This window comes from Actinomycetospora sp. CA-084318, from assembly GCF_050955885.1.
Lineage (GTDB): Bacteria > Actinomycetota > Actinomycetes > Mycobacteriales > Pseudonocardiaceae > Actinomycetospora.
This window is the reverse complement of record NZ_CP192098.1, coordinates 5,184,284-5,239,175: the sequence shown is the minus strand read 5'-3', so window position 1 is coordinate 5,239,175 and position 54,892 is coordinate 5,184,284. Positions and strand designations below refer to the sequence as shown.

Sequence of the window (54,892 nt, the reverse complement as noted above, 5' to 3'; positions counted from 1 at the left end):
GTCGGCGCGACGGGGTCGGGCAAGTCGGAGCTGTTGCGGACGCTGGTCACCGGGCTCGCCGCCACCCATCCACCGGACGACCTCGCGCTCGTCCTCGTCGACTACAAGGGCGGCGCGACGTTCGCCGGTATGGCGACGCTGCCGCACGTCGCCGGGTCGATCACCGACCTGGAGGACGACCCGGAGACCGTCGAGCGGTTCGGGGACGCGCTGCGCTCCGAGCTGCGCCGTCGCGAACAGCTGCTCCGAGACGCCGGCAACCTCACCGGTATCCGGGAGCACCGCCGGCTGCGGCTGGCCCGTCCCGATACGGTGCCGGCGCTGCCGCACCTGCTCGTGGTCGTCGACGAGTTCTCCGAGCTGCTCACCGCCCAGCCCGACTTCATCGACCTGTTCGTGCAGGTCGGACGGGTCGGTCGCTCCCTCGGGGTGCACCTGCTGCTCGCGACGCAGCGCCTCGAGGAGGGGCGGCTGCGGGGCCTGGACTCGCACCTGTCCTACCGGCTCGCGCTGCGGACGTTCTCGGCCGCCGAGAGCCGCACGGTCATCGGGAACACCGACGCCTTCGACCTCCCGCCGGTGCCGGGCTCGGCGTACCTGAAGGTGGACACGAGCGTGTACCGGCGGCTGCGGGTGTCGACGGTGTCCGCGCCGTACGTCGAGCCGGTCCGGGGCGTGGTGCGCCGCCCGCACGCCCGGGTGTTCCGCGCCTTCGACGGGCGGGGCGAGGTCGGCGACACCCTGCCCGCCCTCGGGCTCGACCTGTCCGACCCGGAGCAGCGGTCCACCCTCGACGTCGTCGTCGACCGCCTGCGCGCGGCCGCGGAACCCGTGCACCAGGTGTGGCTGCCGCCGCTGCCGACGGCGCTGCCGCTGACCGCGGTGCTGCCCCGCCCGGCCCTCAGCGCCGGACGGGGCCTGCTCGCGCCGCGGCCCGCACCGCTGTCCGTCGGGCTCGGCGTGGTCGACCGCCCCGACCGGCAGGCCCAGGAACCGCTGGTGGTCGACCTGTCGGGCACCGGGGGCCACCTCGGGGTCGTCGGCGCCCCGCGGACGGGCAAGAGCACGGCGCTGCGCACGCTGGTCACGGCGGCGGCCCTGACGCACACGCCGGCCGAGCTGGTGGTCTACGCCGTCGACCTCGGCGGCGGGTCGTTGGCCGCGCTGGAGCGGTGGCCGCACGTCGGAGGCGTCGCGGGACGGCAGCGGCCGGACGTGGTGCGGCGCCTGGTCGCGCAGCTCGAGTCCCTCGTGGCCACAAGGGAGCGCACCTTCGCCGAGCGCGGCGTCGAGTCGATGGCCCAGCTGCGCGACCGGCCGTCGACCGAGGTCGCCGTGGTGGACCCGGAACCGGACGTCCTGCTGCTGGTCGACGACTGGGGCGCGCTGCGCGCGGAGTTCGAGGACCTCGAGCCACGGCTCACCGCCCTCGCCGCGCGGGGGCTGGGGTACGGGCTGCACCTCGTCGTGACGGCGGGACGCTGGTGGGACATGCGCCCGGCGCTGCGCGACGCGCTCGGCACGCGGATCGAGCTGCGGCTCGGCGACGCCGCGGACTCCGTGATCGACCGGCGGGCCGCCCGCAGCGTGCCGACGACCCCAGGGCGAGCCCTGGTCGGGGCGGGGTTCAAGGCGCAGCTCGCGCTGCCCGTGATCACCGACGGGACGGGGTGCACCGAGGACGCGGCGACCACGGCGGCGCGGGCGGCCGCGGGCTGGTCGGGTCCGGCGGCGCCGCCGATCCGGATGCTCCCGCCGCTGGTGTCGCTGGACGATCTGCCCGCCGGGACGATCGGGCGGCGCGAGAGCGACCTCGCGCCGCTCCCACTGGACCTGCTCGGCGGCCGGGATCCGCACCTGCTCGTGCTCGGCGACGCCGGGTCGGGTCGCACCGCGACGCTGCGCGCGGTGGTCGCCGCCCTCTGCGCGGCGTATCCGCCGGCGGAGCTGCGGGTGGTGGTCGTCGACTACCGACGCACCCTGCTCGACGCCGTGCCGCCCGAGCACCTGTCGGTGTACCTGGGGTCCGCGCCCGCCGCGGCGGAGACGCTGCCCGCGGCGGCCGCGAAGATGGCCGCCCGGCTGCCCGGCCCCGACGTCGCGCCGGCCCGGCTGCGGGCCCGCGACTGGTGGGACGGACCGCACATGCTCGTGGTGGTCGACGACCACGACCTGGTCGCGACCCCGGGCGGCGACCCCCTCGCGGCGCTGCTCGACCTGCTGCCGCAGGGACGGGACATCGGGCTGCACGTGGTGCTGGCGCGGTCGGCGGCGGGGGCGTCCGCGGGGATGATGCAGCCGGTGCTGCGGCGGCTGCGCGAGCTCGGCGGTCCGGGTCTGCTGCTCTCCGGGCCGCGCGACGAGGGGGCGTTGCTGCACGGGGTGCGGGCGAAGGACCTGCCGCCGGGCCGGGCGCAGTACGTCACGCGCCGGGCCGAGCCGGAGCTGGTGCAGATCGGATGGGTGCCGGAGGCCGACTGAGGTCGGCCTCCGGCACTGTCACACCTGGAAGGACTGCATGGTCGCGCGCTCGGCGTCGTTGTAGCCCTGGTTCGCCCCGGCCGTCGTGCGGCCGAGTTCCCCGAGCGCGGCCTGCAGTTCCTGCCAGCCCGCGTCCCACTGGGCCTGCGCGTTCGCGTAGGACTCGCGCGCCGCGCCGTCCCACGTGGCGAGCATCGGGGCGATGTCGGAGCGCAGCTGCTGCATGCGCTGCTCCATCGCCTGGGCGCCGCCCTGCACGTCGGCGACCACCGTGTCGAGCGCGCCGAAGGAGACCTTGATCCGGTCGGCCATCGTGTCCTCCTCTAGAAGCCGGGGACGGCGACGTCCATGCCGGCGCCCGATCGGTCGATCCGGCCGGACGCGTCGGCGTCGCTGGTCTCGTAGCCCGCCCGAGCGCGCTGCACGAGGTTCGAGATCGTGTCGAGCGCCTGGTTGAGCTTCTGGTTGGCGGCCTCGTAGCGCGCGTGCGCGCCGGTGAACGCCGTGTTCCCGTCGCCCACCCACTGGCCCTGGACCGCGTCGAGCTTCCCGCGCAGCGCGGTCAGCTCCGAGCGGATGTCGGCCACGTTCGCCACCATGCGCGACTGCGACTGCGCCATGGTCGCGGTCGAGACGTCGTACTGCCCCGCCATCAGGGCCCCCTCCCGGGTCGGGTACCGCGGTCGGTCCCCACGGTGACGGACCCGGCGTCGCCGTGGTGGCCGTTCCGGGAAAGTCAGTCCGGGACGGCGAGCGGCGGACCGGCGGCGAGCAGCGCGAACCAGGGCCGCCCGACCGGCAGCACCTGGCCGCGGGCGTAGCCCAGGGCGCGCAGGGCCTCGTCGTCGCGGACGGGGAACCCGAGCCCGGCGTCCACGAGGACCATGCCCTCGTCGACCTCGCGGCCCGGTGGGCGACCCGCCGCGTCGAACTCCGGCGGCGCCAGCAGGGCGCCGCCACCCGGCGGGACGTGCCAGGTCACGCGCACCGACCGCGCGCCGCCGGCGAGCAGCCGTTCCGGTCCGGCAGGTAGACCGGGGGCGGCGACGGCGCCGAACACCTGCAGCGTCGGGTCGTCGCCGCCGCGGGTCACGCAGGGCACGGCGGCGTCCTCGCGGTCGGGCACGAGCGGGGGGACGCTCGGCACGTCGACGATCCCGACGACGGGCCCGGCCGGCAGGCGCAGGACCTCGTCCGGGACCACCGTGCGCACCGGCGCCGGGAGCAGCCGCGCCGTGGTCTCGTCGGCGACGAGCCGCGCCCGCCCGCGGTCGAGGACGTAGCGGGCGCCGTCGGTGGTGGCGACGACCGGGCCGGGGGCCGCGCGCGGCGACAGCGTGCCGGCGCGGGGGAGCAGCCCGAGCCAGGGCGCCGGGACCTCCCGCACCTGGCCGGGGGACCAGCCGAGCAGCGGGAGGGCCTGCGGGTCGACGAGGTGGGTGCGGCCGCCGGCGACGAGCACGGTGTCCGACGTCCCGGACGCGCGACCGAGGAATCCGGTGAACGCCGTGACGGGCCCGACGACCGGCCCGGCGTACACCGCGACCTGGTCCGACGCACCGCGGTCGGGTCCGGTGGCGCAGGCGGCGAGCGGGACGGGCCCCGCGACCGCGGGCGGGAGCTGCGGCGACCCGTCGTCGGGAAGGGCGGTCCCGACCGGCACGGTGAGGACGCGGGCGTGCGGGACGAGCACCGGCTCGCCCCGCCGGCCCCCGGCGAGCAGGGCGGCGGTCAGCGTCGGCGCCGGGCGCAGCAGGCCGTCGGTGGCGAGGTAGCGGGCGCCGGTCTCGCGGTCGACGACGACGGTGCCCTCGTCGCGCCAGCCGTCGGGGGCGCGGTCGGTGAGGAACGCGGTGGCGGCGGAGACGGCCGCGACGAGCACCACGACGACGAGGCCGGTGAGCAGCGCGGCGTTCGGGCGGCGGACGACGTCCTCCACGGCGAGGTCGTCCCCGCGCACCAGGGCGGCCACGCCCCGGCGGCGCTGGAAGTCCTCGGACTCGATGAGCTCCCGTCTGCTCGCCACGCGACGGGACGATGACGGACCGGCGCGCGCCGTGGGGGCGGTTCGGGAGAACCCATCTCACATGTCGGCCCGTGCGGAGCCGATCTCTGCTTAGGTGAGGCTCACCTGACCGGCGGGGGCGAGGAGGCGACCGTGCGCGTGGTGCTGTTCGGCTACCAGAAGTGGGGAGCGAGGCTCCTGGCGAGCCTGCTCGAGAGCCGGCACGAGGTGGTGCTCTGCGTGAGTCACCCGGAGAGCCTCGGGGAGCACGAGCCGGCCATCTTCCAGGAGCCGGTGGCCGACCTCGCGCGGCAGCACGACATCCCGGTGATCTACCGCGACAAGGCCGTCGACGACGAACTCGTCGCCGCGATCGCCGAGCACGGCGCCGAGATCGGCGTCGCCTGCAACTGGCGCACGTGGATCTCGCCGAAGGTGTTCTCCGCGCCCACCCGCGGCACCGTGAACACCCACGACGCGCTGCTGCCCAAGTACGCCGGGTTCTCCCCGCTGAACTGGGCGCTGATCAACGGTGAGTCGCAGGTCGGGATCACGGCGCACTGGATGGACGCCGACCTCGACCGCGGCGACATCATCACCCAGCGCACGGTGCCGGTGACGCCCACCGACACCACCGAGGACCTGTTCTTCCGCACCGTCGACCTGTTCGGACCGCTCACGCTCGACGCCCTCGACCGTGTCGAGCACGGCCCCTTCGACTGGCTGCGCCAGGACCCCGAGCACGCCAGCTTCTTCCACAAGCGCGCCGACCGCGACAACCGCATCCCGTGGGACCGCCCGGCGAAGGACCTCGTCAACCTGGTCCGCGCCCAGACCGGGCCCTACCCGAACGCCTGGTGCCTGCACGAGGGGCGGCGCCTGCGGGTGCTCGAGGCGACCGTCTCCCGGAACCGGTGCGGCGGCACGAACGGCCGGGTGTTCGCCCGCGAGGGCACCGGCGTGATCGTGGTCGCCGGTCCCGAGGCCTGGCGCGGGGACCAGCACGGCCTGGTGCTGCAGCGGGTGCGCGACGAGAACGACGTCGAGCACGTCGCCGGGGACTGGTTCCGTCGCATGGGCGACTATCTCGACTGAAACGTCCGCCACACCATGCGGTGACCCTGCGTCACGGTCCGGGCCCGGACAGGTCGACGGATCATGACCAACAACCGCAAGCGTCTCGCCGTCCTGGGCGGGGTCCTGCTCGTCCTGGCCGGCGCCGGTGTCGCGTTCGCGGCCTACCTGTCCACCGGGACCGGGACCGGGGAGACGACCTCGACCGTCGCCGTGAACTCGACCATCAGCTCGAGCTCGCGGGGCACCGCGCTCTACCCCGGGGCGACGACGCCGTACACGGTCACCATCAACAACCCGAACCCCTACCCGGTGAAGGTCGTGAGCATCACCGCCAGCACGTCGGACGCGGCCGGCACCTGCCCGGCCGGCACGGTGACCAGCCCGGGCCTGACGAACCCGCCCGGCACCATCGCGGCGAACGGGACCGCCGACTACACGCTCACCGCGACGATGATCAAGGACCCCGACAACAGCTGCCAGGGCAAGACGTTCAGCATGCCGCTGAACGCCAACCTGGCGTCCGCGGCGGGGTGAAGGTCGACTCGCTGCTCCAGCGGGAGGGGCGGGGCCCGGTCGAGCGCACGGGCCCGATCCCGCTGCCGGGCAGGCGTCCCCGCCACCTCGCGGGCCCGCAGCGCGGGCGCCCGGTCCACCCCGACGCGCCCACCGAGCCGCTCCGCGTCCCCGGCCGCCCGGCCGCCCCGGAGCGGCCCGGTGCCGGGTTCGCCGTGCCGTCCGGGGCGTTCCCGGTCCCGGTGGACGTGGTCGACGCGACCGGACCCGCCGTCGGGACCCCGTCCCCGGCGGTGCCGCGGGGGCGGGGGCCGCGGCCGACCCCGGCCGGGGGCATCCCGGCCGGGCCGGCGCTGCGGCGGGAGCGCGACGCGCGTCCCGCCCCACCCCGCCGTCCCGACGACGGGCCGTCCCCGGTCCGTCGCGTGACCGATCCGGAGGTCCCCGTGGACGTGCCGCCGGAGCGGTCGGAGCGCCCGGAGCGCCCGGCCCGACCCCGTCGACGCCGCTGGTTCCGCCGCAGCCGGAGCACGACGGTCGTCGTGCTCGCCCTGCTCGCGGCGGCCCTCGGTGCGGCCGGCGTGGCCGTCGCGGCCTGGTTCGCGTCCGGCTCGGGCACCCCGGGGCTGGACGGGCGCACCGCCCTCGCCCCGACCACCGCCGCCGTCGCCGGCAGCGCGGTGACGACAGGGCTGCTCACCCCCGGGAGCAGCGGCACCGCCGTGCTCTCGGTGACCAACCCGAACCCGTACCGGGTACGGATCGCGACGGTCGCTCCCGCGGGAGCCGCCACCGCGAGCGGCGGGGTCGGGGCGTGCGCCACGACCGGCGTCGCCCTCGCCGCGCAGAGCCCCGCCGGCGTCACCCTCGCCCCCGCCGCGAGTACGACCCTGACCCTGGCCGGCGCGGTGAGCATGTCGACCGTCTCGGAGACGGGGTGCCAGGGAGCGACGTTCTCGATCCCCGTCACGGTGACGGTGGTGAGTGCGCCGTGACCCGCCTGCTGGTGGCCGTGACGACGGTCCTCGGGCTGCTCGCGGGGGCCGGGGTCGCGTGGGCGGCGTGGACGAGCAGCGGTCCGGGCAGCGCGACGGCCCGCGCCTCGGCGCTGGGCACGACGACCGCGAGCGCCACGGCGTGGACCTGCGGCGGGCTGCTGGGCGCGCCCCGGTTCGCGGCGGGCGGCGCGGGGCTCGAGGCCTTCCCGGACCAGGTGGTCACCACGACCACCACGCCCACCCCCCGCGCGGCCACCACGACGACGACCACCCCGGCGCCCACGACCACCACGACTCCCGCCGCCACGACGTCGGGCTCCCCGTCGACCACCACCGTCACCACGCCGACCACCACCACGACGGTCGCCCCCACCACGTCCACCACCGGTGTGGTGACCGGCCTCGGGGCCGTCGCCTCGACCCTGAGCTGGACGGCCGCGACCGCGGCGACCGCCTACCAGTTCCAGGCCGCGACCACCGCCGACTTCGCCGCGCCGGTCGCGGCGGGCACCACGAGCGCCCTGTCGACCACGGTGACCGTCCGCGCGATCGTGCGCACCACCGTGTACCTGCGGGTGCGGGCCACCGCCGGCGCGTGGACCGGGGCGTGGAGCCCCACGCTCACGACGAGTGCCGGACCGTGCCTGCTGTGACGGTCGTGTTGCGTGGGCACTCGTCGGGCCGTGCGACGTGGCAGGCTCGACGACCATGAGCCCCACCCACGACCGTCTCTCCGCCGGCCGCGAGGTCGTGGTCGCGAAGGAGGCGAAGGGTCTGAGCTGGCAGCAGCTCGCCGACGCCCTCGACCGCTCGCTGGTCTGGACGACCTCCGCCCTGCTCGGCCAGCAGCCCCTCGACGTCGAGCAGGCGCAGAAGGTCGGCGGCCTGCTCGGACTCGACGACGACGCCGTCGCGGCGCTCTCGTTGCCGCCGGTGCGGGGCGAGGCCGCGATCGACCCCACCGAGCCCGTGACCTACCGCCTGCACGAGGCGCTGCAGGTCTACGGCAGCGCCCTGCACGAGCTGATCCGGGAGGAGTTCGGGGACGGGATCATGTCCGCGATCGACTTCAGCCTGGACTTCGAGCGCGAGGAGGACCCGAAGGGGGACCGCGTGAAGCTCGTCTGGAGTGGCAAGTTCCTGCCGTACAAGGTCTTCTGAGGCCGTGACCGAGCTCGTCGTCCTCCTCGATCCCGACGGTGCCGCCATCGGCACCGCGGCCAAGTCCGAGGTGCACCACGCGGCGACGCCGCTGCACCTCGCCTTCTCCTGCTACCTCGTCGACGACGACGGGCGGCTGCTGATGACCCGCCGGGCCGCGCACAAGCGCACCTTCCCCGGCGTCTGGACCAACAGCTTCTGCGGCCACCCCGCGCCCGGGGAGGCCCTCGACGAGGCGGTCGTCCGCCGCGGTCGGCAGGAGCTGGGTCTCGACGTCGGGTCGGTGCGGCTCGTGCTGCCCGGGTTCCGCTACCGCGCCGAGCAGGACGGCGTCGTCGAGCACGAGATGTGCCCGGTGTTCGTCGCCACCGCCACGGGCGCCCCGGCCCCGGACCCCGCCGAGGTCGACGAGGTGCGGGCCGTCCCCTGGGCGACGCTGCACGACGGGGCCCGGCAGGGCTCGTGGCCGGAGCTCTCGCCGTGGTGCGTCGAGCAGGTCGCGCAGCTCGCCGTGCACGGTGACCCGGCACGCTGGCCGACCGGCGACCCGTCGGCGCTGCCGCCCGCGGCGCGGCTCAGCTCGTGACGGGGTGCCCGGGGTAGGTCCCGAACTGCCAGTGGTTGCCCTCGGGATCGAGCAGGGTGCAGTCGTGCGAGCCGTAGTCGGTGTCGTAGGGCTCCGCGACCGGCTTCGCCCCGGCGGCCACCGCCCGGGCGAAGATCTCGTCGGTGTGCGCGGCGTCGCGGGTGACGGCGTAGCCGCCGAAGGTGCCGGGGGCGAGGGCCCAGTGGCGGCCGGAGTCGTCCTCGCGCTCCTGCCCCAGCATGATCCCGCCGCCGGGCGGCCAGGCCAGCTCGGCGTGGTGGACCACGCCGTCCTCGCCGGCGTACACGACGGTCTCGGTGAAGCCGAAGGCCGAGACGTAGAAGTCGATGAGGGCGCGCGCGTCGCGGGCGCGCAGCGTGGGCCAGACCTGGGGTGCGGGCGTCGCGTTCATGCCGCCGAGGATCGCGGGTCCGCCCCCGTGTCGTCTTGGACGGATCCGACCAGTCCGCTCCGGACCTCCTCGGTGACCCAGGTCGTCGCGCTGCACCCGGCGAGCGCCCGGAACTCGCGGGCGAGGTGGGCCTGGTCGGCGTAGCCGTGGTCGGCGGCGACCCCGGCGAGGTCGAGCGCCCCACGCCCGGCCCGGCGCACGATCTCGTGCCGGGCCCGGTCGAATCGCGCCATCCGGCCGGCCACCGACGGCCGGACCCCGAACTCGGCGGCGAAGCGGCGCGAGAGGTGGTCGGTGCTCCAGCCGACCTCCCGCGCCACGTCCCGCACCGATCCGCCGGCCGTGATCCGGCCCCAGGCGTGCCGGACCTCGTCGGCGGTCCGTGACCCGTCGTCGTGCGCCCGGAGCAGCCGCGCGAGGACGTCGTCGAGGGCGGCGAGCCGGACGCCCCAGGTGGCGCCGGCGTCCACGCGCTCGCAGAGCTCCCGCCCGATCCGGCCCACCACGTCGGCGGCCTCGACCGAGTGGCCGGCCAACGCCGCGGCGGGCACGCCGAACAGTGCACGGGCCGCGAGCGGGTCCACGGTGACGTGGATGCCGGCCTGTCGGCCCGGGTGCACGATCGTCCCCGGCTCGTCGTGCAGACCGGCCAGGCAGGCGCGGAAGTCCGCACACCCGCCGTCGGGACGGCGCATCCGCAGCGGCTCGTCGACCGGGACGACGAACGTGAGCCAGGGCGAGGGCAGCGCGCGGTGGATGCCCGGCGGGGTGTCGCGCACGTCGTACACGTGCCGCGTGAGGGACCTGCCCATCCGCACAGTGTGGCGGCGCAGGGGTGTGCCGCAAGGCGCTCTCGGGCAGGATCCACCCATGATCTTCATCGCCGTGAAGTGGACGATCAAGCCGGAGTACGCGGACCGCTGGCCGGAGCTCTCGCGCGAGTTCACCCAGGCCACCCGCAACGAGCCCGGCAACATCTTCTTCGAGTGGAGCAAGTCGCTCGAGGAGGAGAACACCTACCAGCTGGTCGAGGCGTTCCAGGACGGCACCGCCGGCGACCACGTGAACTCCGACCACTTCCAGAAGTTCGTCGGCGAGGCCCCGGACTGGGTCGCCGAGACCCCGAAGATCGTCAGCATCCAGGGCGTCGAGCAGGACGGCTGGGGCGAGATGGGCGAGGTGCAGCCCCGCTGAGCGAGATCACCGAGCTCGGTCTCGTCGAGCTCGCCGGCGCGCTGCGTCGCCGCGACGTCTCGTGCGTCGAGGTCGCGCAGGCGACGCTCGCGCGCATCGACACGCTGAACCCGGCGGTGAACGCGGTCGTCGACCGCCGCGATCCCGACGACGTCCTCGCCGAGGCCGCCGCGCTCGACGACGAGGCGGCGGCGGGTCGCCGACGCGGTCTGCTGCACGGCGTGCCGCAGGCCGTGAAGGACCTGGCCGAGGTCGCCGGGCAGCCGTTCACGGCCGGGTCGCCGGTGTTCCGCGACCGGGTCGGGCTGGTCGACGCCCCGCACGTCGCGCGCATGCGGGCGGCCGGTGCGGTGTTCGTCGGGCGGACCAACACCCCGGAGATGGGGTTCGGCTCGCAGACCTACAACCCGGTGCACGGCGCGACGCGCAACCCGTGGGACCCGACCCGCACGGTCGGCGGCTCCAGCGGTGGCGCCGCCGCGGCGCTGGCCTGCCGGATGCTCGCCGCGGCCGACGGCAGCGACTACATGGGCTCGCTGCGCAACCCCGCCGCGTGGACCTCGGTGTACGGCCTGCGGCCCTCGCGCGGCCGCGTCCCCGGCGTGCCGGGCTTCGTCGCGCAGCTCGGCGAGGCCGGGCCCATGGCGCGTTCCGTCACCGATCTCGCCGCTCTGCTCTCGGTCATGACGACGGGTGCGCCGGTCGGTCCGCTCGACCGCGCCGATCCCCTGGACCTCACCGACCTGGCGCCGGTCGACCCGACGTCGCTGCGCGTGGGGTGGCTCGGCGACCTCGGCGGGCGCCTGGCGTGCGAGGACGGGCTGCTCGACCTCGCGCGCCGCGGCTCGGTGGACGTGTTCGCGACGCTCGGGGCGACCGTCGAGGAGGTCGTGCCGCCGTTCGACCTCGACGCGCTGTGGGACGCGTTCCTGGTCTGGCGCTGGTGGAACGCGTGCGAGATGGCGCCGCTGCTCGAGTCGCACCGCTCCGAGCTCAAGCCCGAACTGGTCTGGGAGATCGAGCAGGGGCTGGCGCTCTCCGCGCTGCAGGTCCACCGGGCCGCCGCCGTCCGGGCGGAGTGGTTCCGCGTGGTCGTCGGGATGTTCGGCCGGTTCGACGTGCTCGTCGCCCCGGCGACCCAGGTGCACCCGTTCCCGGTCGAGGTCACCTGGCCGCGCGAGATCGCCGGCCGGACGATGGACACCTACCACCGCTGGATGGAGACGGTGGCGCCGTGGTCGATGGCCGGCGTCCCGGCGATGGGGATGCCCGCGGGGTTCACGCCCGGCGGCCTGCCCGTCGGGGTGCAGCTGATCGGCCCACCGGGAGACGACCGCCGGGTGCTCGAGGTCGCGCTCGCCCACGAGGCGGCCACCGGGTACGCGCGCGCCGTGCCGCCGGTGGCGACCTGAGGTCGGCTCGCTAGGCAGTTGATCATGTCGAGCGCGACAGCCGAGACGTCGCGCTCGACATGATCGACTGCCTAGCAGTTGTCCCGCCGGTGACCAGGGCGGATGTGCGAGTGGCGCCGTCGCTGACGACAGATGTCAGCGCTCTGCCAGTGCCGACTCCGGGGTGTCCGCGGCCGACTCCGCCGGACGCAGCAACCGCGCCTGCCACGCGGCGTAGGCGATGACCATCCCGGCGACCGCACCCGCGACGGCCAGGGCCAGGGTGAACGCCGGACCGGCCACGGCCGGGTCGCCGCCCGCGGCGAGGGTGCCGCCGAGGGTCTCGCCCGGGACGCCCGCCGGCAGGCCCGCCGCGTAGACCGCCGCGGTGACGCTGCCGAGCACGGCGATGCCCAGGGCGCCGCCCAGTTCGAAACCGGTCTCGGAGATCGCCGAGGCCGCACCGGCCCGGTCGGTGGGCGCCGAGGTGAGCACGAGGTCGGTCGTCAACGTCTCCACCATGGCGACCGCCAGCCCGGCCACGGCCAGACCGACCACGATCACCACCGGTCCGGCGCCCGCCGCCAGCAGGGCCACCGAGCCGAAGCCGACCGCGGCCACGGTGAGCCCGCCGGTCACGAGCCGGCGCACCGCGACGTGGCGGGCCAGACGGGCCGCGACCAGGGCGCCCGCCATCCCCGCGAGGCTGCCGGGCAGCAGCCACATCGCCGAGGTCAGCGGCGACATCCCGAGCACCAGCTGCAGGTACTGCGGCACCAGCACGAGCAGGCCGATCAGCGCGAAGACGCACAGCGTGTTCGTCGCGACCGACACCGAGAACGCCCGGTGGGAGAACAGCGTGAGGTCGATCAGCGGGTCGGGCAGGGTCCGCTGCCGGCGCACGAACACCACCCCGGAGGCGATCCCGACGACGGCGGCCACGGCCCCCGTCGTCGTGAGCCCGCTGGTCGCGACGGACTTCACCGCGTAGACCACCGGCAGCATCGTCGCGAGCGCGAGGACCGCGGAGAGCAGGTCGAAGCGGCCCGGGTGCGGGTCGCGGCTCTCGGGCAGCAGGAACGGGCCCACGGCGAGGAGCGCGAGACAGACCGGGACGTTGACCAGGAAGACCGAGCCCCACCAGAAGTGCTCGAGCAGCCAGCCGCCGATCACCGGGCCGGCGGCCGCACCGCCGGAGAACATCGCGGCCCACACGCCGATGGCGCGGCGCCGCGCGTCCGGCTCGGGGAACACCGTCTTGATCAGCGACAGCGTCGAGGGCATCAGGGTCGCGCCGCCGAGCCCGAGGAGGGCGCGCGCGGCGACGAGCGCCCCGGCCGTGGGCGCGAAGGCGGCGACGACCGACGCGACCCCGAACGCCGCCGTCCCGATCAGCAGCAGGCGGCGCCGGCCGATGCGGTCGCCCAGCGAGCCGGCGACCACGAGGAGGCCCGCGAGGACGAACGAGTAGACGTCGACGATCCACAGCTGGGTCGCCGCACCCGGCCGCAGGTCCTCGCTGATCGCGGGCAGCGCGGCGCCGAGGACGGTCATGTCGAGGGTGATCAGCAGGACCGGGGCGGTGAGGACCCCCAGGGCGAGGGCTCGCCTGGACATGACGCGACTCCTGTTTCTCGACAGTCCGGACGGTACAGTTACGAAACTGTACCAGCTGGACGGTGTACGGTCCCGCGCATGCCTCGACCGTCCCAGCGGGACCGGATCGTCGACGCCTACGTCGACCACGTGGTCAGCGAGGGCCCCGAGACCGTCACCCTCGACGCGGTCGCGGCGCGCGCAGGGGTGTCGAAGGGCGGCCTGCTCTATCACTTCGGCTCCAAGGAGGCCCTGCTCGCCGGGATGCTGGAGCGGGTGCGGACCCTGACCGAGGCCGACATCGCCACGGCCCGCGCGGCGGCCGCGGCGGGCACCGAGACGGTGGCGCACTACTACCTGCGCACGTCCGCGGACGACCCCGCGCGCGACAGCGACTTCTTCCGCGCGATGGTCGCGGTGCTCAAGGTCGCGGGCACCGAGGAGGCGGCCGCGGCGACCGCACGGGCGTCCATGGCGGCCTGGCACGCCGTGCTCACCGAGGAGACCGGCGACGAGCTGACGGCCGACCTGATCGCCGCGCTCGGCGACGGCATCTACCTGCGCGCGATCGCGGGGGAGCGGTCGACGCCCCTGACGCGCGACTGGGACACGACCCTGCGGCGCCTGCTCGGGACCTAACGCTGCGCGCCGAGGCCGGACACGAAGGCCCGCTGCGCCGCGACGAACAGCACGAGCACCGGCAGCACCGACAGGACGGCGCCGCTCATCAGCGTCGGGTAGTCGGTGGCGTACTGGCCCTGGAGGAACGACAGGCCGACGGTCAGGGTCGCGCGGTCGGGGTCGGGCAGCGCCGTGAGCGGCCAGGCGAACTCGTTCCAGCGGTACATGAACGAGACGGTGACGATCACCGCGATCACCGGGCGGCACACCGGCAGCACGATCTCGAGCAGGACCCGCAGCTCACCGGCCCCGTCGACGCGCGCGGCGTCGATCACCTCGTCGGGGATCGAGAGCATGTACTGCCGCGCCAGCAGCACCCCGAACGCGTCCGCGGCGCGCGGCACGATCACCGCCCAGAACGAGTTGACCCAGCCGATCGAGGCGACGAGGTCGAACTGCGGGATGAGCAGCACCTCGGCGGGCACGGTCAGGGTCGCGAGCACGAACACCGATACGGCCGCGCGCCCGGGGAAGCGGCGCTTGGCCAGCGCGTAGCCGGCGAGCAGGCTCATGACGAGGTTCGCCGCGACGGCGACGACCGCGATCGCCGCCGAGTTCCCCACCCAGGTCAGGAAGGGGAACTCGCCGACCGCGGTCCGCACGCCCTGCAGCGTGGGCGCCTCCGGCAACACGGGCTGGCGGCCCGCCGCGACGACGCCGGGCGCCGACAGCGCGGTGACGAGCATCCAGTAGAGCGGGAAGAGCCAGACGACCACGAGGATCGTCACGGTGACGCGCACCTTCGTCATCGCTCCACCACCGCCGTGTCCTCGGTGCGGGCCTGCACCCGCCACCACAGCGCCGTCCCGATCCCGACGACGGCGAGCACGACGAGACCGATCGCGGTCCCGTAGCCCTGGGCGCGGGCGTCGAAGCCCTGCGCGTACGAGTACGTGACGAGCAGTTCGGTCGCGTTCTGCGGCCCGCCGCCGGTCATGACGTAGACGACGTCGAACGTCCGGAAGGTCTCCACCACGACGACGACGGCGAGGAAGACCGTCGTCGGGCGCAGGTGGGGCAGCAGGACGTGGCGCAGCCGGTCCCACGGTCCGGCCCCGTCGAGGGCGGCCGCCTCGAGCTGGTTGCGCGGCGCGTCCGCCAGCGCGGCGAGGTAGACGATGACGGCGAGCCCGCTGCGGGCCCAGACGAGGACGATCAGCACGGACAGCCCCGCCGCCGCCGACGACGACTGCCAGGGCACGTCGTCGAGCCCGATCCCGCGCAGCGCCCGGTTGACGATGCCGACGTTCTCGTCGAACACCGTGCGCCCGAGCAGCGCGATCACCACCCCGGACACGACGTACGGGGCGAGGAAGACGGCCTGCAGCAGGGCACGGCCCCTGGTGAGGCGGCGCAGCAGCAGGGCGATCCCGAGACCCGAGCCCAGCACCAGCGGGACGAGCAGCACCGTCAGGCCGACCGTGTTCGCCGTGGCGCGCCAGAACACCGGGTCCCGGGCGAGCTCGGCGTAGTTCGCGAGCCCGACGCCGCGCGCCGCCCCCAGCCCGGTGTCGCGGGTCAGCGACGTCGCCACCGCCCCGATCAGCGGGTAGGCGATGAACACGACCACGACGACCAGGACGGGCGCGAGCATCAGCCACGCCGAGGCGTGCGCCCGGACCGCCCTCACCGCCGCACCGCCCGGTCGACGGCCGCCGCCAGCGCGTCCGCGTACTCCGCTGTCGGTGTCGTGGGGTCGCCGAGGAACGCCCGCTCCAGCCCGTCGGCGAGCTCGGCCGTCACCGCCGCGGCGCGCGGGATCGTCACCTGCTCGACGAGCGGGGGGCGCACGGTCGCGGCCTGGGCGACGTAGCGGGCCATGGCCTCCGGGGCGGTGGGGTAGCGCAGCGACGCGGCGGGGACGTCGGAGCGGGTCGGCAGGGCGGACGCGGCGGAGCAGAAGGCGGCCATGTTCTCCGGGGTGACGCACCATCGCAGGAAGGCCAGCGACTGCTCGGTGCGCGGGCCGACGGTGGCGGCGAGCGCGTTGCCCCCGAGGTCGGCGGACGCCTGCGCGGCACGGGGAAGCGGGACCGCGGTCCACGCCGGGGCGCCCTCCAGGTCGCCCAGCGAGAAGTTCCCGACGAACGCGGACGCGACGGTGCCCGCGCTGAACAGCTCGTCGGTGGTCACGCCGCCGGAGGTCGAGGTGGAGCGCGGCACGAGACCCTCGACGAACAGTCGGCGGGTGAGGTCGAGGGCGGCGCGCAGCCCGTCGTCGGGCGGGCGGACCGCCCCGTCGAGGGTCGGGGTCAGCAGCCGTCCACCGGCCTGGTCGACCCAGTTCAGCCAGCGGTAGGCGCCGTCGGACTGCCAGTTCACCGCGGTGGCGGCCCGGCCGGGGCGCAGGGCGGCCAGGCGGCGGCACGCGTCGAGGAAGCGGTCCCAGTCCCACGCCGCCTCGGGGTCGGTCGGCAGCGCACCGAGGCCCGCCGCCTGCGCCGCGGCCGTGTCGACGAGCAGCATCGAGGTGTCGGTGTGATGGGGGACGGCGACGGCGGTGTCGCTCCCGGGCCCTGTCACGGCCGCCCAGAACTGCTCGCCGAACGCGGGGCGCAGCGCCGCCGAGTCCGGCAGCGGTGCGAGGACGCCCGCGTCGCGGTAGAGCCCGACGTCGTTGTACGTGACGCGGAAGACGTCCGGCGGCGCGCCGGCCCGGATGCCGGTGTCGACGGTGGTGCCGCGGCGGGAGAACGGCACGGCCTGCAAGCGGACCGGGACACCGGTGCTCGCGCGGAAGCCCTCGGCCAGTGCGCTGAAGGCGCGCCGTTCCGCGGCGGTGCCCCACAGCGTGACCAGCAGTTCGTCGTCCGCCGCCGGCCGCACCGTGTCGAACCCGAAGCCCTGCCACACCGGGGCCGAGCACCCCGCGAGCCCGACCGCGCCGAGGCCGAGCGCGGCGAGCGCGACGCGGCGCGGGACCCCCATGCGGCTCAGTGTGCGCGGAGCGCGCCTACACCGCGTGTCCGACCCCACGGTGTGTTCATGGACGGCCTCGGGTCACTCTGGAGCCGTGCACCCGTCTGACGAGGACGATCAGCGTCCGGACTCCCCCCGTGCCGACGGCGGACGCTCCCCGGTCGACCGCCGCTTCGCCGCCCTCGTCGGGGCGCTCCGCACGAGCGATCCGCGATTCGCCCGCCGGTTCTCCGAGCCGCACCGCCTGCGCAGCGGGCAGATCATGACGCTGCTCGGCTTCGTCGCGACGGTGCTGCTCGGCCTGATCCCGCTGACCCTCGGGATCCACCTGCAGGCGGCGGTGCTCCTCACGCTCGGCGCGATCGGCACCGCCTTCTCCCCGGTGCTCGTGCCGCCGGTCGTCGGCGTGGTGCTCGCCCGGGTCCGCCCGCTGTGGTGATCAGCGCTTCACGGCGCGCGTGATCCAGTCGACGAGCTCGTTCTCCACGTCGTCGCGGTCGACCTCGTTGAGGATCTCGTGGCGGTCGTCGGCCCAGACCCGGAACGTGACGTCGGTCAGCCCCGCGTTGCCGTAGCGGTCGGCCAGGGCCTGCGCGAGCACGACGGGGCCGCCCACGGGGTCGTGCTCGCCGACCGCGATGTAGATCGGCAGGTCCTTCTGCATCGCGTCGAGGCGCTGCGGGTCCGCCACGGCCCGACCGCCCTCGAACATCCCGGCGCCGCCGGCCGGGTCGAGGCCGAAGCCGCACCACGGGTCGGCGACGTAGGCGTCGACCTGGGCCTCGTCGCGGGAGAGCCAGTCGTAGTCGGTGCGCGCGGGCGCGAACGGGGCGTTGAAGGCCGACAGGTCGATGGGCCCGCTCGTGTCGATGGCGGCCTCGAGCTGGTCGAGCAGCGAGGTTCCCGTGAGGACCGCGGCGTCGACCTCCGCGGAGTGGTCGAGCAGCCATTGCTGGGCGGCGAACGAGCCCATGCTGTGGCCCAGCAGCACGACCGGCACCCCCGGCGTGTCCTCGCGGCCGCGCTCGAGCAGGCGCCCGATGTCGGCGACGAGCTCGGCCCACCCGCCCTCGCCCAGGACGCCGGGCTCGGTCCCGTTCGCCTCCGCGGTGGCGCCGTGCCCGCGGTGGTCCTGGCCCTGCACGAGGAAGCCGAGCCCGGTGAGCCGGTCGGCCAGGTGCTGGTAGCGGCGCACGTGCTCGCCCATCCCGTGTGTGAGCTGCACGACGCCGCGCGCCTCGCCCTTGGGGAGCCACCGGAACGTGGCCAGCGTGTGGCCGCCCGCGGAGGGCAGGTCGATGCGGGTGGGCTCGGTCATGCGGCTGGCTCCTCGACGGTGGGGATCCCCGGGCGGGTCAGGAGTCTGTCCCGCCCGGGGGCCGGAGCGCCAGAGGTGATCTAGGTGCCGGTGCCCGTGCCGGTGGTGCCCGACTGCTGGCTCGTCCCGGGCGGGCCGCCCTGCCCGCCGTCACCCGGACCGCCCGGGCCGCCCGGCCCGCCGAGCAGCGGGCCGGTCAGGGCCGAGACGCCGACGCCGAGCAGGAAGGCCACCACGCCGATCGCGGCCGCGATCCGGGCGCTCACGGTGCGCCGGGTCTTCCCGACGACGGGTGCGGTCGCGCCGAGCGTCTGCGTGCGCTCGGTCGCGGGGTCGTTCTCGGGGGCGGGCGCGGGGGCCCGGGTCGCGGCGGTGTCGTACCAGGCGGGGGAGTTCGGTGCGGTCATGATCCGCAGCCTGGGCCGTGGTTCTGGCCGAGCCGTGTGTTGTCCGTGTGACCGGGATGTGGCCCCGATGTCGCGTGTGCGGGGCGCACACGGCTGAGGGGGGTCGCCTCCTCGCGGAGCGCCGTTGCGAGGCGCACACGGCCAGGTCGGGGGACGGTCAGGCCCGCCGCCGCCACCACCGGCGACGGCTCGGCGTCGGCGCCGCCGCGGGCGGCTCCGGAGCAGTCGCGGCCCGGGCGACGCGCCAGCGGGCGACCACCGCGTCGGCCGAGGGACGGCGGATCGGCACCCGCGGCCCCGTCGGGGAGCGCAGGAACGCGACGACGCGACGGTCGAGGTCGGCGACGACGGCGCGCACGGCCGCCTCGTCGGCCAGGTCGCGCACGTCGTCGTCGAGCCGCTCGATGTCCTTGCGCAGCCGCAGCGACGGGGGCAGCAGGGCGTCGGTCGACACGCCCTCGGCCCGCATCTTCGAACGGACCCACCAGTGCTCGTCGTCCCGGGCGGGGAGGTCGAGGGGCTTCCCCGCCCCGGGCAGGTCGTCGAACGCGCCCGCCGCGGTGGCGCGGCGGATCTGCTCGTCGACGAGCGACTCGTACCGTTCCCAGTAGGTCTCGCCCGGCTCGCCCCGCACCCCTGCCACGGTGCCCGAGCCGGAGGGGGCCCGCTACCGCGCGGCGAGCACCACCGTCTGCACGGCCCAGGAGCCGAACGGCGCGGTCGGCGTCAGCGACACCGGGGCGGCCGCGTCGGCCGAGAGGGCCGGGCGGGCGACCAGCACGGTCGTGGCCTTGACGACGTCGTCGGCCTTCACCGTCCAGGCGTCGGTCAGCGGCTCCGGCGGCGTGATGTCGGCGACGCCGGTGCCCGCGACGAAGTACAGGACCTGCGTGGAGCTGCCCTCCGGCGCGGGGGCCGCGGTGACCGCCCCGCCGGTCCCGGTGGTCTCACCGGGCGCGGTGACGCCGGTGATGTTCGACCAGGCCCCGATCCCGCCGAGCAGCGTCGCAGGGGAGTCGGAGGTGAACGTGACCGGGCCGGTCTCCCCCTGGGCGGTCGAGGTGAACAGCGAGACCGAGCCGGTGCCGCCGGGCAGGGCGGTGGTGCGCAGCGCGGTCCAGCCGGCCGGCGGGGTCACCTGGCCGGCGCCGGAGCGGAAGACCTGGGCGACGAGCGTGTCGCCCTCCTCCACCCCGGCCGGGGTGGACAGCGTGACCTGGGTGGCGGCGTCGGCGGTCGTGTAGCCGACGGCGCGGGAGAGCGGCAGCCACGGCACGGTCGCGGTGACGACGAGCCCCGCGACCAGCGCGACGGCCGCGAGCAGGCCGGCGCCGCCCCACAGCGCGGGGGCGGGCAGCGAGCGGGCCGCGACGACGCCGACCACGACGAGCAGGCCCGCGAGGCCGGCGGTCAGGCCGAGCAGCGTCGCGGTCGAGTCGGTGCGGAAGCCGCGCACCCCGAACTCCGCGACGGCGACCGCGATCGCCACGAGGCCGAGCAGGGCCCCGAGGCCGACGACGACGTTCTGCAGCGTCGGGGGCAGGGACACGGTCGCGACCACCACGGCGGCCACGACGACGAGGACGGCAGCGGCCGCCCAGGCCACGGGGCTGCCGATCGCTCCGGCGGCCAGGACCGCCAGCACGGCGACCACGATGGCCACCCCGATCGCGACGGTCTTGCGCACGTCCACCCACTCCTCCCGTGGACCCGGACGGGTCCTGCTCTGTTCGGCGGTACCTCGACGGCCGCTCGCACAGCGTGTCGTTCCGGGAGGTTCCACCGTTTCGGACGCGCGCGGGCCGCTCCGGAGGTCCGAACGAGGTCACGGTTGCATCACGAAGTCGTGAACGGTGGGCGCCGGACGGTCGCCACGCCCACGAATCGGTGACAGAGCGTACCGGGTTCTTGTCGCCCTCCCGAGGTGTTCCACCTGCGACGATCCGCCGCGACCCCGCCGACGGAAGCGGTTTCCGCACCGTTGATCACGCCGTCCGGAGATCCGGACCGTGATCACTGCCGCCATCGGCGGCGTTACGGAACGTGGCTCTGCGGCGATGCCTCCTCCGTATCGACGTCGAGAGGGGGGCCGGAGTGCTGCGCGGTTACGCACGGGTGGCATCGGCGACGGACGACGCCTCGGACCAGGTCGCGCGGCTGCAGGCGGAGGGGGTGCCCACGGAGCGGATCCGGGTCGACACGTCGCTCGGCACCCGCGGCGCGCGGCCGGAGCTGGAGGCCGTGCTCGGTGACCTGCGCCGCGGCGACGTCCTCGTGGTCACCCGGCTCGACCGGCTGGCCTCGTCGGTGCTGCACCTGGTGCAGGTCGGGCAGCGGCTGCGATCGGTGGGCGCCGAGCTGCGCTCGCTGGAGGAGGACGTCGACACGACCTCCGACTCCGATGCGGGCGTGCTCCCCACCCTCGACCTGCTGGCCGGGCTGCAGCGCACCCTCGTCTCGGCCAGCACGCGCGCCGGGCTCGACGCGGCGCGGGCCCGCGGGCGTCGGGGCGGTCGTCCGCCCCGGCTGAGCGCCGAGGCCGCGGCGGAGGCGCAGCGGCTCTACGACCAGGGCCGGTCGGTCACGGAGATCGCGGAGAAGCTCGACGTCCCGCGCACGACCGTGTACGGCCACCTGCGCCGTCCCACGTAGCTCACGCCGGGCGTACACCGACCGGCGTGCACTGCGCCGGTGATCGTCCCGGGGGCGGGCCTGCCGCCACTGACCGGTGCCCGCCTGCTCACGTCCTGGACCCTCGCACCGGGCGCGCTCGGCGGCGTCGCCCTCCTCGGCGGCGGCTACGGGCTCGGGCTGCGCCGGCTCGCCTCCCCGTGGCCGGTCCGGCGCACCGTTGCGTTCGCATCCGCCCTCGTCCTGCTGGTCCTGGTCTCCGCGAGCGCGATCGCGGTCTACGACGACACCCTGTTCTGGGCCCGCGCGGTCCAGGGCGTCGTCCTGCTGGTCGTCGCGCCGATGCTGCTGGCGGCCGCCGCGCCGCTGACCCTGGCCCGCGCGACCCTGCCCGCACCCGCCGTCGCGACCCTCGGCCGACTGCGGCGCTCCGGCCCCGCGCGGGCGGCCTGCGCGCCGGGGATCGCGACGCTCGCCCTCGTCGGCCCGCCGTTCCTGCTCTACCTCACCGGCCTCTACCCGCTGGAGCTGCGGAGCGCGACGGTCAGCGGGCTCGTCTCGCTGGGCCTCCTCGCTGCCGGGCTGCTCTACGCCGTGAGCCGGCTGCAGATCGACCCCGTGCCGCGGACCACCCACCACGGGCTGACCCTCGGCATCGCGATCGCCGAGGTCGTCACCGACGGCGTCCTCGGGCTGGTGCTCTGGCTCGGCCCGCTGCTCGCCGTCGCCCACTACACGGCCGTCGACCGCGCCTGGGGCCCGAGCCTGCGGGACGACCAGGCGATCGGCGCCGGGGTCTGGTGGATCGGCGGGGACCTCGCGGGGCTGCCGTTCCTCGGCGCGATCGCCGCCCGGTTCGCCGCGGCGGACGCCCGCGAGGCGCGCCGCGTCGACGCCGAGCTCGACGAGCAGGAGGCCGCCGGCGAGCGCGGCTCGGGGCTCTGGTGGGAGCAGCCCGGACGGTGACGTCTGTCCGGATGCTGCCGGGGCACGCAGGTCGGGCACGTCCCGCCGTCGGGAACGCTCCTGCCGGAGGCTCTGCGGCGTGCCCACCGCGCGCAGCCCCGTCGCCCCCCACGTCGTCGCCCTGCGCCGGACCGTGGCGGCGACGCTGCAGCGCCCGCTGGCGTCGTACTACCTCGTCGTCGGGCTCACCGTGGTGCTCGCCGGCCTCGGGCTGGTCATGGTGCTGTCGGCGTCCTCGATCGACTCGCTGACCCGCACCGGCAGCCCCTACGGCGTCTTCCTCCACCAGCTCGTCTACTGCGCCGTCGGCGGCGTCGCGTTCTGGCTGACCGGCCGCGTCCCGGTGCGGCGCTGGCGCGTCGCGAGCCCGTGGGTGCTCGGGGCGAGCCTCGTCGCGCTCGTCGCCGTGCTGGTGCCGGGCCTCGGCTCGTCGGTCGCGGGCGCGCAGAAGTGGTTCGTCGTCGGGGGCCTGTCGCTGCAGCCCAGCGAGCCGGCGAAGCTCGCGCTGGTCCTGTGGGGCGCGCACGTGCTGGTGGCGCAGCGTGGGGTCGTCGGGGTGCGCCGGCTGCTCCCGGTGGTCCCGGTCGGCATCCTGACGGCGGGTCTGGTCGTCGTCGAGCCCGACCTCGGCTCCGCGCTCGGCATCGTCGTCGTGCTGTTCGCCCTGCTGTGGTTCGCCGGGCTGTCCGGTCGGCTGCTCGGGCTGCTCGGCGCCGGGGCGCTGGGCGCCGTCGGGGTCCTGGCGGTGACCGCGAGCTACCGGCTCGCCCGCCTGACGTCGTTCCTGGGCAGCGGCGACGACTCGCTGGGTGCGGGCTACCAGTCGCAGCAGGCGCTGTACTCGCTCGCCGACGGCGGGCTGCTCGGCGACGGCCTCGGGCAGGGCGCCGCGCAGTGGAGCTACCTGCCCAACGCCTCCAACGACTTCGTCTTCGCGATCCTCGGCGAGGAGCTCGGCCTGGTGGGCGCCTGCGCCGTGCTCGGCCTGTTCGCGCTGCTGGCGTGGGTGGGGCTGCGGATCGCGGCGCGGACCGTCGACCCGTGGAACCGGGTCGTGGTGGCCACGTTGACGGTGTGGCTGGTGGCGCAGGCCGTCATCAACATCGGCTACGTGCTCGGCCTGCTGCCGGTCACCGGGATCACGCTGCCCCTGATCTCGGCCGGTGGGAGCTCGGTGATCGTGAGCATGATCTCGCTCGGGCTGCTCGCCTCGGCCGCCCGCGACGAACCGGACGCCCGGGTCGCGCTCCGGCGTTAGGGTCGGTGGAGATCACTCGAGGAGGCACACGTGGAGATCCTGGCGGGCGTGGACGGCGTGCGGGAGGCCATCGGTCGCGAGCTGGGCCCGGGGGAGTGGTTCACGGTCGACCAGTCCCGGGTGGACGGCTTCGCCGACGACACCGAGGACCACCAGTGGATCCACGTCGACCCGGAGAAGGCGAAGGACAGCCCCTTCGGCGGCACGATCGCGCACGGCTTCCTCACGCTGTCGCTGCTCCCGCACCTCGCCAACTCCGCGCGCCGGCTCGACGGCGTGCGGATGGGCGTCAACTACGGCCTGAACAAGGTGCGCTTCCCCGCGCCCGTGCGGGTCGGCAGCCGGGTGCGCGCGACCGTGACGATCACCGAGGCCGAGGACCTGCCCGACAGCGGGGTGCAGGTGGTCTCGAAGGTCACCGTCGAGATCGAGGGCGCCCCGAAGCCCGCCTGCATCGCCGAGTGGGTCACGCGCGCGTACTTCTGATGCCTGCCGTGCGCCCCCGGATCCACCTCAACGCCTTCGCCATGATGTGCGCGGGCCACCAGTCGCCCGGACTGTGGCGGCACCCGTCCGACCAGGGGTTCCGCTACACCGACCTCGACCACTGGACGTCCCTCGCCCGGCTGCTCGACGACGCCGGGTTCGACGCGCTCTTCCTCGCCGACGTGCTCGGGGTCTACGACGTCGCCGGCGGGTCCCGCGACGCCGCCGTCCGGGCCGGCATCCAGCTCCCGCTCGGCGACCCGATGATGCCGGTGTCGGCGATGGCCGCCGCGACCGAGCACCTCGGGTTCGGCGTCACCGTCTCCACGTCCTACGAGCACCCGTACGCCCTCGCGCGCCGGTTCACCACGCTCGACCACCTGACGAAGGGCCGGGTCGGCTGGAACGTCGTCACCGGCTACCTGGCCAGCGCCGCGGCGAACCTGGGTCTCGGTGAGCAGCTCGCGCACGACCAGCGCTACGAGCAGGCCGACGAGTACCTCGAGGTGTGCCGCCGGCTGTGGCACGAGTCGTGGGAGGACGACGCCGTCGTCCGCGACGCGGCCGGGGGGATCTACACCGACCCGGCGAAGGTGCACGACATCGCGTTCCACGGCCGCTGGTACGACGTGCCCGGCCCGTTCCTGTGCGAGCCCTCCCCGCAGCGCTCCCCGGTGATCTTCCAGGCGGGCGCGTCGCCGCGCGGGCTCGCGTTCGCCGGGCGCCACGCGGAGGCCGTGTTCATGTCCGGGCCGTCGACGACGGTGCTGGCGGGTCAGGTCGACCGGCTGCGCTCCGCGGTGTCCGACGCCGGCCGCGACCCCGCCGCGGTCACCGTGTACTGCCAGCTCGCGCCGGTGGTCGCCGGGACCACCGCCGAGGCCGAGGAGCTGTACGCGGAGTACCTGGAGTCGTTCTCGCTCGAGGGGGCCCTCGCCCTGTTCGCGGGCTGGACCGGGCTCGACCTCACCGGCATCGACCCCGACCAGCCGTTGCGCTACGTCGAGTCCGACGCCGGGCGCTCCGCCCTCGCCTCGTTCACCACCGACGACCCCGATCGCGAGTGGACCGTCGGCGAGGTCGCCCGCCACCTCGCGGTGGGCGGGCGCGGTCCGGTCGCCGTGGGGTCGGGCACCGAGGTCGCGGACCGGATGGAGCACTGGGTCGACGAGACCGGCGCCGACGGGTTCAACCTCGCCTACGCGGTCACACCCGGCACGTTCGAACAGGTGGCCCGGTTCGTCGTGCCGGAGCTGCGCCGTCGCGGCCGGATGCCCGCGTCCCCGGTGGCGGGCACCCTCCGGGAGCGCCTGGCCCTGCGGTGACGCCCGTGGCCCCCGTGGCCCCCGTGGCAGGAAAGCGTCGTTGCTGTCACCCAGTGGCAGCGACGACGCTTTCCTGCCGTCGAGGCCGTCGTCAGGAACGCGCCGCCCTGCCCAGCGCCCCGCGCGCGATGATGACCTGCTGGATCTGGCTCGTGCCCTCGTAGATGCGGAACAGCCGCACGTCACGGTAGATCCGCTCGACGGGCACGCCGCGCATGTAGCCGGACCCGCCGTGGACCTGCACCGCCCGGTCGGCGATCCGCCCGACCGCCTCCGAGCAGAAGTACTTCGCGGTGGACGGGCCGGTGACCTTGTCCGACCCGTCGTCGTAGGCCTTCGCCGCCTCACGGACCAGGGCGCGGCCGGCGTGCCAGTCGGTGACCGAGTCGGCGACGAGGCCCTGGACGAGCTGGTAGGTGGCGATCGCGTGCCCGCCCTGTTCGCGCTGGGTGGCGAACTCGACGGTCTCGTGGACCAGGCGCGCCGCCATGCCCATGCACAGCGCGGCGATGTGCAGCCGGCCGTGCGCGAGGCACTTCAGCGCGGTGACGTACCCGCGGTGCAGGCCCTCCTCGCCCCCGATCAGGTTCTCGGCGGGGACACGGACGTCGTCGAGGTAGACCTCGCAGGTCCAGGAGCCGCGCTGCCCCATCTTCGCGTCGTGCTCGGAGAAGCTCACCCCGGCCGCGGAGGTCGGCACGAGGAACGTCGAGATGCCGCGGGCGGGCGCGGCGTCCGGGTCGGTGCGCGCGAACACCATGAGCACGTCGGCGAACGGCGCGTTGGTGATCCAGCGCTTGGCGCCGCTGATCACCCACGAGTCCCCGTCGCGCACGGCCTTCGTCGTGAGCGAGGAGGGATCCGACCCGGCGTCGGGCTCGGTCAGCGCGAACGACGCCACCACCTCGCCGGAGGCCAGCCGCGGGAGCCACTCGGCCTGTTGCTCGCTCGACCCGCCGGTGAGCAGGACCTGGCCGGCGATGCCGTTGTTGGTGCCGAACAGCGAGCGCAGCGACGGCGTGGTCCAGCCGAGCTCCATCGCGAGCTCGACCTCCTCGGCCATCGACAGCCCGATCCCGCCGTGCTCCTCCGGGATCGCGAAGCCGTACAGGCCCATGGCCTTGCACGCCTCCCGGAGCTCGGCGGGGACCTCGTCGGTCTCCTCGATCTCGTCCTCGCGCGGGACGACCTGCTCGCGGACGAACTCGCGGACCGAGGTCAGGACGTCGGCGAAGTCGGACGGATCCACGGCGGGGGCCTCCTGGGGGAACGACGGTGTCTGCCCAGCATTCTCACCGTCAGCCGGTCGGCCGCACGACCAGATCGGTGAGGTGTGCATCGCGCGACGCCGTGACGGCGGCCGTCACCACCGCCGCGACCGACTCGGGCCGCAGGTAGCGCGAGCCGTCGTAGGTGCCGCCCTCGTGCGCGACCACCTCGCGCTGCATGTCGGTGTCGACCCGCCCCGGGTGCACCGAGCACACCCGTAGGTCGGGCTCTTCGCCCCGCAGTGCGTCGGCGAACGCCTTCAGCGCGAACTTCGACGCCGCGTACGAACCCCATCCGGGCCGCGCGGCGAGCCCCGCCCCGGAGTTGACGCAGACGACGGTGCCCCGGGCCGTGCGCAGCGCCGGGAGCAGCAGCCGCGTCAGCTCGGCCACCGCGACGACGTTGACCTCGAACTGCCGCCGCCAGGTCGCGACGTCGAGCTCGGCGACCGTCCCGAGCATCCCGACCCCGGCCGAGTGCACCAGCACGTCCAGCTCGTCGATCCGCTCGGTCGCGCCGGCGAGGGCGTCGGGGTCGGTGAGGTCGACCGGCCACGGGAGCGCCCGCTCACCCAGTCGGGCGGCGACCGCGGCGAGGGCCGCGGCGTCCCGGCCGCCCAGGAGGAGGTCGTGGGTCGGCGCGAGGGCGGTGGCGACCGCGGCGCCGATGCCGCGTGAGGCGCCCGTGACTAGGGCGAGCGGACGTTGGGAGCTCACGGGGGAACCATAACGACGTGGAACTTCATCGGTTCACACCTCATACCGGACGATCCACCCCACCGTGTGCACCCCGGCCCGGACGCGTCACGACGGGTGCCCCGCGCCGTTGAACGGGGCACCGATCCGGAACGGACGGTGACGAGCACCGGCGTGGCGTTTCGTTCCCCAGCTGGCCCGCGTCCGCTCGTCGGGAACTGCCCCGAACGGTTCCCAGTGCCGCGACCCGGCGCCTCGCCCCACGAGGCGCCGGGTCGTCGTCCTACTTCACGACGACGACGGTGTCGCCGACCGCGAGCGTGCGGAAGAACTGCCGGGCGACGGCGTCGGACAGGTGGATGCACCCCGCCGACTGCCGCGACAGGCTGCCGGTGTGGAAGGCGATGCCGCCGTTGAAGAACACCGACCACGGCATCGGCGCGTCGTTGAACTGGCTGGACCGGTGGTCCGCGTCCTTCCACGTCACGTGGAACGTGCCCGTCGGGGTGCGCTCGCCGGGCCGGCCGCTGGTGATCGGCGCGCTGCGCACGACCTTGCCGTCCTGCACCAGCCACGCGCGCTTCGCCGAGAGCGACACGCACGCCCCGTCGCCGCTGATCGAGCAGGGCAGTCCCGACGACGTGTCGCCCGTCGAGGCGGTCCGGCTCGCCCGGGTCGTCGTGGCCTTCGCGCGGGTCGCGGTCGGCTTCGTCGTGGTGGTCACCGGCAGGGTCGTCACGCCGGCCGCGGCGGGCAGCACCGGCGGCACGACGGCGAGCGGCGCGGCGGGCGCCGCGACGGCCGCGGGCCGCTCGACCCCGACGTCGGACAGGCCGAGCCCCGTCGTCACGCCGAGCGCGCCGAGCACGAGCACCGCCGACCCGGCCATCCCGACCTTGGCCATCCGCATCGCGACCCCCCGACCTCGTTCCGACCGTTGTGCTGTCGAGATCGCTCCGATGGGCCGGACGTGTTAGCGCACTACCCCGAAAGGATGAGTGGACTCCGGAACACGAAGGACTGCCGTAGAGCGCGTTACGGTCGCTAGGGTCGGGACGTGGCCGATCTCGTGGTGGTGGGTGCGTCGCTGGCAGGTCTGCGTGCGGTGGAAGCCGTGCGCAACGACGGGTTCTCCGGGTCGATCGCGCTGGTCGGCGCGGAGGAGCACCTCCCGTACGACCGGCCGCCGCTGTCCAAGGAGCACCTCGGCGACGAGGACCCGCGCGACCCCACCTACCGCGAGCAGGAGAAGCTGGCCGAGCTCGACGTCGAGCTGGTGCTGGGGGCACCCGCCGAGTCGCTCGACGTCGAGGCGCGCACCGTGACCGTCGGCGGCCGGGAGCTGTCGTACTCCGGCCTCGTCATCGCGACCGGCGCCGACGCCCGCCCGCTGCCCGCCTCGGTGTGCACGCCCGACCTCGCGGGCGTGGTGACGCTGCGGACCCTGGACGACTCGCTGCACCTGCGGGAGCTCCTCCGGCAGGGCACGCCGCGGGTCACGGTGGTGGGCGCCGGCTTCATCGGCTCGGAGATCGCCGCGGTCGCCCGCAAGCGCGGCCTCGAGGTGACGATCGTCGAGGCGCTGCCGGTGCCGCTGGTGCGCGGGGTCGGCGAGCGGATGGGACGCGCCCTGACCTCGATCCACGAGCGGCACGGCACCACCGTGCTCACCGGCGCCTCGGTGGAGAAGGTGACCGGTACCGGGCACGTCGAGTCGGTCGTCCTCGGCGACGGCACGGAGATCCCGACCGACGTGCTGGTCGTCGGGATCGGGGCGACCCCGAACACGGGGTGGCTGGAGTCGTCGTCGCTGACGATCGACAACGGGATCGTCGCGGACGAGACGCTCGCCGCCGCGCCCGGCGTCTACGTGGCCGGGGACGTCGCCCGCTGGCCCAACGCGCTCTTCGACGACGTGCTGAGCACCCCGATGCGCCTCGAGCACTGGACCTCGGCGTCCGAGCAGGGTGCGCTGGCCGCCCGCAACGCCGTGGACCCGGCGTCGGCGAAGGCCTACGAGACCGTGCCGTACTTCTGGTCGGACTGGTACGAGAGCCGCATCCAGTTCGTCGGCGTCTCCCGCGCCGACGACGACCACCCCCAGGTCGAGACCGAGATCGTCATGGGCTCGGAGGACGAGGGTGCGTTCGTCGCGCTCTACCGCTGCGGCGACCGGCTCGTCGGCGCGCTCGCCGTCGACAAGCGCGCCGAGGTCATGCAGTACCGCCGGCTCATCCTCAACCGGGCGAGCTGGTCGGAGGGGCTGGAGAAGGCCGAGGAGCGCCGGCAGCGGGCGGCGCGCAAGGCCGCCTCGTCGTGAGGGTCCCGGGCGTCGACCACCTCGTCGTCGCGTGCGGGTCGCTGGCCGAGGGCGTCCCGTGGCTCGTCGACCGACTCGGGGTCGAGCCCGCGGGTCGTGCCCGGCACGACCGGTTCGGCACCCACAACGCCCTGTGGAACCTCGACGACGGCACCTACCTCGAGCTGATCGCGGTCGACCCCGAGGCGCCGTCCCCCGGCCGTCCGCGCTGGTTCGCGCTCGACCGCTTCGTCGGCCCGCCGCGGCTCGTGCACTGGGTGCTGCGCCTGCCGACGTTGTCCGGTCGGCCCGGGCCGGTCCTGCGTCTGGCGCGCGACGACCTGGCGTGGTCCTTGACCGTTCCCGACGACGGCTCGTTCCCGGTCGACGGGTCCGGTGTCTGGCCGTCGCTGATCGCCTGGGACGGCGGGCACCCGTCGTCCGGGCTCGCCGACGCGGGGCTCGCCCTCTCCCGCCTGGTGTTGTCCTCGCCCGACGCCGGTGCCCTGCGCGCCGGGCTGGTGCAGGACGGGCTGGTCGGCCACCTCGGCGACCGCGTCACGGTGACGCCGGGGCCGGTGGCGCTGCGGGCGGAGCTCACGACCCCGGGCGGTCCGGTCACGCTCTGACGGCTCGCGACCCGGCCGTTGCGCCACGCACACGGCTGGAGCGGCTCGCGCTCATCGGTGGCCGCGTTGCGGGGCGCACACGGTCGCGGCGGTGGGCGCTGGTCCGCGCTCGCGTTGCGTCGCGCACACGGCTGGAGCGGGTTCGCGCTCACCGGTGGCCGCGTTGCGGCGCGCGCACGGTCGCGGCGGTGGGCGCTGGTCCGCGCTCGCGTTGCGTCGCGCACCCGGTCGCAGCGATCCGGAGTCCTCCGCGTCGGCGTTGCGAGGCGCAACGGCGCGGGCGTGGGGTGTGGCCCGGTCCGGCCGTGTGTGGGGCGCAACGGGGCGGGCGGGGGGTGCGTCCCGCCGAGACCGTGTGTGGGGCGCAACGGGGCGGGCGGGGGGTGCGTCCCGCCGAGACCGTGTGCGGGACGCAACGGCACGGGCAGGGGGTGTGTCCCGCCGAGACCGTGTGCGGGACGCACCGGCGCAGGGGCAGGTGCGCCCCTCACCGCACGAGGCCCACCACGGCGGCACCGACCAGTCCGCCGCTGGTGAGCGTGAACGAGATGACGCTGAGGACCTGGAACCAGGTCCGGGACGCGGCGCGCGGCGACCAGGCGAGGGGCAGGAAGAGCGTCGGGTTCAGCCACGTGCCGATCACGATCGTCGCCGCCAGCCACGTCGGCAGCCCCGGGACCGCGAGGCCGACCGCGATCAGGATGATCCCCATGATCACGTAGTCGAGGTGGGCCTGGAGGATGCGCCGCGGCTTGCGCACGCCGACCCGCTCGACGAGCTGCGGCGTGATCATGGTGGCGGCCACCGCCCACCCGAGCACCGCGCCGAAGGCCAGCTCCACGAGTCCGATGCGCGTCAGGACGTCCACGAGCGGTGATCCTGTCCTAGGTCAGACGATCCCGTCGAGCAGGGCGGCCAGACCGGTCCGGAAGACGCGGTCGAGGTCGAAGGCGTACGGCCCGGCACGACGGATCGCCGGACCCGCCAGCCGGGCCATGCCCCGCACGGTGGCCGGGTCGTGGTCGATCCAGTGATCGGCGTCGACGCCGGTGTCGGCCTCGGCGTCCCGCTCGGCGGCGAGCGTCAGGGCCATCCCGCGCACGTAGCCGGTGACCGCCAGGTAGAGGTCGAACCGGCGCTCGGGCTCGGGGACCACGCCCTCGAGCGCCGACAGGTCCCACTCGGCGATCGCGAGGAGCGCGGCCACCGGCTGCGGACGGTGCAGAGAGATCGCCCGCGCCGCCCAGGGGTGCCGCGAGTAGACCGTCCACTGGCGTCGTGCGGAGAGCTCGAGGCGCGTCCGCCAGCCCGCGTCGTCGGGCACCGACGGCCACGGCTCCGCCGCGAACACCTCGTCGAGCATGGCCATGACCAGCCCGTCCTTGCCGCGGACGAGGCCGTGCACGGTCATCGTCGGGACGCCGAGCTCGGCCGCGAGCCGCCGCATGGAGACCGCGGGGAGCCCGTCGGCGTCGGCCAGCTCCACCGCGAGCACCACGACGTCCTCGCGCGCGGGCCCCGTCCCGCGCGGCCGGACCCGTCGTCGGGACGGGGCGCGGGCCGCGACCACCGTGCCGACCCGCGGCACCGACTCGACCAGCCCCTCCTCGCGCAGCAGGGCGAGGGCACGCGACGCCGTCGCCGAGGCGACGCCGTGCTCCGCGACGAGCGCGCGCACCGACGGCAGCCGGTCGCCGGGAGCGAGGTCCTCGATCCGGGCCCGGAGCGCATCCGCGACGCGGCGGGAGGGGAGATCGCTGTCCTGCGACACGATGGCGCTCCTCGCCGTCGGACGGGCACGGTCACCGCTGTTCGTACACCGTCCACCGAGGAGTCCGCATGCACGTCCTCGTCTCCGGCGCCGGCATCGCCGGGTCCGCCCTCGCCGCCCTCCTGCTCGCCCGCGGCCATCGGGTGACCGTCGTGGAGTCCGCCCCGGGCCCGCGCCCGGGCGGGCAGGCCGTCGACGTCCGCGGTCCGGCGTTGGAGGTGATGGACCGGCTGGGGCTGGGTGCGCGGATGCGGGCCGCGCGGACCGTCATGCGAGGCATGTCCGTGGTCGCACCCGACGGGACCGAGCTGACCAGCACCACCGAGACCACCCTGACCGGCGGGCCGATCGGCACCCCCGACGTCGAGATCCTCCGCGACGACCTCGCCGCGATGCTCGCCGACGCGGCGGCGGGGACGGAGTGGTGCTTCGGGGACCGGGTCGCCGCGCTCGACGACGACCGGGTGCGGCTCGCGAGCGGGCGCACGTGCGAGCCCGACGTCGTCGTGGGCGCGGACGGCCTGCGCTCCGCGGTCGGGCGGCTCGCCGGGCTCGTCGACGACGACTGCCTCCGGCCGCTCGGCAGCCATCTGGCCGTCTACACGATGCCCAACGTGTTCGGCCTCGACCGCTGGCAGACCTTCTGCCGGTTCCCGGACGGGATGGCGGGGCTCTACACGGCGCGGGAGAACCGGGAGGTGCGGGTCAACCTCGGGTTCGAGGGCGACGTGGAGTACGACCACCGGGACGTCGCCGCCCAGAAGCGGATGATCGTCGACGCGTTCGCGGACCGGGGCTGGTGGGTGCCGCGCATGCTCGAGGGTCTCGCCGGGGCCGACGACTTCTACCTCGCCCCGATGACCCAGGTCGTCGCGCAGCGCTGGTCGACCGGCCGCACGGTGTTGCTGGGCGACGCCGCCTGGTGCACCACGCCGCTCTCGGGGCAGGGGACGACGTTGGCGCTGGTCGGGGCACACCTGCTCGCGCACGAGCTCGACGCCCGCCCGGTCACGGAGGCGTTCGCCGCGTACGAGCGCCGGATGCGCCCGGTCGCGGAGGCCGACCAGCGGCTCGCGCTGGAGAACTCCGAGCGGGTGGCGCGGATGATGACCGACGCCGGGCAGGTCGTCGCCGACAGCGACGAGCACTGGTCGGCGACGAGCGCGGCGACGACGCTGACGTTGCCGTAGCGCCGTCAGAGGCCGTGCGCCGTGCGGACGTGGTCGAAGATCAGGCTCGTCACGGTGCCGGCCACGTCGCGGTGCTTGTTGAGGGTGTCGACCAGGTCGCGCAGCGCTCCCGTGCCCGCCGTCGCGACGTGGAGCAGGTAGTCGTCGGCCCCGGCGACGAAGTAGACGTCCCGCACGGCCGGCAGGCGACGGACGAACGCGGTGAACTCGCCGAGCCGGTCGCGGGAGTCGCTCTGCAGGCGGACCGAGATCATGGCCTGCAGCGGCAGCCCGACGGCCGCCGGGTCGACGTCGGCGTGGAAGCCGCGGACCACGCCGCGCTCGCGGAGGGCCCGTACCCGGGTCAGGCACGTGGACGCCGCGATCCCCACCGCCTCGGCCAGCGCCGCGTTCGTGATGCGCGCGTCGGCGACCAGGTGGCCCAGCAGTGCGCGATCGACCTGGTCGAGCGGCCGCAGATCGTTCGGTGTCGGCGCGGGCCGAGCAACCAGATCGTCGGGAAGTTCATCCACGAGCGCAGGTTACAGAACCTTCTTCAGGAATCTACCCACGAAACAGCAGGACGTTCACACTGGGTGCCGAGGCGCGACGACGAGGAGGAGGACGATCATGAAGGTCGCGGTGCCCACCGAGGTCAAGGACAACGAGTTCCGGGTGGCCCTGACACCCGGGGGCGTGCGCGAGCTGGTCGCCCACGGCCACGAGGTCGTCGTGCAGGAGGGGGCGGGTGTCGGCTCCGCCTTCGGCGACGACGAGTACAAGGAGGCGGGCGTCCGCCTCGTCGCCGACCCCGACGCGGTGTGGGGCGAGGCGGAGCTGGTCGTGAAGGTCAAGGAGCCGGTGGCCTCGGAGTACCACCGGCTGCGCCCCGACCTGACGCTGTTCACCTACCTGCACCTGGCCGCCTCCCGCGAGTGCACGCAGGCCCTGCTCGACGCCGGTACCACCGCGATCGCCTACGAGACCGTGACGCGCCACGGCGCGCTGCCGCTGCTCGCCCCGATGAGTGAGGTCGCCGGACGGCTCGCCCCGCAGGCCGGCGCCTACCACCTGATGCGCTCGCACGGCGGCCGCGGCCTGCTGCTCGGCGGCGTGCCGGGGGCACCCGCGGCGCACGTCGTCGTCATCGGTGGCGGGGTGTCCGGCGCGGCCGCGATCCAGATGGCGGTGGGCATGCACGCCCGCGTCACGGTGCTCGACAAGAACCTCGACACGCTGCGCGCCCTCGACGCCCGGTACGCCGGCCGCGTCCAGACCCTGTACTCGAACACCGAGAACCTCGAGCGTGCGGTCCTCGAGGCCGACCTGGTGATCGGCGCCGTGCTGGTGCCGGGCGCGAAGGCCCCGAAGCTCGTCGGCAATGACCTCGTCCGGCGCATGAAGGCGGGCGCGGTGCTCGTCGACATCGCCATCGACCAGGGCGGGTGCTTCGAGGACTCGCACCCGACCACGCACTCCGACCCGACGTTCGCGGTGCACGACGCGCTCTTCTACTGCGTCGCGAACATGCCGGGTGCGGTCCCGAACACCTCCACCCATGCGCTGACCCACGCGACGACGCCGTTCGTGCTCGCGCTCGCCGACCGGGGCTGGGAGCGGGCCGTCGCCGAGGACGCCGGGCTCGCGGCGGGTCTCGCGACCCACGCCGGCACGCTCTACAGCGCCGCCGTGGGTGAGGCGCACGACCTGCCGGTGGCGTCACTGGCCTGACGCTGCTCGGGGACGGCGGCCAGCCGCGCCCGGGCATCGCCGACCGCGCGGGCCCGGGACGCACGCCGGGCCGCCACGCGGGCCGGGCGCTCCGCCTCGGGGGCCGGCCGGACGTGGGCGTCGGTCACGCCGCGCAGGGCCGCCGCGGTGGCGCAGGCCGCGTCGACGGACGCGAGGTCGTAGACGCTCGTGACGCCCGCGGCGCGCACCGTCAGCCGGCCGAGCCGTCCGCCCCCGGCCCGCTCGTGGACGCTCGCGTCGACCTCGAGTGCGTCGTAGCCGACGACCGTGTGGAACCGGCCGTCGCGCAGCACGACGCACTCCGGGAGGAACGCGAGCTCGTGCCGGGCCCCGGCGAAGGTGGGGACGGGTTCCCCGGCGCGCAGGTGGCGCGGACCGTCGAGGCGCCGCGCCACCGGCGCGTGTCCGCCGTGGGGTGCGACCTCCCAGACGGCGGGCTCCCAGGACGTGGCCGCGCAGCGCAGCCGCTCCCACGTGGCCACCAGCTGCTCGTGGCGGGGTCCCGGCGCCGGTGTCACGACGACGGTGCGCCGCGCGCGGTCCCGCCGGCGCGTCACGGCCGCCGCGACGGCGACCACGAGGAGGGCCGCCGTGGTGGCGGGGACGTCGAGGTCGGTCCCCGCCGCCACGGCCACGGCCACGGCGAGACCGACGGTCACGACGACGGGGGTGTGCGGGCGAGCGGCGGCCGCGGCGTCGAGCTGACGGCGCAGCGCGTCGGGGGCGATCGTCACGGTCGGCCTCCGGTCCTCGGGGATCGTGACCGTATGTCGCCGTTCAGCCGCGTTTCGTTACGTCAAGTGACCTCACACGATCGGCTGTTCGGCCTAACAGCCGGTCACGCGAGGGCCACCGGCACGCGCCAGCCGCGCGGGTCGGGCACCCGGCCGAACTGGAGGTCCAGAAGCTCCGCGCGCAGGTCCAGCGTGCGGGGGCCCGGCGTGCCCGCGCCGACGGCGAACGCCCCGGTGGCCGACCGGAAGGCGACGATCGGGCTGATCACGGCCGCCGTCCCCGTCGCGAAGACCTCCGTGATCGAGCCGTCGGTGCACCCGGCGCGCAGCTCCTCCACCGACACCGGTCGCTCCACCGCGGTGAGGCCGTGGCCGGCCGCGAGCTCGAGGACGCTGCGGCGGGTGACGCCGTCGAGGATCGTGCCCAGCGGCGGCGTGACCAGCTCGCCGTCCGCGGTGACGAGCAGGACGTTCATCGTCCCCGACTCCTCGAGCCACCGGTGCTCGCGGGCGTCGAGGAACAGCACCTGGTCGCACTCGTGCGCCCGGGCGAGCGCCTGGGCGGCGAGCCCGGCCGCGTAGTTCCCGCCGCACTTGGCGTCGCCGGTCCCGCCCGGGGCCGCCCGGGAGAGCTCCTCGGAGATCCAGAGCGTCAGGCCCGCGTCGCGCCCGGCGAACAGCGGGCCGGCGGGGGAGGCGGTGACGAGGAAGCGCGCCTCCTCGGCGGCCCGGACCCCGAGGAAGGCCTCGGTGGCGACGGTGAACGGGCGCAGGTACAGCGACGCCGGCGGCTCCGGCACCCACGCCGCATCGGCCCGGACGACCCCGGCCACGGCGTCGACGAACGCCTGCTCGGGCAGCACCGGCAGGGCCAGCCGACGGGCCGAGTGGGCGAAGCGCGCCGCGTTGAGCGCGGGCCGGAACAGCGCCACCGACCCGTCGGGCTGCCGGTAGGCCTTGAGCCCCTCGAAGATCTCCTGGGCGTAGTGCAGGACCGCCGCCGCGGGGTGCAGCGACAGCGGCTCCGACGCGCGGACCCCGGCGTCGTGCCAGCCCTGCTCCACCGTCCAGGTCGCGGACGCCACGTGGTCGGTGAACACCTTCCCGAAGCCGGGGTCGGCCAGCAGGGCGTCCCGCTGGGCGTCGGGGGTGGGGTGCGGCGTCGGCACGTGCCCGAAGGCGACGGGGGCGGAGGTGGTCACCCGACCGACGGTGGCAGAGCCGCGGCGCGGATGCGACTGGCACGTCCTGGGTAGTGGCAGGAGGTGGACGCCGACGACGAGCGCGACCGGGGCGCGCAGATCGACCGGTGGCTCGTCGGGAAGGCCCGGGAGGGCGATCCGCAGGCCTACGAGGAGCTGATCCGCCGGCACCGCGACCGCATCTACCGCATCGCGCTGCGCATCACCGGCAACCCGGCCGACGCCGACGACGTGACGCAGGAGGTCGTCATCCAGCTCTGGACGGCCCTCGCCGGCTTCGCCGGGACGTCGGCCTTCACCACGTGGCTCTACCGCGTCGTGGTCAACCGCAGCCTCGACCACCGCCGCCGCCAGCGGCCCGCGCCGGAGCCGCGCGAGACCGACCTCGCGCCGGTCGCCGGGCCGGAGCGCTCGGTGGTGGCGGGCGAGGAGGTGCGGGCGGGCCTCGAGGCGATCGCCCGGCTGCCCGAGATCCAGCGCGTGCCGCTCGTGCTCTGCCAGATCGAGGGGCTGTCCTACGCCCAGGCCGCCGCGATCACCAAGACCTCCGAGGCGACCGTCCGCGGGCGTCTGGCCCGCGCCCGCGCCACCCTGCTCGCCGAGATGAGGAGCTGGTCATGACCGAGATCCCGGGGACGCCCGCGACCCTGCCGTGCGGACGTCCGACCGCCCCGCTCGTCGAGCAGGTCGCGGAGGGGCGCGCCGACGATCTCGACGACCACCAGCGGCAGTGCCCGCACTGCCGGGCGGCGCTCGGCGAGTTCGCGCGGCTGTGGGCGCCCGTCGTCGCGGTCGCCGCGGACCGGCCCACGGCGCCGCCGTCGCTGGTCGAGGCGGCGCTGCGCACGGTCCGCGGCTCCTCCGACGACGCCGAGTACGGGCGGATCGAGTCCCCGCAGGGGCACACCCGGGTCGCGGCGCGGGTGGTGGTCGCGCTGGCGCGGCACCTCGCCACGCAGGTGCCGGGCGTGGAGGTGGCGCTGGGCGGGCTCGTCGCCGAGGGCCACGGTCCCGTGGGCGAGGTGGTGCCGGACGTCGAGGCCGGGGTCACCGGCGGTTCGACCGCCGTCCGGATCACGCTCGCCGCCGCCTACGGACAGGACCTGCAGGCGCTCGGCGAGCGCATCCGGGTGGCCGTGGCGCGCGGCGTCCGCGAGGCCACCGGGCTGGAGCCGGTGGACGTCACCGTGCACGTGGACGACGTGTTCGTCTGACCCGGTCGGACCAGCTCCGCGGATGGCACGGGCGTCGACCAGGCGCTACGTTGCAGGTTCAACGAACGGGGGGCCATGGTCGGGACGGTCGAGGTGCGTCGGGCCGCCGATCGCGGCGTGCTGCCCGGGGTGCCGGGCGTCGACTCCCGCCACTCGTTCTCCTTCGGCGCCCACCTCGAGCCCGGCAACACCCACCACGGCGTGCTGCTCGCCCACCACGAGGACCGGATCGCGCCGGGCGCCGGCTACGACGACCACCCGCACCGCGACACCGAGATCGTCACGTGGGTGCTGGCCGGGACGCTCGTGCACGACGACGACGGCGGGCGCCACGCCCTCGTGCGGCCGGGGTCGGTGCAGCGCCTGTCCGCCGGCCGCGGCGTGGTCCACCGCGAGCGCAACGCGGGCGGGGACGAGCTGCACCTCGTGCAGTCCTGGCTGCTGCCCGACGAGGCCGGCGTCGAGCCGGTCCACGAGGTCGTCGACGTCGCCGCGGCCCTGGACGACGGCGGGTGGGTGCCGGTGGCGGGCGCCCCCGGCCGCTCCGTCGGGGTGGGCCTCGGGATCGCCGACGCCGTCCTGCACGTCGCGCGCCCGCCCGCCGGGCGCGAGCTGGCCCTGCCCGCGGCGCCCTGGCTGCACGTCCTCGTCGCGCGGGGGGAGGTCGCCCTCGAGGGGGCGGACCTGGGCCCCGGCGACACCGTCCGTCTCGTCGGGTCCCCGACGACGTCCCTGTCCGCCCGCACCGACGCCGAGGTCCTGGTGTGGGAGATGCATTCCGACCTCATGGGAGCGCAGCGATGACCACGACCGAGTCCCAGACCCCCGAGCCGACCCGCGACGAGTACGACCGCCAGGACAAGGCCTCGCTGATCAGCGAGGAGCAGCGCCGCGAGCTCGAGGAGATCCGGGACCGGGTCCGCGCGGAGTTCCTGTTCTCCAAGGACAAGCGGCCGAAGAGCTACGGCCAGGGCGTCCACCACGTGGCGCTGATCTGCAAGGACGTGCGGACCACCACCGAGTGGTACCAGAACGTGGCGGGCTTCCCGGTCACCGTGCTGTTCGAGAACCGCGACCTCGCGGGCTCGACGCACTTCTTCTTCGACGTCGGGAACGGCAACCACCTGGCGTTCTTCGACCTGCCGGGGGTGGACCCGGGGCCCTACGCGGAGGTGCTCGGCGGTCTGCACCACCTGTGCCTGTCGGTCTCCGAGGAGCACTGGCACGAGATCAAGGGCCGGCTCGACGAGCGCGGCATCGAGTACATGCTCGAGTCGGGCACCTCGATCTACACCTTCGACCCGGACGGCGCCCGCATCGAGTTCATCCACGACCCGCTGGGCCGGATGTACGGGCACGACACGATGTAGGGGTGGCATCCACCGAAGAGCGCGCGGCGATCGTGCGGGCCCTGCAGCGGCTCACCGCGTCGTCGCGCCACCTCGCCGACGCGTTCGCCGCACGCCAGGGCCTGCACCCGACCGACCTCGAGGCGCTGCTGCACGTGATGCAGGGCGAGGTCGAGGGCACGCCCCTGACGGCGGGTGCCCTCGGCGAGGCCCTGGCGCTCACCTCCGGGTCGGTGACCGGGGTGGTCGACCGGCTCGTCGCGGCCGGGCACGTGGAGCGCCGGCGCGACGAGGACGACCGGCGTCGGGTGCTGCTCTTCCACGCCCCGGACGCCCGTGCCGTGGCCGCGGAGTTCTTCGGCCCGATCGGCACGCTGTCGGACGCGGTGATGGACGCGTTCGACGACGCCGAGCTCGCGACGGTGCGCCGCTACCTCGAGGCGATGACCGACGCCGTCAACGCCGCGCTGCGCGACTGACGCGCTACTCCGTCAGTCGGAGACGGTGGCGCAGGGTGTGCGCGTGCCGACGGGCCAGGGTGGCGGCCGCGGCGAGCCCGAGGCCCCAGCAGACCGCGCCCAGCACGAGCGGTCCGCCGGCGCCGACGGCGCCCACCGAGCGGTCGGCGACCCGGAGGGCGGGCTCCAGACCGAGCACCGCGATCCACGGCGCGCCGACGCACGTCGCCCAGCGCACCCAGGTGCGGGGGAGGGCGAGCCGCGCGCGCCACGGCAGCGGCCGGTAGGGGAGCAGGACCGACAGCACGGAGCCGACCCCGAGCCAGCAGAACACCGCACCGACGTCATCGAGGGACGCGCGCCCGAGGTCCGGCGCCCGGGTGGCCAGGGCCTGCGCCACCAGCGTCACCGCGAGGGCGATCGGCACGATCACGGCGGCGAGCGCGAGGTTGCGGACCGCGAGGATGCGGGCGACGCCGTGGCCGGCATCGAGCAGGGCGTGCACCTCGTCGCCGTCCGCGCCGAGCTGGTTGGTGTTGACGACGTCGGCCATCATCCAGACCACCACGAGCACGCCGACGTGCGCGGCCGCGAACACCTCCGGCCGCGACGGGTGCCACTGCGACCACGCGACCCACCCGACCGCGAGGACGAGGTTGGCGAGCAGCCCGACGAGTCGGCTGCGGCGGTGGCCGAGGGTGGCGGCGACCTGGGCCAGCACCTCGGCGGCGAACCCGAGGGCGGCGACGGGCCCGAGCGGCACCGCGACCCGTCGTCGGGACATCGCCCACCTCCTGCTGCCCCGGTTCCCCCGCCGTGCGGTGGGCGAACCGTGCAGGTCAGGACGCGACGGCGTGGCGTCCCGGGTCGTGCGCGTCGGGGATGTGGTGGCGCACGACGGCGACGTTCACGTCGCCGAGGTCCCCGTCGTCGAGGTCGCGCCGACGGCGCTCGGCGTCGAGCAGCGCGGTGGGCCCGTCGAACGGGCCGTAGGAGTCGAGCGCGCCGGTCGCGGGGTCGGCCACGATCACCACGTAGGCGTCGCAGGCGTCGAGTCGGTCCTCCAGCGCCTCCTGGTCGGCGAGCACGTCCGCCACGAGGTCGTGCACGGTGGACACGGAGTCGCGGAGGCGGTCGGGCGCGTGGTCGTCCACGGCGGAATCTCCTGGGGTCGTCGGCCACGGTCTCGGACGGATGCCTCCCGACCCCGACATCGTTCGGCATCCTGACGATCTGCGAACGGAGGGTAATAGGAACCTCCGGTACCGCCCACCCCTTCGGTGGTGGGTCACGATCCGGTCACGAGCCTATCTCGGGACACTGCGTCAACGAAGCGCTGAGAGGGGTGACGGCGTCCGCTCCGATCGGCCGTCGTCCCGGCATGGTCGACCCGTTCCGTGGCCGGATGACCGATGCGGGTGTCCCGATCCGGTGAGGCGCGCATCACATGCGGCCGATCGTGCGCGCGTGCACGCAGTGCGACCGGCTCTCACGGGGAGTGTCCGGGCTCGTGCCGGAAAAGTCCTGGCACGTCCCGAGCGCCGGGCGCACGCTGCGCGGATGACCGGGATGTCACGAGTCTGCCTGCGGGCGCTCGACCCCACCGATCCCGACGACCTCGCCGCGGTCGTCGCCGCCGCCGTGGCCGGTGCCGTGCCCAGCGAGGTCATGCCGCCCGACGACGCCCCGGACCCCGACGAGTGGACGGTCGTGCGCGAGCGTGCCTACGCGCGGTTCCTGCGGTCGCGACCGTCGGACGAGACGTCCTGGCTCGTCGTCGAGGGGGCCGCGGTGGTGGGCGTGGCCCGGCTGCGCCACGGGGCGGCGGGCGCCGAGACCGGCGTGTGGCTCGTCCGGTCCGCGCGGGGCCGCGGGGTCGGGACGACCGTGCTCGGCCTGCTGGTCGAGCGGGCGGCCGCGGCGGGAGCGCAGCGTCTGGTCGCCGACACGACGGCGGACAACGTCGCGGCGCTCGGCTCCCTGCGCCGGCACGGCGCCGCCCTGCGGGCGCAGGGCGACGACGTGGCCGCGGTCGTGGAGCTCAGAGCCCGAGGGTCTTCCCGATGATGTCGCGCTGGATCTCGCTCGTCCCGCCGTACACCGTCGAGACCACCGAGAGCCGCAGTAGCCGCTCCATCCCGTACTCGGTGGCGTAGCCGTACCCGCCGAGCATCTGCATGCCCTCCAGCGAGAGGTGCTTGGCGAGCTCGGTCGCCTTGAGCTTCGCCATCGACGCCTCCTTCGGGAACAGCGCCGTCGGGTTCGCGTCGATCGTCGCCGCGGTGTCGTGCACCAGCAGCTTCGTGGCGGCGAGCTCGGTGGCGTTGTCCGCGATCCGGTGCCGCATCGCCTGGAAGGTGCCGACCGGCCGGCCGAACTGCTGACGCTCCTTGACGTAGGCGAGCGTGTCGTCGAACGCGCGCCGCGCGAGCCCGAGCATGAGCCCGGCGAGGATCATCCGCTCCAGGTTCAGTCCGGCCATGAGCTGGCGCCAGCCCTGGCCCTCGGTGCCGACCACCGCGTCGGCGGGCAGGTGGCAGTTCGTGAAGTAGAGGTCGTTGACCTCCTTGCCGCCCATCGTCTCGATGCCGTGGATCTCGAGGCCCTCGACGTCGGTCGGGACCACGAACATCGTCAGGCCGTCGTGCTTGCCGCCCTCGGTGGAGGTGCGGGCGATCAGCAGGATGTGCGAGGCGATGTGGGCGTTCGAGCACCACGTCTTCTGGCCGTCGATCACCCAGCCGTCCTCGGTCTTCGAGGCCTTGCAGGTCAGGCCGCCGACGTCGGACCCCGCGCCGGGCTCGGACATCGAGATCGCCAGGACCTCGCCCCGGGACGTGCCGCCGAGCAGCGTGCGCTTCTGGTCCTCGGAGCCGAACTTCTGCACGGCGGCGGCGGTGATGATCGTCGTGCCGAACCCGCCGATGGGCAGGCGGTGGTAGCTGGTCTCCTCGAGGAACACGAGCAGGTCGGTCATCGAGCCGTCCGCGCCGCCGTACTCCTCGGGCAGCGAGATGCCGAGCCAGCCGAGGTCGGCGATCTTGCGGTAGATCTCGTCCGAGTGCGGGCCCTCGGCGGTGAGCCGGTCCAGCGCGGCCTTGTCCGGCACCTCCCGCCGGGCGAACTCGGCGATCGCGCCGGCGAACGCGGTCTGCTCCTCGGTGAGCGTGACGGGCATGTGGGAGTCCTTCCCGACGACGGGTTCTGCTTCCGGTCCATGCTGACTGTTTCCGCGCCCGTCGTCGAGACCCCGTTCCCTAGACCTCCGGGTAGCGGTTGTAGCCGGGGAAGTTGCCGTAGAGCGACTCGCCCTCCGGCCCGACCGTCACGGCGTGCACCAGCAGCTCCCCGCCGACGAACGCGCCCTTCCACGACGCCCCGCGGCCGCCGAACGGCTCGTCCTTGTCGCCACGCGAGCGGAGCGCGTTGATGCCGACCTTGAACGCCTGCACCTGCTCCGCCATCCGGGCCGCGGCGTCGGTGTCGTCGCAGGCGATGGAGGCCACGAGCGCGCCGTTCGAGGCGTTCATCTGGGCGAGCATCTCGGCCTCGGTGTCGACCACGGTGATCGAGTCGATCGGGCCGAACGGCTCCTCGTGCATGAGCCGCGACGCGCCCGGCGGGGCCAGCAGGGTGACCGGGCCGTGGTAGGCGGAGGTGTCCTGGTCGGGCAGGAACTCGCCGCTGGAGAGCCCGCCGCGGTAGAGCGGGATCGCGCCGTGGCGCAGCGCCTCGTTCACCGAGTCGTCGAGCTCCTTGGCCTTGGCCGCCGAGATCAGCGGCCCGAAGTCCAGGCCCGGCAGCTCGCCGTCGGACGAGGCCAGCGGGTGGCCGAAGCGGATGCCCTGCACCACCGGCAGGTAGGTGGCGAGGAACGCGTCGACCAGTTCGCGCTGCACGACGAACCGCGGGTAGGCGGTGCAGCGCTGCTTGGCGTACTCGAACCCCTTCTTGAGCAGCCCCGCGAGCGTCTCCCAGTCGGAGAACTCCCAGATGCCGAAGGTGTTCAGCCCCTCCTGCTCGAGCATGTGCCGCTTGCCGGTGTCGGCCAGCTGCGCGGCGACCTTGCCGCCGTTGGAGCGGCCGCCCACGAAGGCGAGCGCCCCGATCTCGGGCGAGCGGATCAGTGCGTCGGACAGCGACGAGCCGTCGCCGGAGAGCAGCGTGACCGGCAGCCCCTCGCGGGCCATGATCGCGTGCGCCACGGTCAGGCACACGGCGCCGCCCTGCGTGGGGGTCTTCGCGACGACCGCGTTGCCCGCCAGGAGCTGCACCAGCTCCGCGTGCACGAGCACGCTCATCGGGTAGTTCCAGCTCGCGATGTTGCTGACCGGCCCCTCCAGGGGGACCCGGTCCGCGGTGCGGCCGTCGACGTCGCGGGAGAGCATCCCCTCGACCTGCTCGACGTACCACCGGACACCGGACAGGCAGCGGTCGACGTCGGCGCACGCGGCCTTCCACGGCTTGCCGATCTCCCACGCGAGCAGCAGGGCGAGGTCGTCGCGGACGGCCTCCATCCCGTCGACCGCGGCGCTGACCCGCCGCCGGCGCTCGTCGAGGTCGACCGACCCCCACTCCCGGTGGGCGCGCGCCGACCGCCGGACCGCGTCCTGCGCCGTCCCGGGATCGACCTTGAGCATGGTGCCGAGGGTGGTGCCGTCGACCGGCGTGGTCTGGGCGGCGGCGGTGCCCACCGCGCGCCACTCGCCGTCGATGAGGTTGGCCGGGCCGTCGTCGGCGAACGCCTCCGGCGCCGCCGCCCGCGCCCGGTCGCGCACCGCCGCCCAGCGCGCGTGCTCGGGGACCGTCAGTTCCGTCATCTCGGATCCTCTCGTCGACCGCGCACCATCGTGACCACGATCACGCCGTGATCGGAACCGTCGCGAGGACGGGGATGACGCGGACCGATCGGTCCGCTACGGTGGGCCCATGCCTCGTCAGCCCGCACCGGGCACCCGGGAACGGATCCTGGGCACCGCCTCGCGGCTCTTCTACGCCCACGGGGTCCGCGGGGTCGGGATGAACCGGATCATCAGCGAGGCCGGGACCGGGAAGAACCTGCTGTACGCGCACTTCCCGACGAAGGACGACCTCGTCGCCGCGTACCTCGACCGCATCCGCGCCTGGCGGGCGGAGTCGGCGCGACGGGCCCTCGCCGAGGCCGGCGACGACCCGCGGGACCGGCTCGTCGCGATGGTCGCCGAGGTGGGTCGGCTCGTCGACCGGTCGGACTTCCGCGGGTGCGCCTTCCGCAACTACCTCGCCGAGTTCCCCGACGACCCCGACGGCGCCGACCGGGAGGTCGCGCCCGCGGCCGTCGCGCGGGCACAGCTCGCGGAGAGTCGCGCGACGATCGAGGCGCTGGTCGGCGAGCTCGACGTCGACGACCCGGCGGGCCTGGCCGAGCAGCTGTGGCTGCTGGTCGACGCCCTGTTCGTGCAGGCCACCTACCGCGACCGCGACGAGCGGCGCCGCGGTGCCGACGCCGCGGTCGCGCTCGCCCGCCAGCTCGTCGCCCGCTGAACCATGTCCGTCCCCCCTGCCGCACGCCCGTCCGGACCGATCGGTCCGGGACCGCACGTCCCGAGAGGACCCGCGATGCCCCCGAGACCCGGCCTCGTCCTGCTCATCGCCTCGGCCGCGGCGTTCCTGTCGAGCCTGGACCTGTTCATCGTCAACATCGCGTTCCCCGACATCCGGGCCGACTTCCCCGGCACCGACCTCGGGCAGATGTCGTGGATCCTCAACGGCTACACCGTGGTGTTCGCGGCGTTCCTGGCCCTGGCCGGGCGGTTGGCCGACCGTTCCGGGCACAAGCGGGTCTTCCTGATCGGGCTCGCCGTGTTCACGGCGGCGTCGGCGGCGTGCGCGGTGGCCCCGACGGTGTGGCTGCTCGTGGCCGCGCGGGCGGTGCAGGCGGTGGGGGCGGCGCTGGTGATGCCGACGTCGCTGTCGTTGCTGCTCGCCGCGTACCCGGCGGAGCGCCGCAGCCACGCGGTGGGCGCCTGGGCCTCGATCGGGGCTGTCGCGGCGGCGCTCGGTCCGCCGCTGGGCGGGCTGCTCGTCGAGGCGTCGTGGCACTGGGTGTTCCTGGTCAACGTGCCGGTGGGCCTCGTCGCCCTCGTGGCGGGGGCGCGGGTGCTGCGCGAGTCCGACGTCGCGCGGACCGGGACGCCGGACCTGCTCGGGGCGCTCGCGCTCATCGTCGGGGTCGGTGCCCTGGCCTACGCCCTGGTGCGCGCGCCGGAGGTCGGCTGGTCCTCGACGTCCGTCGTCGTGGGGTTCGTCGTCGCCGTGGTGGGGGTCGTCGCGGTCGTGCTGCGGTCGCGGCGGCACGCGGTGCCGGCGCTCGACCTCGCGGTGGTCCGGGTGCCGGCCGTCGGCTTCGCGGCGCTGACGATGGTCGCGTTCACCACCGCGTTCGCCGGGATGCTGGTGGTCAACGTGCTGTACCTGACCGGGACCTGGGGCTGGTCGGCCCCGCTCGCGGGGATCGCGCTGAGCCCGGGGCCCGCCGTCGTCGTGGTGGTCTCGCGGCTGGCCGGGCACCTGTCGGCGCGGATCGGGATCGGCTTCACGGCGGCGCTCGGGGCGGTGGCGTTCGCGGCCGGCCCGCTGTGGTGGCTGACCCACCTCGGTCTGACGCCCGACTACGCCGCCGGGATGCTGCCCGGCCAGCTGCTCACCGGGCTCGGGGTCGGGCTGATCCTGCCGACGCTGTCGTCGGTCGTGGGCTCGGCGCTGCCCGCGGCCCAGTGGGGCTCGGGCTCGTCGCTGATCAACACGGCGCGGCAGGTCGGGTCGGTGCTGGGCGTGGCGCTGCTGGTGTCGGTGATCGGTGTGCGCACGACGGGCCTGCCGTCGGAGTTCGGCTCGGTGCGCGCCGGATGGTGGCTGCTGGCCGCCGCCGCCGGGGTGGCGGTGGTGCTGGGACTGGTCCTCGCGGCGGTGACGCGGTGGCCTGCGCCTGCGCCCGCTCCCGCTCCCGACGACGGGCGTGGTCCGGCCGTGCGCGGGAGCGTGCGGGAGGGCGAGGTGCCGGTGGTCGGGGCGGTCGCGACCGTCATGGATGCGTCCGGCGCCCAGCTCGCCCGCGTCGAGACCGACGACGAGGGCCGCTTCTCGGCGCCGCTCGGGACGGCACCCGGCGAGCACGTGATCGTGCTCGTGGCCGGTCCGGACCACCGGCCGTCGGCGGCGCGGGTCGCCGTCGGTCAGGACGTCGAGGTCGCGCTCGTCCGGCGGACCGTCGTCGCTCCCGTCGCCTGACGCGTCGCCCGGCCGCGAGGGGTACATGAGGCAGAGTCCGAGGCCTCGGGAGCTGCCTGGTGTACCTCTCGCGGATTCGTCCTGCGCCCGGCATGAGCGGAGGGTGCCGGTCGGTCACGTCGGGTGACCTGAGCTCCCGGGACGCGGCGGAGAACCGGTGCCGGCGGCATCGGTTCTCCGGAGAAGCTCGTGGAGGCAGGTGACGCGGCGTACCCACCGATCACGTCGGGTGACCTGAGCTCCCGCGACGTGCCGCAGAACCGGTGCCGGCGGCACCGGTTCTCCGACGCAGGTCGCCGCCTCGGTCAGAGTGCGCGACGCAACCGCGACTCCAGCACCGACGGGTCGCTCGGCAGCGGCCCGCGCTCACCGGTCGGACGGAACCCGAGTCGGGCGTAGAACCGCCGGGCACGCTCGTTCCCGTCGACCACCCACAGCGCGACGGCCCCCGCACCGTCCTCCCGCGCCCACCCCAGCACCGCCTCGACCAGGCGCGCCGCGGTGCCGTCCCCGCGGTGCGCCGGCTCCACCCACATCCCGACGAGGTGCCGGGCGCCCGCCTCGTCCGGGTCGTCGACCCCGACGGCCACGCCGACCACGCCCACCGCGGACCAGGCGAGGAACCAGGCGGCCGTCGTGACCCGCTCGACCCACGCGTCGTCGGGAACGGCCTCCTCGCGGGCGAGCGTGCTGGCGAAGGCGCCGGGGGCGTCGGTGAGGGCCCGCAGCCGGACGTCGCGGGCGGCCGCCGCGTCGGCGGCGACGGCGCGCCGGATCGCGATCACGGATCCATCCTGCGGGAGCCGGGCGTGTTCACGGTCGACGGACACGTCAGGATGAGGATGGGAACCGGCACGGGACGCCGGACGACCGGACCGTCGACGACGCGCGACGGCGGAGGAGACGAGCATGGCCGAGCACGGCAGGCACCGCGGGACCACCGCGACGGCGGACCCGGTGCCGACGACGGGCCCCGCGGCCCCGACGGCGCCGATGGCGAGCGCCCCGTCGGGGCCCGAACCCGACGTCGAGGTCGACGACGACGGCGCCGGTCCGGTCCGCGGCACCGGCTGGGTCCTGACCGTCGGCGGCGTCGTCGGGCTGGCCGTCTCGATCGTGCTGCTGATCGAGAAGCTCGACCTGCTCGCGAACCCCGACTACGTGCCGAGCTGCTCGATCGACCCCGTCCTCTCCTGCGGGACGATCATGAAGACCTGGCAGGCGTCCCTGCTCGGCTTCCCCAACCCGGTGATCGGGCTCGTGACGTTCCCGCTGGTGGTCGTCACCGGCGTGCTCGTGCTCGCGAAGGTCGAGCTGCCGCGCTGGTACTGGCAGGCCTTCCAGGTCGGCGCGCTCGCCGGCGTCGCCTTCGTGCACTGGCTGATCGCGCAGTCGCTGATCGTCATCCACGCGCTGTGCCCGTACTGCATGGTCGCGTGGGTCGCCGTGCTCGCGATCTTCTGGTTCACGACGATGCACAACCTGCGCGAGGGCAACCTCGGCGGCGACCCGAGCGGGCCGACGCTCGTCCGCCGGCACGGGTGGGGCCTCGCGGCGTGGTACCTGGTGATCGTCGTGGCCGTCGTCGCGAGCTTCCCCGCCTACTTCGGCGCCATGGTGGGGCTCGCCTGAGAGTCGCTGCTCCGACCGGAGCAGGCCGCCGACCGCTCGTCGTCGGGCCGCCCCCGGTGATCGCGCTCCGCTCGGCGGGGGCTCAGGCTCCGGCCTTCCCGACGAGGGCTCTGTCTAGCTTTCCCGCGTGACCGTCACGGACGCCCCCGTCACCACCGAGCTCGCCGTCACCGGCATGACCTGTGGCGCCTGCGTGGCCCGGATCGAGCGCCGGCTGGGCCGGCTCCCCGGCGTCGAGGCCCAGGTCAACCTGGCCACCGGGCGGGCACGGGTGACGCACCCGGGCGACGTCGCGGTGCTGATCAGCACCGTCGAGAAGCTCGGCTTCGGCGCGTCCGTCGTCAGCCCCACCGCCTTTCAGCGTGAGGGGAACCCTCGCGATGCGGGGGCGGCCGGATCCTCCCCTCGCGAGCGGAGCACCGCCCCGGCGTCCGAACGCGAGGGGAGGATCCGAGCGCTGGAAGCGGCTGAGGGGTCCCCTCACGTGGAGAAGGGTGAGCCGGCGGCGGACGGCGCGGAGCACCACGACCCCGAGCTCGCCGACCTCAAGCAGCGCGCGCTCGTGTGTCTGGCGCTGTCGGTGCCGGTCATCGCGGTCGCCATGAACTACGCCTGGCAGTTCCGGTACTGGCAGTGGTTCTCGCTGGTCCTGGCCGCACCGGTCGTGTTCTGGGGCGGCTGGCGCTTCCACCGCGCGGCCGCGAAGCACCTCCGGCACGGGTCGCTGACGATGGACACGCTCGTGTCGGTCGGGGTGCTCGCGGCGTTCGGCTGGTCGGTCTGGACGCTGTTCCTCGGCGACGCCGGACTCGGCGGCGTCCGCCACCGCATCTCGATCATCCCGGGCCCCGACCCGTTCGGCGGCACGCGCACGATCTACCTGGAGACCGCGGTCGCGATCGTCACCGCCGTGCTCATCGGGCGCTGGATCGAGTTGCGCGGCCGCCGCAAGGCGCTCGCCGACGGGGGCGCCGGCGCCGACGAGCACGCCACGCCCGACGCCCGCCTGCTGGTGGGGGAGCGGGCGCTGCGGGTGCCGGTCGGCACCGTCGCGACCGGCGACCACGTGGCCGTGCTGCCCGGCGAGACCGTGCCGGTCGACGGCGTCGTCGAGCACGGCACCGCCACCCTCGACGTCGCCGCGATGACCGGCGAGTCCGTCCCCGTCGACGCCGGACCCGGCACCCGGGTGCTCGCGGGCACCGTCGTCGTCACCGGCCGCCTCGCGGTCCGCGCCACCGGCGTCGGCGAGGACACCCAGTGGGCCCGACTGACCCGCCGCGTGCAGGACGCCCAGCTCGGCAAGGCCTCCGTGCAGCGCCTCGCCGACTCGATCGCCGGGCGCTTCGTGCCCGTCGTCATGGTCCTGGCGCTGTACACGCTCGGGTTCTGGTGGTTCGCCGACGCCGACCCAGCGTTCGCGGTCGCCGCCGCGATGGCCGTCCTCGTCGTCGCCTGCCCGTGCGCGCTCGGCCTGGCCACCCCGACCGCCCTCGCCGTCGCCTCCGGCCGCGGCCGCCAGCTCGGCATCCTCCTGCGCGGCCCGCAGGTCCTCGAGACCACGCGGCGGATCGACACCGTCGTCCTCGACAAGACCGGCACCGTCACCACCGGCCGCATGTCGCTCCGCTCCGCCGTCCCGACGACGGGAGTGGCCGACGCGGAGGTCTGGCGCCGCGTCGCGGCGCTCGAGTCCGAGGTCGACCACCCCGTCGCGCGGGCGTTGGTCGAGGCGGCGCACGCGCACCACCCCTCCCCCTCTGGTGGCAGCGAAGCGTCGTTGCTGTCATCCAGTGGCAGGAACGCCACATCGATCGAGGTCCTCGACGGCCTCGGTGTCCGCGGCACCGTCGACGGCACCCCCGCCGTGATCGGGCGGCGCCGCCTCGTCGGGGACCTCCCCGCCGACCTCGACGCCGCGTTCACCGAGGCCGAGGCCACCGGGGCGACCGCAGTGGTGCTCGCCTGGGCGGACACGCCCGACGGAGCACCGACCCCGCGCGCCGTCCTCGTCGTCGGCGACACCGTGCGGGGGACCTCGGCCGACGCGGTGGCCCGGATGCGGGCGATGAAGCTCCGCCCGATGCTGCTCACCGGCGACAACGCCCAGGCCGCGCACGCCGTGGCGCGCGAGCTCGGGATCGCTCCGGAGGACGTGGTCGCGGGCGTGCTGCCGACCGACAAGGCGGACGTGATCGACCGGCTGCGCGGCGAGGGGCGGGTCGTCGCGATGGTCGGCGACGGCGTCAACGACGCCGCCGCCCTGGCCCGCGCCGACCTCGGCCTGGCCATGGGCACCGGCTCCGCACTCGCCGTGGACGCCGGGGACCTCACGCTGGTCGGGGACGACCTGCGCTCGGTCACCGACGCCCTGCGCCTGGCCCGCCGGACGCTCTCGACGATCCGCGGGAACCTCTTCTGGGCCTTCGTCTACAACGTCGCGGCCCTGCCGCTCGCGGCGTTCGGCCTGCTCAACCCGATGATCGCCGGCGCCGCGATGGGCCTGTCCAGCATCTTCGTCGTCGGGAACAGCCTGCGGCTGCGGCGGTTCCGGCCGGCCCGCTGACCTACAGCGGCGGAGCCACCGTGTCGAGGCGGTCGTCGCCGGGCTGCAGCATCGTCCCGTCCATGACGAGCGCGGGCGTCCCGAAGGCGCCGGTCTGCTGGTGGCGCAGGTCGGGGTCCTTCGCGGCCCTGGAGAAGTTCGCGGCGACCTCCGCGGCGTGCTTCCCGCTGCGCACGCAGTCGGCGTAGCCCGGGCCGGCGCCGAGGCGGGTGCCCAGGTCGACGAGCTGGTCGGCGGTGTACGCCGTGCCGCCCTCCTCCGGCTGCGCGGTGTAGAGGCTGACGTGCAGGTCGGGGAAGATCCCGTTCTCCGCGCCGCACAGGAGCGCGTTGCCGCCGAGCGTGGAGTACCCCGCGGGCTGCGAGCGCTGGTCGAGCATGTTCACCAGGTGGTAGCGGACCCGCAGCTTGCCCTCGGCCACCACCTTCGCGATCCGCGCGCCGCCTCGGGCCTCGAACGACTGGCACGCCGGGCAGAGCGCGTCCTCGTACACGTCGAGGGTGTGCGGCGCCGACCGGCCGGCGACGATCACGCCGTCGTCCACGACCGTCGGGAACGGCGTCCCCGCCCGCGAGATCGGGATCGACCCGGCCGGGGTCGCCGGGTCCACGGTCCCGCCGGTGCGCTGCGAGAACACCACGCCGCCGATCACCACGGCCAGCACCGCCACGACGACGATGCCGACGACCATCGGCATGCGCGACCTCCGCCGCCGCTCCTCCACCCCCGCGCGCTCGCTCATACGCTCGATAACGACCGCGCGGCGCCGCGGCCGGAGGGTTCCCGACGGCCGTTCCGACGCGCGGTCGGACCGCTGCGGTCAGCGGCGGCTCAGCGCCGACCCCGGGCGAGGTCGGCGAGCATCGCGTTGTAGGCGGTGAGCTCGGCGTCGCCGTCCCGGTCGGCGCGGCGGTCGTGGCGCTCGCCCTCGATCCGGTCGTGCCGCGACCACTGGACCAGCAGTGCGATGATCACGACGACGAGCGGGATCTCCCCGGCCGCCCACGCGATGCCGCCGCCGAGGGACTGGTCGCGCAGCAGGTCCGGCACCCACGGCAGCGCGAGGTCGCCGAAGAACCGCTGCCCGATCACGGTGTCCGAGCCGAGCAGGGCGACGCCGAAAAACGCGTGGAACGGCATCGAGGCGAGCAGCAACGCCAGCCGGGCCACGTGCGGGAGCGGCCGCGGCGACCGGTCGACCCCGATGATCGGCCAGAAGAACAGGTAGCCGGTCGCCATGAAGTGCAGGTACATCAGCTGGTGGGCCCAGTGGTAGGGCAGCGCGGCCTCGTAGATCGGCGAGAAGTAGAGCGCGTAGAAGGAGCCGACGAACACCACGAGCGAGACGACCGGGTGGGTCAGGAACCGCGACACGGGTGACCCGATCAGCGACAGCAGCCAGTCGCGGGGCCCCGGCGGCTCCTCCCCGGCGGGGAGCGCCCGCAGCGCCAGCGTCACCGGCCCGCCGAGCACCAGCAGGATCGGCACCAGCATCGAGAGCAGCATGTGGCTGCCCATGTGCACGCTGAACTGCGCCATCGCGTACTCGCCGAACCCGCTCGTCGTGGTCCACACGAGCAGGGCGCAGCCGCCCAGCCAGGCCGCCGTGCGCCCGGGCGGCCACGCGTCGCCCCGGCGCCGCAGCCGCAGCACGCCGGCCACGTAGAGGCCGCCGAGCGCGAGCGCCAGGACGTCCAGCAGCACGCTGAACCGGCCCGGCGCGATCAGCGTCAGCACGGTCGGCGGGCCCGGCAGCTCGAACCCGATGAGCGTCTCCTGCGCGCTGGCCGGCCGGAGCAGACCGGGCGGCAGCCCGGCGGCGAGCAGGCCCGTGACGGCCGTGCCCGCGGCGACCAGGCACGTCGTCGGGAAGAGGGCGCCGCGCAGGTGGACGAGGAACGCGACGGCCACCAGCACGAGCTGGGCCAGCGCCAGCCAGCCGTACAGCGTGGTCCAGCCGTCGCGGACGAGGTAGGCCGCGACGATCGCGAGCCCGGCGAGCGCGACCGGACCGCAGACCAGGCCCGCGCGCCGCGCGCGCCGGCGCACGACGTCGGCGGACGGGCGGCCCTGCGTCAGGTGCCCGGAGGCCGTCGCGGCCACCCCGAGCCACACCGCGAGGGCGAGGGCGGCGAGGACGGCGGCGTCGGTCGCGATGTCGTGGCCCGCGCCGACGCTCGCGACCACCCCGGTGGCCACCGGGGCGACCACCGCGAGCGCCGCGGGGGCGAGGGCGCCCACCGCCGAGCGCCACGAGAACGTCACCCGGCACATCACGGCGACGACGCCCGCGGCGACCGCGCTGACCAGGAAGCCCGCGGGCTCCTCGAGGGCGCCGAGGGAGGCGAGGAAGGCGTCCGGCAGCGAGAGGACGCGCGGGTCGCCCCCGGTCCCGACGATGACCGTCAGCGGCACGAGCGCGGACGCCGCGACCGCCCACAGCGCGGCGGTCAGACCGACCCGCCGGACGGCGAGGTAGGCGTGCGCGGACAGCTTGGCGCCGCCGTCGCGGCCCGGGAGCACCGCCACGGCCGCGACGAGCCCGCCCAGGGTGAACCCGGCGGCGAGGGCGACGACCATCCGCACCAGCGGCGTGGCGATCCGGAGGCTCTCGCCCGGCGTCGACACCCCGAGCGCGCGGAACGGCGTCGCCCCGACCCCCTGCACGACGAGCACCACCGCGACGACGGCGAGGACGAGCCCCGCACCTGCCGTCACGAACCGACGTGCCACGCGACCTCCTCGTACGACACCCTGTCGTACCAGTGTCCACCAGGGCGGCGGGGGTTCACAGCGCGGAGGGCCTCCGCGAAGCTGAGAGGACCTGAGCGCCTCGTACGGTCACAGGGACACGACCCGCTGGGAGGACCGCCGTGGTGGAAAGTTGGGCGGGCGTCGCGATCGCGACGCTCTTCGTCCTGACGACGGCGCTGTGCGGGCTCTCGCTCGGCGCCCACGGCGCCCGGCGCGGCCGCCGGCTCGCCGCGGCGGAGGCGAACCACGTCGTCATGGGCGTGGCGATGATCCTCATGGCGGCGCCGCTGACCGCGGACCTCGTCGTGCCCGGGGTCGGCGTCCTCGTGTTCGGCGTGGCGGCGGCGGGCTGGCTCGGGGTGCTGCTCACCAGCCGCCTGCTCGACGAGCCGCTGGGCTCGGTCATCGGGCGCGACCGCTGCACCGGCCACCCGGTGCACCTGCTGCTCGTGAACGCGGCGATGGTCGTGATGTACGTGGCGATGCGCCCGGGCGGTGGGCACGACCACGCCATGCCGGGCATGGACATGCCGACGGCGCCCGCGTCCGGGACCACGACGCTGCAGGTGGCGGCGGGGCTGCTCGCGCTCTACCTCGTCGGGCACGCGATCGCGACGGCGGTCGTGGTCACCCGCCGCGCGCCGTGCCCGGTGCCGGACGGGATGGTCGGGCCCGCCGAGCCTGCCGCCGGCCCCGTCGCCGTCGCCGCGCGGCCGGTCCGGGTC

General features: G+C 75.0%; 59 protein-coding genes (2 of these 59 cut by a window edge). 31 read left to right on the top strand and 28 right to left on the bottom strand.

Annotated elements, in window-relative coordinates; all coding sequences use genetic code 11:
- Positions 1 to 2,481: the 3' portion of a type VII secretion protein EccCb gene (eccCb, locus tag ACQPYX_RS25560; RefSeq protein ID WP_433800089.1), read on the top strand. The gene continues 1,389 nt to the left of window position 1, outside the view; only the last 2,481 of its 3,870 coding nucleotides appear in the window; the start codon falls outside the window, past its left edge; its stop codon occupies positions 2,479 to 2,481.
- An 18-nt stretch (positions 2,482 to 2,499) separates the two neighbouring features.
- Here eccCb and ACQPYX_RS25555 read toward each other — a convergent pair whose 3' ends face one another.
- The 3 genes from ACQPYX_RS25555 to ACQPYX_RS25545 form a co-directional block, all read right to left on the bottom strand.
- Positions 2,500 to 2,793 (bottom strand): WXG100 family type VII secretion target, encoded by a 294-nt coding sequence (locus tag ACQPYX_RS25555; protein ID WP_433800088.1) that lies wholly within the window; start codon positions 2,791 to 2,793, stop codon positions 2,500 to 2,502.
- A gap of 11 nt (positions 2,794 to 2,804) precedes the next feature.
- Entirely contained in the window at positions 2,805 to 3,134 is a 330-nt protein-coding gene (locus tag ACQPYX_RS25550; protein WP_433800086.1) for a WXG100 family type VII secretion target, read from the bottom strand.
- Positions 3,135 to 3,217: 83 nt separating this feature from the next.
- Positions 3,218 to 4,507: a type VII secretion protein EccB gene (locus ACQPYX_RS25545; protein ID WP_433800085.1), complete on the bottom strand. Its 1,290-nt coding sequence runs from the start codon at positions 4,505 to 4,507 to the stop codon at positions 3,218 to 3,220.
- Positions 4,508 to 4,639: 132 nt separating this feature from the next.
- On the opposite strand from ACQPYX_RS25545, the gene ACQPYX_RS25540 reads away from it, so the two are divergent.
- The 6 genes from ACQPYX_RS25540 to idi all read left to right on the top strand — a co-directional run bounded on the left by ACQPYX_RS25540 (position 4,640) and on the right by idi (position 8,821).
- Positions 4,640 to 5,581, top strand: coding sequence for a methionyl-tRNA formyltransferase (locus ACQPYX_RS25540; protein ID WP_433800084.1), 942 nt, complete (start codon positions 4,640 to 4,642; stop codon positions 5,579 to 5,581).
- Positions 5,582 to 5,644: 63 nt separating this feature from the next.
- Positions 5,645 to 6,097 (top strand): hypothetical protein, encoded by a 453-nt coding sequence (locus tag ACQPYX_RS25535; protein WP_433800083.1) that lies wholly within the window; start codon positions 5,645 to 5,647, stop codon positions 6,095 to 6,097.
- Complete coding sequence (locus ACQPYX_RS25530) at positions 6,094 to 7,071, top strand: hypothetical protein (protein WP_433800082.1); 978 nt, start codon at positions 6,094 to 6,096, stop codon at positions 7,069 to 7,071. The genes ACQPYX_RS25535 and ACQPYX_RS25530 overlap by 4 nt, the downstream gene beginning before the upstream one ends.
- Positions 7,068 to 7,727: a hypothetical protein gene (locus ACQPYX_RS25525; protein WP_433800081.1), complete on the top strand. Its 660-nt coding sequence runs from the start codon at positions 7,068 to 7,070 to the stop codon at positions 7,725 to 7,727. Before ACQPYX_RS25530 ends, ACQPYX_RS25525 begins: the two co-directional genes overlap by 4 nt.
- Before the next feature lie 55 nt (positions 7,728 to 7,782).
- Positions 7,783 to 8,235, top strand: coding sequence for a cyanase (gene cynS / locus ACQPYX_RS25520; protein WP_433800079.1), 453 nt, complete (start codon positions 7,783 to 7,785; stop codon positions 8,233 to 8,235).
- A gap of 4 nt (positions 8,236 to 8,239) precedes the next feature.
- Positions 8,240 to 8,821 (top strand): isopentenyl-diphosphate Delta-isomerase, encoded by a 582-nt coding sequence (gene idi, locus ACQPYX_RS25515; RefSeq protein ID WP_433800078.1) that lies wholly within the window; start codon positions 8,240 to 8,242, stop codon positions 8,819 to 8,821.
- On the opposite strand, the gene ACQPYX_RS25510 is transcribed toward idi, so the two are convergent.
- Positions 8,811 to 9,233, bottom strand: coding sequence for a VOC family protein (locus ACQPYX_RS25510; RefSeq protein WP_433800076.1), 423 nt, complete (start codon positions 9,231 to 9,233; stop codon positions 8,811 to 8,813). The two genes, idi and ACQPYX_RS25510, sit on opposite strands and share 11 nt — an antisense overlap.
- Positions 9,230 to 10,045, bottom strand: a complete 816-nt coding sequence (locus tag ACQPYX_RS25505) for a helix-turn-helix domain-containing protein (RefSeq protein WP_433800075.1) — start codon at positions 10,043 to 10,045, stop codon at positions 9,230 to 9,232. The genes ACQPYX_RS25510 and ACQPYX_RS25505 overlap by 4 nt, the downstream gene beginning before the upstream one ends.
- Before the next feature lie 58 nt (positions 10,046 to 10,103).
- Between ACQPYX_RS25505 and ACQPYX_RS25500 the strand changes: the two genes are divergently transcribed.
- Positions 10,104 to 10,427 (top strand): putative quinol monooxygenase, encoded by a 324-nt coding sequence (locus ACQPYX_RS25500; RefSeq protein WP_433800074.1) that lies wholly within the window; start codon positions 10,104 to 10,106, stop codon positions 10,425 to 10,427.
- Positions 10,340 to 11,839: an amidase gene (locus tag ACQPYX_RS25495; protein WP_433803806.1), complete on the top strand. Its 1,500-nt coding sequence runs from the start codon at positions 10,340 to 10,342 to the stop codon at positions 11,837 to 11,839. The genes ACQPYX_RS25500 and ACQPYX_RS25495 overlap by 88 nt, the downstream gene beginning before the upstream one ends.
- 135 nt (positions 11,840 to 11,974) lie before the next feature.
- On the opposite strand, the gene ACQPYX_RS25490 is transcribed toward ACQPYX_RS25495, so the two are convergent.
- Entirely contained in the window at positions 11,975 to 13,435 is a 1,461-nt protein-coding gene (locus ACQPYX_RS25490) for an MFS transporter (protein WP_433800072.1), read from the bottom strand.
- Between the two features lie 78 nt (positions 13,436 to 13,513).
- On the opposite strand from ACQPYX_RS25490, the gene ACQPYX_RS25485 reads away from it, so the two are divergent.
- Positions 13,514 to 14,053, top strand: a complete 540-nt coding sequence (locus ACQPYX_RS25485; RefSeq protein WP_433800071.1) for a TetR/AcrR family transcriptional regulator — start codon at positions 13,514 to 13,516, stop codon at positions 14,051 to 14,053.
- Here the strand turns inward: ACQPYX_RS25485 and ACQPYX_RS25480 are convergent.
- From ACQPYX_RS25480 to ACQPYX_RS25470, 3 genes are read right to left on the bottom strand one after another with little or no spacing between them, the layout of a single operon-like run.
- Positions 14,050 to 14,844, bottom strand: a complete 795-nt coding sequence (locus ACQPYX_RS25480) for a carbohydrate ABC transporter permease (RefSeq protein ID WP_433800070.1) — start codon at positions 14,842 to 14,844, stop codon at positions 14,050 to 14,052. The genes ACQPYX_RS25485 and ACQPYX_RS25480 overlap by 4 nt on opposite strands.
- Positions 14,841 to 15,725 carry a carbohydrate ABC transporter permease gene (locus tag ACQPYX_RS25475; protein ID WP_433800069.1) on the bottom strand — a complete coding sequence of 295 codons (885 nt, stop codon included), beginning with the start codon at positions 15,723 to 15,725 and terminating at the stop codon, positions 14,841 to 14,843. The genes ACQPYX_RS25480 and ACQPYX_RS25475 overlap by 4 nt, the downstream gene beginning before the upstream one ends.
- The gene (locus tag ACQPYX_RS25470; RefSeq protein WP_433800068.1) at positions 15,722 to 17,023 is read right to left on the bottom strand and encodes an extracellular solute-binding protein; all 1,302 of its coding nucleotides are present in this window, start codon (positions 17,021 to 17,023) and stop codon (positions 15,722 to 15,724) included. Before ACQPYX_RS25470 ends, ACQPYX_RS25475 begins: the two co-directional genes overlap by 4 nt.
- A gap of 85 nt (positions 17,024 to 17,108) precedes the next feature.
- On the opposite strand from ACQPYX_RS25470, the gene ACQPYX_RS25465 reads away from it, so the two are divergent.
- Positions 17,109 to 17,453: a DUF3040 domain-containing protein gene (locus ACQPYX_RS25465; RefSeq protein WP_433800067.1), complete on the top strand. Its 345-nt coding sequence runs from the start codon at positions 17,109 to 17,111 to the stop codon at positions 17,451 to 17,453.
- Here ACQPYX_RS25465 and ACQPYX_RS25460 read toward each other — a convergent pair whose 3' ends face one another.
- The 4 genes from ACQPYX_RS25460 to ACQPYX_RS25445 form a co-directional block, all read right to left on the bottom strand.
- Entirely contained in the window at positions 17,454 to 18,332 is an 879-nt protein-coding gene (locus ACQPYX_RS25460) for an alpha/beta fold hydrolase (RefSeq protein WP_433800065.1), read from the bottom strand.
- An 80-nt stretch (positions 18,333 to 18,412) separates the two neighbouring features.
- Positions 18,413 to 18,739: a hypothetical protein gene (locus ACQPYX_RS25455; protein ID WP_433800064.1), complete on the bottom strand. Its 327-nt coding sequence runs from the start codon at positions 18,737 to 18,739 to the stop codon at positions 18,413 to 18,415.
- 157 nt (positions 18,740 to 18,896) lie between these two features.
- Positions 18,897 to 19,373, bottom strand: a complete 477-nt coding sequence (locus ACQPYX_RS25450; protein ID WP_433800063.1) for a DUF1992 domain-containing protein — start codon at positions 19,371 to 19,373, stop codon at positions 18,897 to 18,899.
- Positions 19,374 to 19,406: 33 nt separating this feature from the next.
- Positions 19,407 to 20,426 carry a hypothetical protein gene (locus ACQPYX_RS25445; protein ID WP_433800062.1) on the bottom strand — a complete coding sequence of 340 codons (1,020 nt, stop codon included), beginning with the start codon at positions 20,424 to 20,426 and terminating at the stop codon, positions 19,407 to 19,409.
- Positions 20,427 to 20,854: 428 nt separating this feature from the next.
- Between ACQPYX_RS25445 and ACQPYX_RS25440 the strand changes: the two genes are divergently transcribed.
- The 5 genes from ACQPYX_RS25440 to ACQPYX_RS25420 all read left to right on the top strand — a co-directional run bounded on the left by ACQPYX_RS25440 (position 20,855) and on the right by ACQPYX_RS25420 (position 25,405).
- Complete coding sequence (locus ACQPYX_RS25440; RefSeq protein ID WP_433800061.1) at positions 20,855 to 21,391, top strand: recombinase family protein; 537 nt, start codon at positions 20,855 to 20,857, stop codon at positions 21,389 to 21,391.
- 39 nt (positions 21,392 to 21,430) lie between these two features.
- Positions 21,431 to 22,336, top strand: coding sequence for a cytochrome c oxidase assembly protein (locus ACQPYX_RS25435; protein WP_433800060.1), 906 nt, complete (start codon positions 21,431 to 21,433; stop codon positions 22,334 to 22,336).
- A gap of 79 nt (positions 22,337 to 22,415) precedes the next feature.
- The gene (ftsW, locus tag ACQPYX_RS25430; protein ID WP_433800059.1) at positions 22,416 to 23,594 is read left to right on the top strand and encodes a putative lipid II flippase FtsW; all 1,179 of its coding nucleotides are present in this window, start codon (positions 22,416 to 22,418) and stop codon (positions 23,592 to 23,594) included.
- A 30-nt stretch (positions 23,595 to 23,624) separates the two neighbouring features.
- Positions 23,625 to 24,080: a MaoC family dehydratase gene (locus ACQPYX_RS25425; RefSeq protein ID WP_433800058.1), complete on the top strand. Its 456-nt coding sequence runs from the start codon at positions 23,625 to 23,627 to the stop codon at positions 24,078 to 24,080.
- Positions 24,080 to 25,405, top strand: a complete 1,326-nt coding sequence (locus ACQPYX_RS25420) for an LLM class flavin-dependent oxidoreductase (RefSeq protein WP_433800057.1) — start codon at positions 24,080 to 24,082, stop codon at positions 25,403 to 25,405. The genes ACQPYX_RS25425 and ACQPYX_RS25420 overlap by 1 nt, the downstream gene beginning before the upstream one ends.
- A 91-nt stretch (positions 25,406 to 25,496) precedes the next feature.
- Here ACQPYX_RS25420 and ACQPYX_RS25415 read toward each other — a convergent pair whose 3' ends face one another.
- The 3 genes from ACQPYX_RS25415 to ACQPYX_RS25405 form a co-directional block, all read right to left on the bottom strand.
- Positions 25,497 to 26,654 (bottom strand): acyl-CoA dehydrogenase family protein, encoded by a 1,158-nt coding sequence (locus ACQPYX_RS25415; RefSeq protein WP_433800056.1) that lies wholly within the window; start codon positions 26,652 to 26,654, stop codon positions 25,497 to 25,499.
- 49 nt (positions 26,655 to 26,703) lie between these two features.
- On the bottom strand, positions 26,704 to 27,390 hold the full coding sequence (locus ACQPYX_RS25410) for an SDR family oxidoreductase (protein WP_433800055.1): 687 nt from the start codon (positions 27,388 to 27,390) through the stop codon (positions 26,704 to 26,706).
- A 262-nt stretch (positions 27,391 to 27,652) separates the two neighbouring features.
- On the bottom strand, positions 27,653 to 28,273 hold the full coding sequence (locus ACQPYX_RS25405; RefSeq protein ID WP_433800054.1) for a L,D-transpeptidase: 621 nt from the start codon (positions 28,271 to 28,273) through the stop codon (positions 27,653 to 27,655).
- Positions 28,274 to 28,426: 153 nt separating this feature from the next.
- Between ACQPYX_RS25405 and ACQPYX_RS25400 the strand changes: the two genes are divergently transcribed.
- Together ACQPYX_RS25400 and ACQPYX_RS25395 are read left to right on the top strand one after the other, a co-directional pair.
- Positions 28,427 to 29,689, top strand: coding sequence for an NAD(P)/FAD-dependent oxidoreductase (locus ACQPYX_RS25400; protein ID WP_433800053.1), 1,263 nt, complete (start codon positions 28,427 to 28,429; stop codon positions 29,687 to 29,689).
- Positions 29,686 to 30,297, top strand: a complete 612-nt coding sequence (locus tag ACQPYX_RS25395; RefSeq protein WP_433800052.1) for a VOC family protein — start codon at positions 29,686 to 29,688, stop codon at positions 30,295 to 30,297. Before ACQPYX_RS25400 ends, ACQPYX_RS25395 begins: the two co-directional genes overlap by 4 nt.
- A 487-nt stretch (positions 30,298 to 30,784) precedes the next feature.
- Here the strand turns inward: ACQPYX_RS25395 and ACQPYX_RS25390 are convergent, their stop codons facing one another.
- Positions 30,785 to 31,165, bottom strand: coding sequence for a hypothetical protein (locus ACQPYX_RS25390; protein ID WP_433800051.1), 381 nt, complete (start codon positions 31,163 to 31,165; stop codon positions 30,785 to 30,787).
- A gap of 21 nt (positions 31,166 to 31,186) precedes the next feature.
- Positions 31,187 to 32,068, bottom strand: coding sequence for a GntR family transcriptional regulator (locus ACQPYX_RS25385; protein WP_433800050.1), 882 nt, complete (start codon positions 32,066 to 32,068; stop codon positions 31,187 to 31,189).
- 68 nt (positions 32,069 to 32,136) lie between these two features.
- On the opposite strand from ACQPYX_RS25385, the gene ACQPYX_RS25380 reads away from it, so the two are divergent.
- Entirely contained in the window at positions 32,137 to 33,258 is a 1,122-nt protein-coding gene (locus ACQPYX_RS25380; RefSeq protein ID WP_433800049.1) for an FAD-dependent monooxygenase, read from the top strand.
- 5 nt (positions 33,259 to 33,263) lie between these two features.
- Here the strand turns inward: ACQPYX_RS25380 and ACQPYX_RS25375 are convergent, their stop codons facing one another.
- Positions 33,264 to 33,770, bottom strand: coding sequence for an Lrp/AsnC family transcriptional regulator (locus ACQPYX_RS25375; RefSeq protein WP_433800048.1), 507 nt, complete (start codon positions 33,768 to 33,770; stop codon positions 33,264 to 33,266).
- Between the two features lie 97 nt (positions 33,771 to 33,867).
- Between ACQPYX_RS25375 and ald the strand changes: the two genes are divergently transcribed.
- Entirely contained in the window at positions 33,868 to 34,968 is a 1,101-nt protein-coding gene (ald, locus tag ACQPYX_RS25370) for an alanine dehydrogenase (protein ID WP_433800047.1), read from the top strand.
- On the opposite strand, the gene ACQPYX_RS25365 is transcribed toward ald, so the two are convergent.
- Both ACQPYX_RS25365 and ACQPYX_RS25360 read right to left on the bottom strand, forming a co-directional pair.
- Positions 34,914 to 35,723 carry a hypothetical protein gene (locus ACQPYX_RS25365; protein WP_433800046.1) on the bottom strand — a complete coding sequence of 270 codons (810 nt, stop codon included), beginning with the start codon at positions 35,721 to 35,723 and terminating at the stop codon, positions 34,914 to 34,916. The two genes, ald and ACQPYX_RS25365, sit on opposite strands and share 55 nt — an antisense overlap.
- 104 nt (positions 35,724 to 35,827) lie before the next feature.
- On the bottom strand, positions 35,828 to 36,925 hold the full coding sequence (locus ACQPYX_RS25360; protein ID WP_433800045.1) for a branched-chain amino acid aminotransferase: 1,098 nt from the start codon (positions 36,923 to 36,925) through the stop codon (positions 35,828 to 35,830).
- 63 nt (positions 36,926 to 36,988) lie between these two features.
- Here ACQPYX_RS25360 and ACQPYX_RS25355 point away from each other — a divergent pair, with 63 nt between their 5' ends.
- The 5 genes from ACQPYX_RS25355 to ACQPYX_RS25335 all read left to right on the top strand — a co-directional run bounded on the left by ACQPYX_RS25355 (position 36,989) and on the right by ACQPYX_RS25335 (position 39,967).
- A complete protein-coding gene (locus tag ACQPYX_RS25355) occupies positions 36,989 to 37,546 on the top strand; it encodes an RNA polymerase sigma factor (RefSeq protein WP_433800044.1) in 558 nt (185 codons plus the stop codon).
- Positions 37,543 to 38,139 carry an Asp23/Gls24 family envelope stress response protein gene (locus tag ACQPYX_RS25350; protein ID WP_433800043.1) on the top strand — a complete coding sequence of 199 codons (597 nt, stop codon included), beginning with the start codon at positions 37,543 to 37,545 and terminating at the stop codon, positions 38,137 to 38,139. The genes ACQPYX_RS25355 and ACQPYX_RS25350 overlap by 4 nt, the downstream gene beginning before the upstream one ends.
- Positions 38,140 to 38,214: 75 nt before the next feature.
- A complete protein-coding gene (locus ACQPYX_RS25345; RefSeq protein WP_433800042.1) occupies positions 38,215 to 38,943 on the top strand; it encodes a pirin family protein in 729 nt (242 codons plus the stop codon).
- Positions 38,940 to 39,509, top strand: a complete 570-nt coding sequence (locus ACQPYX_RS25340) for a VOC family protein (RefSeq protein WP_433800041.1) — start codon at positions 38,940 to 38,942, stop codon at positions 39,507 to 39,509. Before ACQPYX_RS25345 ends, ACQPYX_RS25340 begins: the two co-directional genes overlap by 4 nt.
- Positions 39,510 to 39,511: 2 nt before the next feature.
- Positions 39,512 to 39,967, top strand: a complete 456-nt coding sequence (locus ACQPYX_RS25335; protein WP_433800039.1) for a MarR family winged helix-turn-helix transcriptional regulator — start codon at positions 39,512 to 39,514, stop codon at positions 39,965 to 39,967.
- Between the two features lie 4 nt (positions 39,968 to 39,971).
- Here the strand turns inward: ACQPYX_RS25335 and ACQPYX_RS25330 are convergent, their stop codons facing one another.
- Positions 39,972 to 40,730, bottom strand: a complete 759-nt coding sequence (locus ACQPYX_RS25330) for a hypothetical protein (protein WP_433800038.1) — start codon at positions 40,728 to 40,730, stop codon at positions 39,972 to 39,974.
- A gap of 55 nt (positions 40,731 to 40,785) precedes the next feature.
- Positions 40,786 to 41,100, bottom strand: coding sequence for a hypothetical protein (locus tag ACQPYX_RS25325; RefSeq protein ID WP_433800037.1), 315 nt, complete (start codon positions 41,098 to 41,100; stop codon positions 40,786 to 40,788).
- 406 nt (positions 41,101 to 41,506) lie between these two features.
- On the opposite strand from ACQPYX_RS25325, the gene ACQPYX_RS25320 reads away from it, so the two are divergent.
- Positions 41,507 to 42,013 carry an N-acetyltransferase family protein gene (locus ACQPYX_RS25320; protein WP_433800036.1) on the top strand — a complete coding sequence of 169 codons (507 nt, stop codon included), beginning with the start codon at positions 41,507 to 41,509 and terminating at the stop codon, positions 42,011 to 42,013.
- Here ACQPYX_RS25320 and ACQPYX_RS25315 read toward each other — a convergent pair.
- Positions 41,988 to 43,124 (bottom strand): acyl-CoA dehydrogenase family protein, encoded by a 1,137-nt coding sequence (locus tag ACQPYX_RS25315; protein ID WP_433800035.1) that lies wholly within the window; start codon positions 43,122 to 43,124, stop codon positions 41,988 to 41,990. The genes ACQPYX_RS25320 and ACQPYX_RS25315 overlap by 26 nt on opposite strands.
- A 79-nt stretch (positions 43,125 to 43,203) precedes the next feature.
- Complete coding sequence (locus ACQPYX_RS25310) at positions 43,204 to 44,766, bottom strand: aldehyde dehydrogenase family protein (protein ID WP_433800034.1); 1,563 nt, start codon at positions 44,764 to 44,766, stop codon at positions 43,204 to 43,206.
- Positions 44,767 to 44,875: 109 nt separating this feature from the next.
- Between ACQPYX_RS25310 and ACQPYX_RS25305 the strand changes: the two genes are divergently transcribed.
- Together ACQPYX_RS25305 and ACQPYX_RS25300 are read left to right on the top strand one after the other, a co-directional pair.
- A complete protein-coding gene (locus ACQPYX_RS25305) occupies positions 44,876 to 45,469 on the top strand; it encodes a TetR/AcrR family transcriptional regulator (protein ID WP_433800033.1) in 594 nt (197 codons plus the stop codon).
- 75 nt (positions 45,470 to 45,544) lie between these two features.
- Positions 45,545 to 47,215, top strand: coding sequence for an MFS transporter (locus ACQPYX_RS25300; RefSeq protein ID WP_433800032.1), 1,671 nt, complete (start codon positions 45,545 to 45,547; stop codon positions 47,213 to 47,215).
- 305 nt (positions 47,216 to 47,520) lie between these two features.
- On the opposite strand, the gene ACQPYX_RS25295 is transcribed toward ACQPYX_RS25300, so the two are convergent.
- Entirely contained in the window at positions 47,521 to 48,000 is a 480-nt protein-coding gene (locus ACQPYX_RS25295; protein ID WP_433800031.1) for a GNAT family N-acetyltransferase, read from the bottom strand.
- A 124-nt stretch (positions 48,001 to 48,124) separates the two neighbouring features.
- Between ACQPYX_RS25295 and ACQPYX_RS25290 the strand changes: the two genes are divergently transcribed.
- Together ACQPYX_RS25290 and ACQPYX_RS25285 are read left to right on the top strand one after the other, a co-directional pair.
- Entirely contained in the window at positions 48,125 to 48,847 is a 723-nt protein-coding gene (locus tag ACQPYX_RS25290; protein ID WP_433800030.1) for a vitamin K epoxide reductase family protein, read from the top strand.
- Between the two features lie 127 nt (positions 48,848 to 48,974).
- A complete protein-coding gene (locus ACQPYX_RS25285) occupies positions 48,975 to 51,413 on the top strand; it encodes a heavy metal translocating P-type ATPase (RefSeq protein WP_433800029.1) in 2,439 nt (812 codons plus the stop codon).
- Between the two features lies 1 nt (position 51,414).
- Here ACQPYX_RS25285 and ACQPYX_RS25280 read toward each other — a convergent pair whose 3' ends face one another.
- Together ACQPYX_RS25280 and ACQPYX_RS25275 are read right to left on the bottom strand one after the other, a co-directional pair.
- On the bottom strand, positions 51,415 to 52,155 hold the full coding sequence (locus ACQPYX_RS25280) for a DsbA family protein (RefSeq protein ID WP_433800028.1): 741 nt from the start codon (positions 52,153 to 52,155) through the stop codon (positions 51,415 to 51,417).
- Between the two features lie 89 nt (positions 52,156 to 52,244).
- A complete protein-coding gene (locus tag ACQPYX_RS25275; protein ID WP_433800027.1) occupies positions 52,245 to 54,146 on the bottom strand; it encodes a cytochrome c oxidase assembly protein in 1,902 nt (633 codons plus the stop codon).
- Between the two features lie 143 nt (positions 54,147 to 54,289).
- Between ACQPYX_RS25275 and ACQPYX_RS25270 the strand changes: the two genes are divergently transcribed.
- A protein-coding gene (locus ACQPYX_RS25270) for a DUF5134 domain-containing protein (RefSeq protein WP_433800026.1) crosses the window boundary here: on the top strand, positions 54,290 to 54,892 show its 5' portion. 81 nt of this gene lie beyond the right edge of the window; the window shows 603 of its 684 coding nt (coding positions 1-603); it begins with the start codon at positions 54,290 to 54,292; its stop codon lies beyond the right edge, outside the window.

Excerpts from the sequence above, each read along its gene's own strand:
- ACQPYX_RS25555 (WP_433800088.1), bottom strand. The coding sequence starts at position 2,793 with ATGGCCGACCGGATCAAGGTCTCCTTCGGCGCGCTCGACACGGTGGTC.
- ACQPYX_RS25550 (WP_433800086.1), bottom strand. The coding sequence starts at position 3,134 with ATGGCGGGGCAGTACGACGTCTCGACCGCGACCATGGCGCAGTCGCAG.
- ACQPYX_RS25535 (WP_433800083.1), top strand. The coding sequence starts at position 5,645 with ATGACCAACAACCGCAAGCGTCTCGCCGTCCTGGGCGGGGTCCTGCTC.
- cynS (WP_433800079.1), top strand. The coding sequence starts at position 7,783 with ATGAGCCCCACCCACGACCGTCTCTCCGCCGGCCGCGAGGTCGTGGTC.
- ACQPYX_RS25510 (WP_433800076.1), bottom strand. The coding sequence starts at position 9,233 with ATGAACGCGACGCCCGCACCCCAGGTCTGGCCCACGCTGCGCGCCCGC.
- ACQPYX_RS25505 (WP_433800075.1), bottom strand. The coding sequence starts at position 10,045 with ATGGGCAGGTCCCTCACGCGGCACGTGTACGACGTGCGCGACACCCCG.
- ACQPYX_RS25500 (WP_433800074.1), top strand. The coding sequence starts at position 10,104 with ATGATCTTCATCGCCGTGAAGTGGACGATCAAGCCGGAGTACGCGGAC.
- ACQPYX_RS25490 (WP_433800072.1), bottom strand. The coding sequence starts at position 13,435 with ATGTCCAGGCGAGCCCTCGCCCTGGGGGTCCTCACCGCCCCGGTCCTG.
- ACQPYX_RS25485 (WP_433800071.1), top strand. The coding sequence starts at position 13,514 with ATGCCTCGACCGTCCCAGCGGGACCGGATCGTCGACGCCTACGTCGAC.
- ACQPYX_RS25480 (WP_433800070.1), bottom strand. The coding sequence starts at position 14,844 with ATGACGAAGGTGCGCGTCACCGTGACGATCCTCGTGGTCGTCTGGCTC.
- ACQPYX_RS25470 (WP_433800068.1), bottom strand. The coding sequence starts at position 17,023 with ATGGGGGTCCCGCGCCGCGTCGCGCTCGCCGCGCTCGGCCTCGGCGCG.
- ACQPYX_RS25460 (WP_433800065.1), bottom strand. The coding sequence starts at position 18,332 with ATGACCGAGCCCACCCGCATCGACCTGCCCTCCGCGGGCGGCCACACG.
- ACQPYX_RS25455 (WP_433800064.1), bottom strand. The coding sequence starts at position 18,739 with ATGACCGCACCGAACTCCCCCGCCTGGTACGACACCGCCGCGACCCGG.
- ACQPYX_RS25420 (WP_433800057.1), top strand. The coding sequence starts at position 24,080 with ATGCCTGCCGTGCGCCCCCGGATCCACCTCAACGCCTTCGCCATGATG.
- ACQPYX_RS25405 (WP_433800054.1), bottom strand. The coding sequence starts at position 28,273 with ATGGCCAAGGTCGGGATGGCCGGGTCGGCGGTGCTCGTGCTCGGCGCG.
- ACQPYX_RS25380 (WP_433800049.1), top strand. The coding sequence starts at position 32,137 with ATGCACGTCCTCGTCTCCGGCGCCGGCATCGCCGGGTCCGCCCTCGCC.
- ald (WP_433800047.1), top strand. The coding sequence starts at position 33,868 with ATGAAGGTCGCGGTGCCCACCGAGGTCAAGGACAACGAGTTCCGGGTG.
- ACQPYX_RS25350 (WP_433800043.1), top strand. The coding sequence starts at position 37,543 with ATGACCGAGATCCCGGGGACGCCCGCGACCCTGCCGTGCGGACGTCCG.
- ACQPYX_RS25345 (WP_433800042.1), top strand. The coding sequence starts at position 38,215 with ATGGTCGGGACGGTCGAGGTGCGTCGGGCCGCCGATCGCGGCGTGCTG.
- ACQPYX_RS25340 (WP_433800041.1), top strand. The coding sequence starts at position 38,940 with ATGACCACGACCGAGTCCCAGACCCCCGAGCCGACCCGCGACGAGTAC.
- ACQPYX_RS25330 (WP_433800038.1), bottom strand. The coding sequence starts at position 40,730 with ATGTCCCGACGACGGGTCGCGGTGCCGCTCGGGCCCGTCGCCGCCCTC.
- ACQPYX_RS25320 (WP_433800036.1), top strand. The coding sequence starts at position 41,507 with ATGACCGGGATGTCACGAGTCTGCCTGCGGGCGCTCGACCCCACCGAT.
- ACQPYX_RS25315 (WP_433800035.1), bottom strand. The coding sequence starts at position 43,124 with ATGCCCGTCACGCTCACCGAGGAGCAGACCGCGTTCGCCGGCGCGATC.
- ACQPYX_RS25310 (WP_433800034.1), bottom strand. The coding sequence starts at position 44,766 with ATGACGGAACTGACGGTCCCCGAGCACGCGCGCTGGGCGGCGGTGCGC.
- ACQPYX_RS25305 (WP_433800033.1), top strand. The coding sequence starts at position 44,876 with ATGCCTCGTCAGCCCGCACCGGGCACCCGGGAACGGATCCTGGGCACC.
- ACQPYX_RS25300 (WP_433800032.1), top strand. The coding sequence starts at position 45,545 with ATGCCCCCGAGACCCGGCCTCGTCCTGCTCATCGCCTCGGCCGCGGCG.
- ACQPYX_RS25290 (WP_433800030.1), top strand. The coding sequence starts at position 48,125 with ATGGCCGAGCACGGCAGGCACCGCGGGACCACCGCGACGGCGGACCCG.
- ACQPYX_RS25280 (WP_433800028.1), bottom strand. The coding sequence starts at position 52,155 with ATGAGCGAGCGCGCGGGGGTGGAGGAGCGGCGGCGGAGGTCGCGCATG.